The organism is Stenotrophomonas sp. Sm2128, assembly GCF_030985535.1.
Lineage (GTDB): Bacteria > Pseudomonadota > Gammaproteobacteria > Xanthomonadales > Xanthomonadaceae > Stenotrophomonas > Stenotrophomonas maltophilia.
Genome location: NZ_JAPTFQ010000018.1, coordinates 1 through 57,671, shown reverse-complemented (window position 1 = coordinate 57,671; position 57,671 = coordinate 1). Strand labels below are relative to the sequence as shown.

At 67.1% G+C, this 57,671-nt stretch carries 47 protein-coding genes and 3 pseudogenes (1 of these 50 running past the window's edge); 22 read left to right on the top strand and 28 right to left on the bottom strand.

Going from position 1 to position 57,671, the window contains the following annotated elements; genetic code table 11:
- On the top strand, positions 1 to 1,031 hold the end of the coding sequence (gene gcvP / locus O0K41_RS07625; protein WP_049450946.1) for an aminomethyl-transferring glycine dehydrogenase. It extends 1,837 nt beyond the left edge of the window; the window shows 1,031 of its 2,868 coding nt (coding positions 1,838-2,868); its start codon lies beyond the left edge, outside the window; it ends in the stop codon at positions 1,029 to 1,031.
- Between the two features lie 76 nt (positions 1,032 to 1,107).
- Here the strand turns inward: gcvP and O0K41_RS07620 are convergent, their stop codons facing one another.
- The 3 genes from O0K41_RS07620 to O0K41_RS07610 form a co-directional block, all read right to left on the bottom strand.
- Complete coding sequence (locus O0K41_RS07620; RefSeq protein WP_005410627.1) at positions 1,108 to 1,518, bottom strand: VOC family protein; 411 nt, start codon at positions 1,516 to 1,518, stop codon at positions 1,108 to 1,110.
- A gap of 103 nt (positions 1,519 to 1,621) precedes the next feature.
- Positions 1,622 to 2,989 carry an amino acid permease gene (locus O0K41_RS07615; protein WP_005410628.1) on the bottom strand — a complete coding sequence of 456 codons (1,368 nt, stop codon included), beginning with the start codon at positions 2,987 to 2,989 and terminating at the stop codon, positions 1,622 to 1,624.
- A gap of 82 nt (positions 2,990 to 3,071) precedes the next feature.
- A complete protein-coding gene (locus O0K41_RS07610; RefSeq protein ID WP_005410629.1) occupies positions 3,072 to 3,794 on the bottom strand; it encodes an AraC family transcriptional regulator in 723 nt (240 codons plus the stop codon).
- 114 nt (positions 3,795 to 3,908) lie between these two features.
- On the opposite strand from O0K41_RS07610, the gene O0K41_RS07605 reads away from it, so the two are divergent.
- Positions 3,909 to 5,999, top strand: coding sequence for a catalase (locus tag O0K41_RS07605; RefSeq protein WP_164223154.1), 2,091 nt, complete (start codon positions 3,909 to 3,911; stop codon positions 5,997 to 5,999).
- A gap of 22 nt (positions 6,000 to 6,021) precedes the next feature.
- Positions 6,022 to 6,513, top strand: a complete 492-nt coding sequence (locus tag O0K41_RS07600; protein ID WP_164223151.1) for a hypothetical protein — start codon at positions 6,022 to 6,024, stop codon at positions 6,511 to 6,513.
- 9 nt (positions 6,514 to 6,522) lie between these two features.
- Here the strand turns inward: O0K41_RS07600 and O0K41_RS07595 are convergent, their stop codons facing one another.
- On the bottom strand, positions 6,523 to 7,263 hold the full coding sequence (locus O0K41_RS07595) for an alpha/beta hydrolase (RefSeq protein ID WP_164223148.1): 741 nt from the start codon (positions 7,261 to 7,263) through the stop codon (positions 6,523 to 6,525).
- A 140-nt stretch (positions 7,264 to 7,403) separates the two neighbouring features.
- On the opposite strand from O0K41_RS07595, the gene O0K41_RS07590 reads away from it, so the two are divergent.
- Positions 7,404 to 7,943 (top strand): hypothetical protein, encoded by a 540-nt coding sequence (locus O0K41_RS07590; protein ID WP_049450951.1) that lies wholly within the window; start codon positions 7,404 to 7,406, stop codon positions 7,941 to 7,943.
- Positions 7,944 to 7,957: 14 nt separating this feature from the next.
- Positions 7,958 to 8,248 (top strand): hypothetical protein, encoded by a 291-nt coding sequence (locus O0K41_RS07585; protein ID WP_164223145.1) that lies wholly within the window; start codon positions 7,958 to 7,960, stop codon positions 8,246 to 8,248.
- Between the two features lie 90 nt (positions 8,249 to 8,338).
- Here O0K41_RS07585 and O0K41_RS07580 read toward each other — a convergent pair whose 3' ends face one another.
- On the bottom strand, positions 8,339 to 10,465 hold the full coding sequence (locus O0K41_RS07580; protein ID WP_308304478.1) for a methyl-accepting chemotaxis protein: 2,127 nt from the start codon (positions 10,463 to 10,465) through the stop codon (positions 8,339 to 8,341).
- A gap of 232 nt (positions 10,466 to 10,697) precedes the next feature.
- Between O0K41_RS07580 and O0K41_RS07575 the strand changes: the two genes are divergently transcribed.
- Positions 10,698 to 11,660 (top strand): L,D-transpeptidase family protein, encoded by a 963-nt coding sequence (locus O0K41_RS07575; RefSeq protein ID WP_088436301.1) that lies wholly within the window; start codon positions 10,698 to 10,700, stop codon positions 11,658 to 11,660.
- A gap of 4 nt (positions 11,661 to 11,664) precedes the next feature.
- On the top strand, positions 11,665 to 12,342 hold the full coding sequence (locus O0K41_RS07570; RefSeq protein WP_088436302.1) for a M23 family metallopeptidase: 678 nt from the start codon (positions 11,665 to 11,667) through the stop codon (positions 12,340 to 12,342).
- On the opposite strand, the gene O0K41_RS07565 is transcribed toward O0K41_RS07570, so the two are convergent.
- The 5 genes and pseudogenes from O0K41_RS07565 to hflK form a co-directional block, all read right to left on the bottom strand.
- The gene (locus O0K41_RS07565; protein WP_049404549.1) at positions 12,278 to 12,940 is read right to left on the bottom strand and encodes a hypothetical protein; all 663 of its coding nucleotides are present in this window, start codon (positions 12,938 to 12,940) and stop codon (positions 12,278 to 12,280) included. The two genes, O0K41_RS07570 and O0K41_RS07565, sit on opposite strands and share 65 nt — an antisense overlap.
- Positions 12,941 to 13,057: 117 nt before the next feature.
- Entirely contained in the window at positions 13,058 to 14,350 is a 1,293-nt protein-coding gene (locus tag O0K41_RS07560; protein ID WP_005410639.1) for an adenylosuccinate synthase, read from the bottom strand.
- A gap of 435 nt (positions 14,351 to 14,785) precedes the next feature.
- Positions 14,786 to 14,941: pseudogene (locus O0K41_RS07555) on the bottom strand (DUF2065 family protein); the annotation flags it as partial.
- A 67-nt stretch (positions 14,942 to 15,008) separates the two neighbouring features.
- Positions 15,009 to 15,872 carry a protease modulator HflC gene (locus O0K41_RS07550; protein WP_005414169.1) on the bottom strand — a complete coding sequence of 288 codons (864 nt, stop codon included), beginning with the start codon at positions 15,870 to 15,872 and terminating at the stop codon, positions 15,009 to 15,011.
- Positions 15,869 to 17,002, bottom strand: coding sequence for an FtsH protease activity modulator HflK (gene hflK / locus O0K41_RS07545; protein ID WP_005414168.1), 1,134 nt, complete (start codon positions 17,000 to 17,002; stop codon positions 15,869 to 15,871). Before hflK ends, O0K41_RS07550 begins: the two co-directional genes overlap by 4 nt.
- Before the next feature lie 153 nt (positions 17,003 to 17,155).
- On the opposite strand from hflK, the gene O0K41_RS07540 reads away from it, so the two are divergent.
- A complete protein-coding gene (locus O0K41_RS07540; RefSeq protein WP_005410643.1) occupies positions 17,156 to 18,151 on the top strand; it encodes a YhdH/YhfP family quinone oxidoreductase in 996 nt (331 codons plus the stop codon).
- An 88-nt stretch (positions 18,152 to 18,239) separates the two neighbouring features.
- The gene (pilH, locus tag O0K41_RS07535; protein WP_005410644.1) at positions 18,240 to 18,611 is read left to right on the top strand and encodes a twitching motility response regulator PilH; all 372 of its coding nucleotides are present in this window, start codon (positions 18,240 to 18,242) and stop codon (positions 18,609 to 18,611) included.
- Positions 18,612 to 18,699: 88 nt separating this feature from the next.
- On the opposite strand, the gene O0K41_RS07530 is transcribed toward pilH, so the two are convergent.
- Positions 18,700 to 19,593: a DnaJ C-terminal domain-containing protein gene (locus tag O0K41_RS07530; protein ID WP_005410645.1), complete on the bottom strand. Its 894-nt coding sequence runs from the start codon at positions 19,591 to 19,593 to the stop codon at positions 18,700 to 18,702.
- 260 nt (positions 19,594 to 19,853) lie between these two features.
- On the opposite strand from O0K41_RS07530, the gene O0K41_RS07525 reads away from it, so the two are divergent.
- Both O0K41_RS07525 and O0K41_RS07520 read left to right on the top strand, forming a co-directional pair.
- Positions 19,854 to 20,336 carry a peroxiredoxin gene (locus O0K41_RS07525; RefSeq protein WP_005410646.1) on the top strand — a complete coding sequence of 161 codons (483 nt, stop codon included), beginning with the start codon at positions 19,854 to 19,856 and terminating at the stop codon, positions 20,334 to 20,336.
- Between the two features lie 29 nt (positions 20,337 to 20,365).
- Positions 20,366 to 20,941: a ferritin-like domain-containing protein gene (locus O0K41_RS07520; RefSeq protein ID WP_164222986.1), complete on the top strand. Its 576-nt coding sequence runs from the start codon at positions 20,366 to 20,368 to the stop codon at positions 20,939 to 20,941.
- Positions 20,942 to 21,013: 72 nt separating this feature from the next.
- Here the strand turns inward: O0K41_RS07520 and pbpC are convergent, their stop codons facing one another.
- The 9 genes from pbpC to prpB form a co-directional block, all read right to left on the bottom strand.
- Positions 21,014 to 23,395 (bottom strand): penicillin-binding protein 1C, encoded by a 2,382-nt coding sequence (pbpC, locus tag O0K41_RS07515; RefSeq protein ID WP_308304476.1) that lies wholly within the window; start codon positions 23,393 to 23,395, stop codon positions 21,014 to 21,016.
- Between the two features lie 64 nt (positions 23,396 to 23,459).
- Positions 23,460 to 28,367: an alpha-2-macroglobulin gene (locus O0K41_RS07510; RefSeq protein WP_049450966.1), complete on the bottom strand. Its 4,908-nt coding sequence runs from the start codon at positions 28,365 to 28,367 to the stop codon at positions 23,460 to 23,462.
- A gap of 27 nt (positions 28,368 to 28,394) precedes the next feature.
- Entirely contained in the window at positions 28,395 to 29,798 is a 1,404-nt protein-coding gene (locus O0K41_RS07505) for a bifunctional 2-methylcitrate dehydratase/aconitate hydratase (protein WP_308304475.1), read from the bottom strand.
- Positions 29,799 to 29,922: 124 nt separating this feature from the next.
- Positions 29,923 to 31,101, bottom strand: coding sequence for a 2-methylaconitate cis-trans isomerase PrpF (gene prpF, locus O0K41_RS07500; protein WP_123958874.1), 1,179 nt, complete (start codon positions 31,099 to 31,101; stop codon positions 29,923 to 29,925).
- Between the two features lie 3 nt (positions 31,102 to 31,104).
- A complete protein-coding gene (locus O0K41_RS07495) occupies positions 31,105 to 31,467 on the bottom strand; it encodes a type II toxin-antitoxin system RelE/ParE family toxin (protein WP_123958875.1) in 363 nt (120 codons plus the stop codon).
- Positions 31,464 to 31,706, bottom strand: a complete 243-nt coding sequence (locus O0K41_RS07490; protein WP_005410653.1) for a type II toxin-antitoxin system ParD family antitoxin — start codon at positions 31,704 to 31,706, stop codon at positions 31,464 to 31,466. Before O0K41_RS07490 ends, O0K41_RS07495 begins: the two co-directional genes overlap by 4 nt.
- A gap of 100 nt (positions 31,707 to 31,806) precedes the next feature.
- Positions 31,807 to 34,425, bottom strand: coding sequence for a Fe/S-dependent 2-methylisocitrate dehydratase AcnD (gene acnD / locus O0K41_RS07485; RefSeq protein WP_088436311.1), 2,619 nt, complete (start codon positions 34,423 to 34,425; stop codon positions 31,807 to 31,809).
- Between the two features lie 97 nt (positions 34,426 to 34,522).
- The gene (gene prpC, locus O0K41_RS07480) at positions 34,523 to 35,680 is read right to left on the bottom strand and encodes a 2-methylcitrate synthase (protein ID WP_005410655.1); all 1,158 of its coding nucleotides are present in this window, start codon (positions 35,678 to 35,680) and stop codon (positions 34,523 to 34,525) included.
- Positions 35,681 to 35,716: 36 nt separating this feature from the next.
- Positions 35,717 to 36,610, bottom strand: a complete 894-nt coding sequence (gene prpB, locus O0K41_RS07475; RefSeq protein WP_010482769.1) for a methylisocitrate lyase — start codon at positions 36,608 to 36,610, stop codon at positions 35,717 to 35,719.
- A gap of 154 nt (positions 36,611 to 36,764) precedes the next feature.
- Here prpB and prpR point away from each other — a divergent pair, with 154 nt between their 5' ends.
- Entirely contained in the window at positions 36,765 to 38,348 is a 1,584-nt protein-coding gene (prpR, locus tag O0K41_RS07470; protein ID WP_164222983.1) for a propionate catabolism operon regulatory protein PrpR, read from the top strand.
- 135 nt (positions 38,349 to 38,483) lie between these two features.
- On the opposite strand, the gene O0K41_RS07465 is transcribed toward prpR, so the two are convergent.
- The 4 genes from O0K41_RS07465 to pdxH all read right to left on the bottom strand — a co-directional run bounded on the left by O0K41_RS07465 (position 38,484) and on the right by pdxH (position 40,517).
- Positions 38,484 to 38,945: a DoxX family protein gene (locus tag O0K41_RS07465; protein ID WP_164222980.1), complete on the bottom strand. Its 462-nt coding sequence runs from the start codon at positions 38,943 to 38,945 to the stop codon at positions 38,484 to 38,486.
- A 158-nt stretch (positions 38,946 to 39,103) separates the two neighbouring features.
- Entirely contained in the window at positions 39,104 to 39,463 is a 360-nt protein-coding gene (locus O0K41_RS07460; RefSeq protein ID WP_049450980.1) for a hypothetical protein, read from the bottom strand.
- Entirely contained in the window at positions 39,460 to 39,921 is a 462-nt protein-coding gene (gene aac(6')-Iz / locus O0K41_RS07455) for an aminoglycoside N-acetyltransferase AAC(6')-Iz (protein ID WP_080353122.1), read from the bottom strand. The genes O0K41_RS07460 and aac(6')-Iz overlap by 4 nt, the downstream gene beginning before the upstream one ends.
- Positions 39,918 to 40,517, bottom strand: coding sequence for a pyridoxamine 5'-phosphate oxidase (gene pdxH, locus O0K41_RS07450; protein ID WP_005414153.1), 600 nt, complete (start codon positions 40,515 to 40,517; stop codon positions 39,918 to 39,920). Before pdxH ends, aac(6')-Iz begins: the two co-directional genes overlap by 4 nt.
- A gap of 40 nt (positions 40,518 to 40,557) precedes the next feature.
- Between pdxH and O0K41_RS07445 the strand changes: the two genes are divergently transcribed.
- Positions 40,558 to 41,385: a kinase gene (locus O0K41_RS07445; protein ID WP_049450982.1), complete on the top strand. Its 828-nt coding sequence runs from the start codon at positions 40,558 to 40,560 to the stop codon at positions 41,383 to 41,385.
- 6 nt (positions 41,386 to 41,391) lie between these two features.
- Here the strand turns inward: O0K41_RS07445 and O0K41_RS07440 are convergent, their stop codons facing one another.
- Complete coding sequence (locus O0K41_RS07440) at positions 41,392 to 41,595, bottom strand: dodecin family protein (RefSeq protein WP_005410663.1); 204 nt, start codon at positions 41,593 to 41,595, stop codon at positions 41,392 to 41,394.
- Positions 41,596 to 41,693: 98 nt separating this feature from the next.
- Between O0K41_RS07440 and O0K41_RS07435 the strand changes: the two genes are divergently transcribed.
- The 5 genes from O0K41_RS07435 (at position 41,694) to mdtD (ending at position 46,296) form a co-directional block, all read left to right on the top strand.
- Complete coding sequence (locus tag O0K41_RS07435) at positions 41,694 to 42,236, top strand: shikimate kinase (protein WP_012481014.1); 543 nt, start codon at positions 41,694 to 41,696, stop codon at positions 42,234 to 42,236.
- The gene (gene aroB / locus O0K41_RS07430; RefSeq protein WP_123958879.1) at positions 42,233 to 43,345 is read left to right on the top strand and encodes a 3-dehydroquinate synthase; all 1,113 of its coding nucleotides are present in this window, start codon (positions 42,233 to 42,235) and stop codon (positions 43,343 to 43,345) included. The genes O0K41_RS07435 and aroB overlap by 4 nt, the downstream gene beginning before the upstream one ends.
- A 100-nt stretch (positions 43,346 to 43,445) precedes the next feature.
- Positions 43,446 to 43,685, top strand: a complete 240-nt coding sequence (locus O0K41_RS07425) for a WGR domain-containing protein (protein ID WP_005410666.1) — start codon at positions 43,446 to 43,448, stop codon at positions 43,683 to 43,685.
- 26 nt (positions 43,686 to 43,711) lie between these two features.
- Positions 43,712 to 44,794, top strand: a complete 1,083-nt coding sequence (gene hemE, locus O0K41_RS07420) for a uroporphyrinogen decarboxylase (RefSeq protein WP_049450984.1) — start codon at positions 43,712 to 43,714, stop codon at positions 44,792 to 44,794.
- Between the two features lie 92 nt (positions 44,795 to 44,886).
- On the top strand, positions 44,887 to 46,296 hold the full coding sequence (gene mdtD, locus O0K41_RS07415) for a multidrug transporter subunit MdtD (protein WP_010482759.1): 1,410 nt from the start codon (positions 44,887 to 44,889) through the stop codon (positions 46,294 to 46,296).
- 515 nt (positions 46,297 to 46,811) lie between these two features.
- On the opposite strand, the gene O0K41_RS07410 is transcribed toward mdtD, so the two are convergent.
- Positions 46,812 to 50,339, bottom strand: coding sequence for a hybrid sensor histidine kinase/response regulator (locus tag O0K41_RS07410; protein ID WP_099474504.1), 3,528 nt, complete (start codon positions 50,337 to 50,339; stop codon positions 46,812 to 46,814).
- A gap of 94 nt (positions 50,340 to 50,433) precedes the next feature.
- Positions 50,434 to 53,976: pseudogene (locus tag O0K41_RS07405) on the bottom strand (ATP-binding protein).
- A gap of 164 nt (positions 53,977 to 54,140) precedes the next feature.
- Here O0K41_RS07405 and O0K41_RS07400 point away from each other — a divergent pair.
- Genes O0K41_RS07400 through O0K41_RS07390 form a run of 3 tightly spaced genes read left to right on the top strand, consistent with a single transcriptional unit; the run spans position 54,141 to position 55,932 of the window.
- Positions 54,141 to 54,773 (top strand): YceI family protein, encoded by a 633-nt coding sequence (locus tag O0K41_RS07400; protein WP_043034508.1) that lies wholly within the window; start codon positions 54,141 to 54,143, stop codon positions 54,771 to 54,773.
- 10 nt (positions 54,774 to 54,783) lie between these two features.
- Positions 54,784 to 55,356 (top strand): cytochrome b, encoded by a 573-nt coding sequence (locus tag O0K41_RS07395; RefSeq protein WP_005410672.1) that lies wholly within the window; start codon positions 54,784 to 54,786, stop codon positions 55,354 to 55,356.
- 3 nt (positions 55,357 to 55,359) lie between these two features.
- The gene (locus O0K41_RS07390) at positions 55,360 to 55,932 is read left to right on the top strand and encodes a YceI family protein (RefSeq protein ID WP_005414145.1); all 573 of its coding nucleotides are present in this window, start codon (positions 55,360 to 55,362) and stop codon (positions 55,930 to 55,932) included.
- A gap of 18 nt (positions 55,933 to 55,950) precedes the next feature.
- Here O0K41_RS07390 and O0K41_RS07385 read toward each other — a convergent pair.
- Positions 55,951 to 56,169: pseudogene (locus O0K41_RS07385) on the bottom strand (glutaredoxin family protein); the annotation flags it as partial.
- A gap of 100 nt (positions 56,170 to 56,269) precedes the next feature.
- Here O0K41_RS07385 and O0K41_RS07380 point away from each other — a divergent pair.
- A complete protein-coding gene (locus tag O0K41_RS07380) occupies positions 56,270 to 57,652 on the top strand; it encodes an L-serine ammonia-lyase (RefSeq protein ID WP_024956918.1) in 1,383 nt (460 codons plus the stop codon).
- The last annotated feature ends 19 nt before the right edge of the window (positions 57,653 to 57,671 follow it).

Genomic DNA, 57,671 nt, shown 5'->3' with positions numbered 1-57,671 from the left:
TGGTGGTCACCAAGACCGATGCCAACGGCAATGTCGATGTGGAAGACATCCGCCTCAACGCCGAGAAGTACAGCGACCGCCTGGCCGCGATCATGATGACCTACCCGTCCACGCACGGCGTGTTCGAGGAAGAGGTGGTCGAGATCTGCGAGATCATCCACAAGCACGGCGGCCAGGTGTACACCGACGGCGCCAACATGAACGCCCTGGTCGGCGTGGCCAAGCCCGGCAAGTGGGGTTCGGACGTTTCGCACCTGAACCTGCACAAGACCTTCTGCATTCCGCACGGCGGTGGCGGCCCGGGCGTCGGCCCGTGCGCGGTCAAGGAGCACCTGGCGCCGTTCCTGCCGGGCAAGCTGGGTGACAACGGTCCGGTCGGCATGGTCAGCGCGGCCAGCTTCGGCAGCGCCTCGATCCTGCCGATCAGCTGGATGTACATCGCGATGATGGGCCGCGAAGGCCTGCGCAAGGCCACCCAGGTCGCGCAGCTCAACGCCAACTACATCGCCAAGCGCCTGGCGCCGCACTTCAAGACGCTGTACACCGGCCGCAACGGCCTGGTGGCGCACGAGTGCATCCTCGACGTGCGCCCGCTGGAGAAGACCAGCGGCATCGGCGCCGAGGACGTCGCCAAGCGCCTGATCGACTTCGGCTTCCACGCCCCGACCCTGAGCTTCCCGGTGGCCGGCACGCTGATGGTCGAGCCGACCGAGAGTGAGTCGCTGCACGAGCTGGACCGCTTCATCAACGCCATGATCCAGATCCGAGAGGAAATCAGCGCGATCGAAGACGGCCGCCTGGACCGCGAGGACAACCCGCTGAAGAACGCGCCGCACACTGCCACCGCAGTGACCGCCAGCGAGTGGACCCACTCCTACCCGCGCGAACTGGCTGCCTTCCCGCTGGCCAGCCTGAAGCAGAGCAAGTACTGGCCGCCGGTGGCACGCGTCGACAACGTGTACGGCGACAAGAACGTGATGTGCGCCTGCATCCCGGTCGATGCCTACAAGGACGATGAAGTCGAAGCGTGATTGACGGAACGGCCCGCGCAAGCGGGCCGTTTTCATGAGGGTGTGTGGACCAGGGCCCACACGCACAAACATCCGATCACGGGTCCGGCATCTGCCCCAGGCTCAACTGCCACGACACGCCGAAGCGATCCTGCACCCAGCCGTAGCGGTTGCTGAAGTCATAGTCGCCCACCGGCATCAGCCAGTGGCCGCCCTCGCCCAGCACGCGCGCGGCGCGCTCGAACTGCTCGGCGCCGGAGCACTCGACGAACAGCGAGATCGACGGGCTGAAGGTGAAATCGTGCACGTCCAGGCTGTCAAAGCACAGGTAGTGGGTGCCACCGAGCAGGAAGATGGCCTGTCGGACCTGCCCGGGCACGCCGGCACCGGCGCCGTCCGGATGGCGCTGCATTGCCAGCAGGCGGAAATCGGCGAAGGCCTCGGCGTACAGGGCCAGCGCGGCCTCGGCCTGGCCGGTAAACATCAGGAAGGGGCGACTGCGCAGCATGCGGTACTCCCGGTCGACGGGCCGATGACGGCCCACACGATCAGGATGGCACGGCAGATGTGCAGCCCCCGTGGTAGTGCCGGCCGCTGGCCGGCAGCTTCAGTCACGCCTCGCGCATGCGCCGCGCGATGGCGCTGCCGGCGGCGATGGTGGCGGTCAGCGCCACCATCGACAGGAACTGCAGGCGGGTGTGCGACTCGCTCAGCAGCAGGCCGAAGATCAGCGCCAGGATCGCCAGCGCGCAGCAGGTCAGCCACGGGAAGCCCGCCATGCGGAACGGCAGCCGGGTACCCAGGCGATCCGCGCGGCGGCGCAACACCAGTTGTGAGACCAGCGACAGCGTCCACACCAGCAGGCAGGTCGAACCGACGATGTTCAGCAGCACCGGCAGCACCCGGTCCGGGAACAGCAGTTCCATCACCGTGGCGGCGAAACCGAACAGCACGCTGGCCAGCACGGCAATGACCGGCACCTGGCGCGGATCGGTCCAGCCCAGCACGGCCGGGGCTTCGCGGCGCTGCGCCAGTGAATACATCATGCGCGAGGCGCCGTAGAGGTTGGCATTGAGTGCCGACAGCAGCGCGATCACCGCGATCAGGGTGATGGCGGTGCCGGCACCCGGAATACGGGCAATGTCCAGCACGGCGGCGAAGGGCGACTTCAACGCTTCGCTGGTCCACGGCACCACGGCGATGATCACGCTCAGCGAGCCGATGTAGAACACCAGGATGCGCCACGCCACGGTGCGGATGGCACGGGCGATGCTGCGTTCCGGATCTTCGGTCTCCGCCGCCGCAACGGCGACGATCTCGGTGCCACCGAAGGCAAAAACGACAACCAGCAGTGCAGCGCCAATACCGGCCAGGCCCTTCGGTGCGAAGCCACCATGCTCGGTGAAGTTGCTCAGGCCCGGCGAGGTCACCTGCGGCAGCCAGCCCATCAGCAGCGCCACGCCGATGGCGATGAAGGCCAGGATCGCCGCCACTTTGAGGATGGCGAACCAGAATTCGAACTCGCCGAAGTTCTTCACCCCGAGCAGGTTGATCGCGGTGAAGAACAGCATGAAGGCCAGCGCCGCCATCGGTACAGGTACTGCTGGCCAGACCGTGGCCAGCAGCCCGGCCGCTCCCACCGCCTCGGCGGCGATCACGATCACCAGCTGCACCCACCACAACCAGCCGACGGTGGCACCGGCGGTGGCGCCCATGGCATCGGCGGCATAGACCGAGAACGCGCCGCTGGTCGGTTTGGCCGCCGCCATTTCGCCCAGAGCGTTCATCACGATGATCACCAGCGCGCCGGCGACCAGATACGACACCAGGACCGCCGGACCGGCCGCCTGCACACCCACGCCCGAGCCGAGGAACAGGCCGGCGCCGATGGCGCTGCCCAGGCCCATCATGATCAGCTGGCGGGGCTTGAGCGAATGTCCGAGGCGGGACGGTGAAGCGGTCGGAATCGAGTTGGGCATCGGCAGGGCTGGCGGCGGGCTACAGGGGCGACACCTTACCCTGTCCAATGCCCGCGGGGATAGGCACAGCGCAGCAGGCGGCTCAGGCCAGTGCCGGCTCTCCGACACTGCCACCAATACGGGCGCGGTAGGCACGCGGCGAGAAACCGGTTTCAGCCTTGAACTTGCGGGTGAAGGCGCTCTGGTCGCTGAAACCGCAGGCCTGGCCGATGCTGGCGATGCTCTCGTCACCGTGCAGCAGGTGCATGGCCATCTGGATCCGCAGCCGGGTCAGCACCTGCTGCGGGGTCATCTGGAACACCTTGCGGAAGCTGCGCTCCAGCTTGGACAGCGAAAAGCCGGTGATGTCCAGCAGGGTCTGCATGCGCACGTTCTCGGCGTAGTGCGCGTTGAGGTGGGCCAGCGCCAGCCGCAGCTGCTCGTACTGGGTACCCAGGCTGTCCTTCTGGCCCAGGTCGCGGGAAATGCCGATCAGGCCCTCGATGGCCCCATCGACCACCAGCGGACGCTTGCAGGTCAGGCACCAGCCCGGTTCGCGGTTGGCGAACAGGTGCAGCTCCATCAGATTCTCGATCACCTCACCGGCCAGCACGCGGGCGTCCTGGTCCACGTAGTCGGCGCTCAGCCCGGTCGGGTAGATCTCCGCCGCGGTACGCCCGATCACGTCCTTGCGGGCGCGCAGGCCCAGCCGCCGCAGCATGGTCTGGTTGACGTGGGTGTAACGCCCCTGAAGGTCCTTGATGAAGAACAGCACATCCGGGATGGCGTCGAACAGGGCTTCGATGTCGGCGGGCTCGACTCGCATGGAACAAGCATACCCGAGCCTGCTTTTGCCTGTACGTTCACCTTTGCCGGACCTCGGTTTAACGGGCCCGGTTCCAGTGTCGTGGTTCTCTTTGAGCATCCGGAGCCAACGTCAATGGCCGCCAGCAAGCCGACCGGCAAGCGCGCAACCACCCACGCCGAGAACCACCACCGCGGCGACGGCGATGAACTGCGCCAGCAGGCCGGGGGCAGTCATCCGGCGATGACCACCGATCAGGGCATCCCGGTGGCAGACAACCAGAACTCCCTGCGGCAGGGACCTCGGGGGCCTACGCTGCTGGAGGACTTCATCCTGCGCGAGAAGATCACCCACTTCGACCATGAGCGCATTCCCGAGCGCATCGTGCACGCCCGCGGCAGCGCTGCGCATGGCTACTTCGAGTTGACCCGATCACTGAAGGCGCATACCCGCGCGCGCATCCTGACCGAGGTTGGCGTGAAGACACCCGTGTTCACCCGCTTCTCGACCGTGGCCGGTGGCGCAGGTTCGGTGGACACCCCGCGCGACGTGCGCGGCTTCGCGGTGAAGTTCTATACCAGGGAGGGCAACTGGGACCTGGTCGGCAACAACATCCCGGTGTTCTTCGTCCAGGACGCCATGAAATTCCCGGACCTGGTGCACGCGGTGAAGATGGAACCGGACCGTGCCTTCCCGCAGGCCGCGTCGGCCCATGACACGTTCTGGGACTTCATTTCGCTGATGCCCGAATCGATGCACATGATCATGTGGGCGATGAGCGACCGCGCCATACCGCGTTCGCTGCGGATGATCGAAGGCTTCGGTGTGCACAGCTTCCGCCTGCTGAACGAGGCCGGCGAGTCAACGTTCGTCAAGTTCCACTGGCGGCCCAAGCTGGGTATCCAGTCCACGGTCTGGGACGAAGCATTGAAACTGCAATCGGCCGACAATGACTTCCATCGCCGCGACCTGTTCGAGGCCATCCAGCGCGGCGACTTCCCGGAATGGGAACTGGCGGTGCAGTTGTTCACCGAAGAAGACGCCGACGCATTCCCGTTCGATCATCTGGACCCGACCAAGATCATTCCCGAATCGCTGGTGCCGTTGCAGGTCATCGGGCGCATGGTGCTGGACCGCTGGCCGGACAACTTCTTCGCCGAGACCGAGCAGGTGGCTTTCTGCCCGGCCAACGTGCCACCGGGCATCGACTTCAGCAACGACCCGCTGCTGCAGGGGCGCCTGTTCTCCTACCTGGACACCCAGCTGCTGCGCCTGGGCGGCCCGAACTTCCACCAGATCCCGGTGAATGCGCCCAAGTGCCCGTTTGCCAATCATCAGCGCGACGGCCACATGCAGATGCAGGTTCTCAAGGGTCGGGTGGCCTACGATCCCAGTTCGCTGCAGGAGGACACCCCGCGCGAGACGCCTGCCGGATTCCGCAGCCATGCCAGCGCCGACGATGGCCACAAGGGTCGCACCCGCGCGGAGAGTTTCGCCGACCACTACAGCCAGGCCCGCATGTTCTTCCGCAGCCTCGAAAAGCCGGAGCAGGCGCACCTGGCATCGGCGCTGGTGTTCGAGTTGTCCAAGGTGGAAACGCTGAAGGTGCGGGTACGCACCGTCAGCCACCTGCGCAACATCGATGACTCACTGGCGCAGCGCGTGGCCGATGGTCTGGCGTTGCCTGCACTGCCCGACCCAGCGCCGACCGCTACCCCAGTGCGGGACATGCCCCCCGCCCCCGAAGTGCGGGTGATCGGTCGCAATAAGCCTACCCTGCAGGGTCGCTGCATCGGCATCCTGTTCGATGAAGGCTCCGACGCCCGGATCATTGCCAGCCTGAGCAAGGCAGCCAGGAAAGCAGGTGCGGATGTGAAGCTGGTCGCCCCCAGAGTGGGTGGCGCCACGCTCAGCGATGGCGCGCTGCAGGCGGCGGATGGGCAACTGGCGGGCACCCCGTCGGCCGTGTTCGATGCAGTAGCCGTGGTGCTCAGCCCGGAAGCGGCGAAGGCCTTGTCGAAAGAGAGTGCAGCCATCGAATTCGTCAGCCAGGCGTGGGCGCACCTGAAGGCCATCGCCAGCGATGCGGGCGGCCAGACGCTGCTGAAGGCGGCAAGGGTCGGCAACGACGCCGGCATCGTCGAAGCGGAAGACGCCAAGGCATTCCTGGCGGCGGCCGCCACCCGCCAGTGGGCGCGCGAACCCAAGCTGCGCCTGCTGGCCTGACTACAACAACAGGAGAACTGTCATGCCCCGTGGTGACAAATCCGCATACTCCGATAAACAGAAGCGCCAGGCCGAGCACATCGAGGAAAGCGAGCGCGAGCGCGGTGCCAGCGAAGGCACCGCCGAGCGCATTGCCTGGGCGACCGTGAACAAGCAGGATGGTGGTGGCAAGCGTAGCGGCAGCGCGCGCAAGGGTACGAAGAAGGCGACCAGCAAGAAGGCTGCCAAGAAGGCGCCTGCCAGGAAGTCGGGCACAAAGAAGGCCACGACCAAGGCGACGGCGGCGAAGAAGGCCCCTGCGAAGAAGACGACAGCCAGGAAGGTGGCGGCAAAGAAGGCACCGGCTCGCAAGACAGCCACAAAGAAGACCGCAAAGAAGACAGCGGCCAAGAAGGCCGGTACAGCCGCCTCGCGCAGTGCTGCAGCGAAGAAGGCGGCGAAGACACGTGCGGCGAAGAAGACCGTGCGCAAGGTGGCAGCGAAGAAGGCCGCGCGTACCCGCGCGCGCGGCTGAGTCCTTCGATCAGGGCGACAGCGTCCTCATCCACGCGGCAACTTCGGCTGCGGCTGCGTCAGCGCGTGCCTGCAGCAGCAGATGCGGCCCTTCCAGCGAAACATGTCGGGCATCCGGCAAAAGGGCCTGCAGTTCTGCCACGCTGGGCGGCCACAGCAGGCGGTCATGGCACGCGTGCAGGCACAGCGTCGGCACGTCGATTGCCGGCAGCAATGCGCGTACGTCGACGCGCAGGGTCGCTGCGGCGCGTCGCCGCAGTGTGGCCGCCGGAATCCGGGCCACCGCATCGCGCAGCATCGACAGGTGCTCGCGGGTGCGCCACCGCCCCAGCAGCAGGCCCGCCAGCAACGCCACGGGAGGCAGAGGCCAGGTCGGCGTCAGCAGGGCTGCGCTGGCTGCCGGCAATGGCACCGGCCGACGCGCAAAGGTCGCGGCAAGCACCAGTCCGCGCAGCCCGGCGGGCTGTCGCGTGGTCAGTTCAACCGCCAACGGGCCCGAGAAGGACTCGGCAAGCAGGATGAAGGGATGGCCGGGCAGCTGCGACCACAGCCGTTGGGCCAGCGTGGCGTGATCCTGCCCTCCCTGCGCAGGCAGCGTAATCGCCTGCGTCGTCAGCCTATTAGCCTGGAGTGCTGACAGAAACGGGATCGACAGCCTGCCGGAGCCATCCAGCCCGGGCAGCATCAGCACGTGCTGCGGCGTGGGTGATGCCGAATCACAGCCCGGCTTTTCCTCGCTCCCGATTCCCATGTCACCTCCTTTGCTGGCAAGCATCGCCCACATCGGCAGGCAGCGGAACCTTCGCTCCGGCTCTCCTGCTGCTTTGCCGGTCAAGGTTGAGCGATACTCCCCGCTCTGCCGCGGGACGCGGCTGCCAATGAGAGCCTCTGATGCGATGGACATACGCGCTGGCCATGATGGTCATGATGCTGCCACTGAACAGTTCCGCCAACGATGGCTGGATAAACGGGGCAGGCAAGGCGATGCCGGAGACCGATGCCATGAAATCCAGCGGTGGCTTTGCGGCATCGCTGCTGGTCACCTCCGATGCCGACTGGCGGGCCAAGTGGGAAACCCCACCAGAGACCACTCCCGGTTTTACCCAGGCCGACGAAGTCCACCCGGGCGGTGAATTGTTCCTGCTGACATTCCTGTCCAACCCGCAACTGGATGAGAACCGCGTACCCAAGGTGCACTGCGATCTGCGCATGCTGCGCCCGGACGGCACTACCAGCATCGACGAACGCGATGTTCCCTGTTTCACCGCTGCCCTGCCCGGCCCGCCAACCCTGTTGTACATGACCAACCTGCACCTGAAGTTCGTGGCCGAGGCCAGTGATCCGAAAGGCACGTGGACTGCGCAGGTGGTGGTCAGGGATCTGCTGCGGAATGTGAGCCTGCCTCTGCAGGCTCACTTCGACGTCCGTTGAACGGAGGCGTGCGGATGAAGATGCGGCGATTACTGAGCCGGACCGGTCTTGCGCTTTGCGTGGTCTACCTGCTGTTGACCGCATGGCTGGTTCACGGCGCGCAGTCGGATGCGGACCCGAAGGGGGCCTATATCCTGATGTCGCTCCCCATCACCCTGCAGTCTGCTGCACTCGATGCCATCGGCGCAGGCAGCCTGCTGTACGGCAAACCCTGGTCGACCGCGTATGCAGTACTGGTTCCGCCAACACTGCTGTTGCTGTACGCAGCCGGCTGGCTGATCGAACGCGCCGCGCGCGGCCGCTAGCCAGCGGCACCGACCGGTGGCGTGCATGCGGTGCCCTGCATGCGGGGCATCGCGATGCAGGGCGTCATCCAACATCCAGTCGCAGGTTGCTTACGCCGCCTGCGCAGGCACGATGGGCATGCGCGCGCCCTGCTCCACCTTGAACACCGCCACCGACGTGGTCAGCGCATGCGCCTGTTCTTCCAGCGCGCGGCTGGCGGCAGTGGCTTCTTCCACCAGCGCAGCGTTCTGCTGGGTCACCTGGTCCATCTGCACCACCACCTGGTTGACCTGCTCGATACCGGCGGCCTGTTCCTTGCTGGCCGCTGCGATGTCGCTCATCAGCTGCGTGGTGCGCGAGCTGGCCTGGGCCACGCGGGCGATCGCGGCTTCCGATTCAACGGTCACCGCCAGGCCGCTCTTCACCTTGGCAGCGGCGTCTTCGATCAGCTCCTTGATCTCCTTGGCGGCGACACCGGCACGCTGTGCGAGCGTGCGTACCTCGCTGGCGACCACGGCAAAACCACGGCCCTGCTCACCTGCACGCGCGGCTTCAACCGCAGCATTCAGCGCCAGGATGTTGGTCTGGAACGCGATGCCGTCGATCACGGTGGAGATTTCCGAGATGCGTGCCGAGGACTGATCGATCTCACCCATCACCGACGCCATCTGCGCCATCGCCTGCTCGGTTTCGCGTACGGCGGCACCGGCGGCGTGCGCTTCACTGTCGGCCTGACGAGCGAGCTCGGCATTCTGGCGCACAGTCGAGGTCAGTTCCTCCATCGATGCGGCGGCTTCTTCCAGGTTGGCGGCCTGCTGCTCGGTGCGGCGCGACAGGTCGTTGTTGCCGGCGGCCAGTTCCTGCGCCGCGTTGTTGATGCTGTCGGCGGCCACCTGGATGCCACGTACGATGCCGGTCAGCTGCGCGGTGGTGGTGTTGGCGTCGTCACGCATGCGGGCGAATACACCGTCGTACTCGCCGTCCATGCGTGCAGTCAGGTCGCCGTGCGAGATCGCACGCAGCACATCGGAGACATCAGCGATGCTGGCCTGCGAACTGGCCATCATGCCGTTGAGGTGCTCGACCATCGCCTTGAACTGGAACTGGAACGCAGCAGCATCGCCACGCATGCTGAAATCACCGGCGCGCGCGGCCCGGGCCAGTGCATCGATCTGCGCGTTGATCGCCATCAGGCTCTGCTTCACTGCGGCCAGAGTGCGGGTCAGCGTCCCCTTCTCGCCCGGGTAGTCCGGCAGGTCGCGGCTGAGGTCACCGATGGCGTAACGCTGCATCACTTCGGCCATCAGCAGTTCCACCTGCACGTGTGATTCGACCAGGCTGTTGGTGGCCTGCACCATGCGGCTGAAATCACCGGGGAAGGCGCTGGCGTCCATGCGGTAGCGGATCGCACCCGCCTCGTGCTGTTCGGCCATCTGCAGCTGCGCGCCGATCGCCGCCTGCACACTCTGGCGCACGCTGGCCATCGCCTCGCCCAGCTGGGTCAGTTCGTCACGGCCGCCGAGGCGGAACTCCTGATCCAGCTGGCCCTTGGACAGGCGCTCGGCCAGGTTCACCGCGCGGGCCAGCGGGCCGGTCAGGCTGCGCCCGATCATCACCGAGGCGGCGATGCCCACCAGCAGCGCGACGCCGCCCAGCACCAGCAACTGCAGCAGGCTGCGCTCGCCCAGGCGGATCGCCTCGGCGGCCGCCTCACGGCTTTCCTTCTCTTCGAAGTCCACGCCATCGGACAGCGCCTTGTTCCAGCCGTTGGCGGCTTCCTGCACCGGGCCCAGGGTCAGCGCCACGGCGCCCGGGTAGTCGCCCTGCTCCATCAGTTCGCTGGTCTGCTTGTTGAGCGGACGCGCGATGGCACGCTTGGCGGCGATGGTTTCGGCAATGGCCTTGCCCTCGGCGTCGCTGGGCAGCGCCTGGTAGGCGGTCCAACTGGCCTCATAGCGCTTGACCAGATCGGCGATGCGCTGCTCATCATGGCCACGGTCATCGCCCTGGCGGATCAGCATCTCGCGGCGAACGACCATCATCTGGTTGTTGGCATCGAGCATCTGCGAGAGCAGGCGCACCTTGGCCACGCTGACATCGACCACCTGCTGCATCGCGCGCTTCTGCACGACACTGGCGGTGGCGCCGGTGGCCACCACGGCCGCAACCAACAGCAGCAACAGGCCAAAGCCCAGCCCAAGACGCCAGGCAACCCTGACATTCCTCAAGTAGTTCATCGGTACATCCAAAACGGGGGGATGTGGCGTTATCGGCGGCCCGCCAGGCAATCTTGATCGCCAACCGCCAATGGCGTGGGGCACCATTCACCTTGGTGAGCCCTTGGCCGGCGGCACCCGCGCAGGGACGGTGGCGCAACGACCCGACTGCTCATGCAGACGTCAGATCTCTTTCACGGCGGCTCGGCGCGGCCTGCAGGCAAGGTGGTGGCGTCATCTGCTGGAGTTCCCAATGCCATTACCCGTGTACCGATCCACCCTGCTCGCTCTCTCGCTGCTGGCATCGCCGGCGTTCGCGCAGGCACCGCCGCCTGGACTGCCCGCCCCCATTGCCGAGAAGGCCGGACCGGACACCGCAGCACGTTCCGCCCTGCATGCCCAGGTGCTGCTGGATCGCGCGAATTTCTCGCCCGGCCAGATCGACGGTGAAGTGGGCAGCAACCAGCGGCGCGCGGTGTCGGGTTTCCAGGCGGCGCACGGTCTGACCGTCACCGGTGAACTGGACGACGCGACCTGGCAGGCCCTGCAGGCTGATACGGTCCCCCCCCTGGCCAGCTACACGCTGACCAGCGAGGATGTCGCCGGGCCGTTCCAGGCGGTGCCGAAGGGCCCCGCCGCACAGGCCAAACTGAAATCGCTGGGCTTCAACAACGTCGAAGAGTCGCTAGGCGAACGCTTCCACGCATCCCCTGAGCTGTTGAAGCTGCTCAATCCGGGCGTGGATCTGAGCAAGGCGGGCAACCGCATCCAGGTGCCCAATATCGCACCATCGCCGCTACCGAAGGCGGCCAAGGTGGTCGTCGACAAGTCCGATTCCAGCCTGCAGTTGCTGGATGCGCAGGGCAAGGTGATCGCTCAGGTGCCGGTTTCCTCCGGCAGCCAGCATGATCCGCTGCCGATCGGCGAATGGAAGATCCTGGGCGTGTATCGCGACCCGCCGTTCCACTACAACCCCAAGCTGTTCTGGGATGCGCGCAAGGGCGAAAAGAAGGCGACACTGCCGCCGGGCCCGAACAATCCAGTCGGCCGGGTCTGGATTGATCTGTCCAAGCCACACTACGGCCTGCATGGCACGCCCGAGCCCGGCCATGTCGGCAAGACCGAGTCACATGGTTGCGTGCGCATGACCAACTGGGATGCGCTGCGCGTGGCCGATGCGGTGGATACCTCCGTCCCCGTGGTGATGCAGGAGTGAGCCGATGCGCCTTTCGCAGCTGATCGTGCTGGGTGTTCTGCTGGGACTGGGGGCCGGCTGGTGGCTGCGCCGCGATGCAGGCGAGCCAGTGGCCGCCTCGCTGCCGGAAGCACAACCGGCAGCAGCTGTGGCGCCGGCCAAGGGATCCGTAGCGCCGCTCGACACGGCCCCTGCCCCCGCCGCCACCGCACCGTCAGCCGCGCGGGCTGCGGATGCGCCGTCCGGTCTGCTGCTGCCGGTACAGGGCGTCCTGGCCTCCCAGCTGCGCGACACGTTCACCGATGCGCGCAGCGAAGGCCGCGTGCACGATGCCATCGACATCATGGCCGATGCCGGTACGCCGGTGCTGGCAGTGGCCGATGGCACGGTGGAAAAACTGTTCGACAGCGAGCGCGGTGGCCTGACGATCTACCAGTTCGAGCCCAGCGGACGCTGGTGCTACTACTACGCGCACCTGCAGCGCTATGCCGATGGCCTGACCGAAAAGCAGGTGATCAGGCGCGGGGAGGTGATCGGTTACGTGGGCAGTACCGGCAACGCCAGCCCTGAGGCCCCGCACCTGCATTTCGAGGTGCACGTGCTGGGACCGGAGAAGCAGTGGTGGAAGGGGGAATCGATCAATCCGTACCCACTGCTGAATCCGCCTGCTTCGAAGCCCGGTGCTGCCAGCGCCGCAAGGTGAACGTGAACACCGCCAAGGCAGCCCCTGGAATCAACAGGAGCAGTGCCGCCACTTTCCAGAAGAAGAACGGCCACAACCAGACATAATCCAGGTCAGTCAGCTTCAACAGGTCCAGTGGCGGCTGCAGCTCGACGGTGGCCGCGCGATCGGCCAGCGCCGGGTCCACCTCCAGCACGGTTACCCGCACCCATGAGCGGCCGCGTGGCAATGCGTCGCCACGGCCATAGCCGAAGTAGGACGCCATGAGGCCGCTGGACTCAACCGAAGCCAGCGCACGATTGATGCCCTGCCCGGCCACTCCCGAACGCTCCCCTGCGCGGAAGTCTCCATGATCGGTCGGAGTTTCGATGCGCAGCAGCACCTCGGGGTCAGCCTCCGTACCGTCCGCGGCATAGCGCAGGCGCAGCCGCAGTTGATCATCGATGAGGCGGTAGACGGTGATCTGGGCGGTTGCGCCAGGGCTCAGCACCAACGGCACCGTCTGCGTGCGCGAAGCCAGGGTATTGGCGGCCGCGCCCAGCACCAGTACCAGGCAGGCGATGCCCCACAGGCCCCACAACACCCACAGGGTGATCCGCACGACCGTTTCGCCCTTCACGCTGACATCCTGGTCATCGCTTTGCTTCCTCGCCGACCCCGCTGACACAGTAACGAAAAAGCCCCGCTTGCGCGGGGCTTTTCCTGTCACCTACGCCGGGCAGCGCCCGGCGTTACCTCAGGCAAACGGATCCTGCAGGACCATGGTGTGGTCGCGGTCCGGGCCGGTGGAGACGATGCTGATCGGGCAGCCGGCCAGCTCTTCCAGCGAACGCAGGTAGGCGCGCGCAGCCGGCGGCAGGTCGTCCCAGTTGGTGATGCCGTGGGTGTTCTCGCTCCAGCCCGGGAACTCCAGGTACACCGGCGTGCACTCTTCCCAGCCCTGCGCGTCCAGCGGCGCGTACTCGGTGCGCTTGCCGTTGTATTCGTAGGCGATGCAGACCTTCAGCTTTTCCATGCCGTCCAGCACGTCCAGCTTGGTGATGCACAGGCCGCTGATGCCGTTGATGGCCACGGCACGCTTCAGCGCGACGATGTCCATCCAGCCGCAACGACGCGGACGGCCGGTCGACGCACCGTACTCGGCGCCGCGGTCACGGATGCCCTGGCCGACTTCGTCGTCCAGCTCGGTCGGGAACGGGCCACCGCCGACGCGGGTGGCGTAGGCCTTGGCGATGCCCAGCACGTAGTCGATCGAATCGGCGCCGACGCCGGAACCGGCCAGCGCGCCACCGACGGTGGTGTTGGAGCTGGTGACGTACGGGTAGGTGCCGTGGTCGATGTCCAGCAGCGCGCCCTGCGCGCCTTCGAACAGCACGCGCTTACCCTGCTTGCGCAGGTCGTGCAGGATGCCGGCCACGTCGGACTTCATCGGCTGCACGTATTCGCCGAAGGCCAGCGCTTCGTCGAAGGTCTTCTGGAAGTCGACCGCATCGGTGTTCAGATACTTGGTCAGCACGAAGTTGTGGTAATCCAGCGCGGTGCGCAGCAGTTCTTCCAGCTGCTTCGGGTAATGCAGGTCGGCGATGCGGATGCCGCGACGCGCCACCTTGTCTTCGTAGGCCGGGCCGATGCCACGGCCGGTGGTGCCGATCGCCTTGCCACCGGCAGCGCGCTCGCGCGCCTGGTCCAGGGCGATGTGGTACGGCATGATCAGCGGCGCGGCCGGGGAGATCTTCAGGCGCGACCGCACTTCCACGCCGGACGCTTCCAGCTCGGCGATTTCCTTCTGCAGCGCGGCCGGCGAGATCACCACGCCGTTGCCGATCAGGCACAGCGCGTCGTCACGCAGGATGCCCGACGGGATCAGGTGCAGGACGGTCTTCTTGCCGTTGATGACCAGGGTGTGGCCGGCGTTGTGGCCGCCCTGGAAGCGCACGACGGCGCCGATTTCCTCAGTGAGCAGATCGACGATCTTGCCCTTGCCTTCATCGCCCCACTGGGCACCCAACACTACGACAGACTGACCCATGACGGGCTCCTCGATTTGTTGCGGCCATCGGGGCCGCGGACGGGTAAACCGTGGCGGGGCTGGCCAGCACCTGCAAGGCGGCTCCAAACGGGGAGCGGCCGGCGATGGAAGGCCCAGACACGGAAAAAGCCGAACGGGGAGGCCCGTCCGGCTTTTGTGCATTATCCGGGTTTCCGGGGTCGGGTGCCACCTTTCCGACGGGCAGCTTTACCGGCCGGTCAGCCGCCCCGCCCGGTAGTGCCGGCCGCTGGCCGGCAACGCCAACCAAGGTTGGCATCCACCAGAGCCGGGCCACGCAGGTGAACGCAGGCGGGCGCAGGCGGGGGCAGGCGGGCGCAGGCGGGCGCAGGCGGGCGCGCCGGCCGCTGGCCGGCAATGCCAACCAAGGTTGGCATCTACCAGAGCCGGGCCATGCATGTGAACGCAGGCGGTAGTGCCGGCCAGCAGCACCAGCCCACCGAAGCTGCGCAGGGCCGGGCTGGGCAGGTCCAGCAGACGTTCGGCCATGCGCTTCCAGGCGAACGGTGCGACGAACAGGAACAGGCCTTCCAGCACCGCGACCAGGCAGACAGCGGCAAACAGATCTTTCATGGGGGACTCCGGAAAAAGCACGGGGCCCGGCATATGGCCGGGCCCCGTGGGGTACTGCCCTGCGACCTCAGCGGTCGTTCTTCAGGTACTGCAGGAACGGGTCGTTCTTGTCCAGCACGATCACGCCGTTGCCGTCGGTCATGGAGCCACGGTAGGCCTCCAGGCTGCGGTAGAACGCATAGAACGACGGATCGGCCGAGCCGGCCTTGCCGTAGATGCGGGCCGCCTCGGCATCGCCTTCACCGCGCAGGCGCTGGGCATCACGCTCGGCCTCGGCGATCAGCACAGTGCTGTCACGGTCGGCCTGGGCGCGGATGGTCAGCGACTGCTCCTCGCCCTCCGCGCGCAGCTTTGCGGCTTCCTGCTTGCGCTGGGCACGCATGCGCTCGTACACATCGTTGATCACCTGGCTGTCGGTCGGCAGGTCCACCTGCTTGATGCGCAGGTCGATCATCTGCATGCCAAGGCCGGCCACCGCTTCGTTGATCCCCTTCAGCTGCTCGGCGATCAGCTCGCTGCGGTCGCCGGAGACCAGCTGCTGCAGGGTGCGCGAGTTGATCTGGTTGCGCAGCGAGTCGGTGATGATCGGTGCCAGGCGGGCGTTGGCGATGCGCGGATCGCCGCCGGTGGCACGGAAGTAGTCACCCACGTTGGAGATGTAGCCGATGGCGAAGAAGTCGACGCTGACGTCCTTCTGCTCGGCGGTGAAGTAGCGCGCCGGCGCGGTGTCGAGCACCTGGAAGCGGCGGTCGAAGACCTTCACCGTTTCCACCACCGGCACCTTGAAGTGCAGGCCCGGCTTGATGTCCGAACGCACCACCTTGCCCAGGTTCAGCACCATGGCGGTCTGGTCCTCACGGACCACGTACACCGAGCCGAGCAGGCCCAGCACCACCGCCACGATCACGGCGATCCAGATAGGACTCTTCATCGGCTGCCCTCCTCACGGCCGCTCGGTCGCCCGGTCGGGCGGCCCACCGGCCGGCCCGGATCACGGGAAGCTTCCGTCGCTGCACCCGGCAGCGACGGCATCACCACGTCCGGGTTGGCCACTGCGGCCGGAGCCGACGTGCTCGGACGGGTATCGCCGGTCATCGGCACGTAGATCAGCTGGCGGCCATCGCCACCGATCACCTTGCGGTTCTCGCTCAGTACCTGCTGCACGGTCTCCAGCCACAGGCGCTTGCGGGTCACTTCCGGGGCGTCCTTGTACTGGGCCTGCAACAGGCTGAAGCGCTGCGCGTCACCCTCGGCCTTGGACACCACGGCCTGCTTGTAGCCTTCGGCAGTGGTACGGGCGCGCGAGGCCTGGCCCCGGGCTTCCGGCACGACCTTGGCGGCGTAGGCCTGGGCTTCGTTGATCAGGCGTTCCTTGACCTGCTGGGCACCGTTGACCTCGTCGAAAGCCGGCTTCACTTCTTCCGGCGGACGGGCATCCTGCAGGGTCAGGCCGGTCACGGTCAGGCCGGTCTTGAACGCCTTCAGCAGCGCCTGCAGGCGCTCCTCGGCGGCCACGGCCAGCGGGCCACGGTTGTTCAGCACGGCGTTGAGATCGGCGCGGCCGACTTCCTCGCGTACGGCGCTCTGCGCCGACTGCTCCAGCACCTGGTTGGCATCGACGGTGCCGAACAGGTACTGCTGCGGGTCGTCGATGCGGTACTGGACGTTCAGCGAGACGTTGACGATATTCTCGTCGCGGGTCAGCACCGGCACCTGGATCGAGAACGTCTTGATCTCGGTGGCGTTGACCTTGGTGACCGATTCGATCGGCCACGGCAGCTTGAAGTTCGGGCCGGGCTGCAGGATGCGCGAGAACTGGCCGAAGCGCAGCACCACGCCACGCTGCTGTTCGCCGATCAGCTGGAAGCTGGAGAACAGCACCAGCAGCACCACGGCTGCCACCACCCAACGCACGATGCCGCCGTCGAACAGGTCCTTCAGCGGCCCGGGCAAACCGCCCCAGCCACCACCATTGCCACCGCCGCGTGACCCGAACGGCCCGCGTCGATTGTCCTCGGGGCCTTGTCCGCCCTTGTTGCCGCCGGGTGTATTCCAGGCCATGCACGCTCCATCAAGATTTGGGCTGCGGCGCGGGCCCTTCCCGCACCGCCAGCCGTGAAACCATCACCGATCATACAAGATGGGGCGGATCGGCAGGATCGAAAGGGGGGCAACGGGGTAAGGTGGCGTTTTCCTCGAAGTCAGGCAACGCCGATGGCCCCCACCACCCCGTTCACCGCCTTCCGCATCGAAAACGACGACGCCGGCTACCGCAGCGGCCTGGTCCGGCTCGGGGTCGACGACCTCAACCCCGGCCAGGTGCTGATCCGCGCCCACTGGTCCTCGGTCAACTACAAGGACGCGCTGGCCGGTACTGGAAAAGGGAAGATCCTGCGCCGCTTCCCGCTGGTGGGCGGCATCGATGTGGCCGGCACCGTGGTCGCCAGCACCGACCCGGACTGGCGTGAAGGCGACGCGGTGCTGGCCACCGGCTGCGGCCTCAGCGAGACCCGCGACGGCGGCTACAGCCAGTACGTGCGGCTGGAATCGCGCGCGGTGATCGCCCAGCCGGCCGGGCTGACCCCACGCGAGGCGATGGTGCTGGGCACCGCCGGCTTCACTGCGGCGCTGGCCCTGCTGCGCATGCAGGACAACCGCCAGACCCCGGAACTCGGCCCGCTGGCGGTCACCGGTGCCAGCGGCGGTGTCGGTGCGCTGGCGCTGTCCATCTTCAGCCGTGCCGGCTACAGCGTGCACGCGGTCAGCGGCAAGCCGGACCAGGCAGGATTCCTGCGCAGCATCGGCGCCACCGAGGTACTGCCGCGCGACGCGCTGGCCGACACCGGCGCGCTGCAGTCGGCCCGCTTCGGGGGTGGCCTCGATAATGCCGGAGGCGACATGCTGGCCAGCCTGCTGGCGCAGACCGTGCCCTACGGCAGCGTGGTCAGTGCCGGCCTAGCAGCCAGTCCGACGCTGGACATGACGGTGATGCCGTTCATCCTGCGCGGTGTCTCGCTGCTGGGCGTGTCCTCGGCCAATGCGCCACGCGGACTGCGTGAGGAAGTGTGGTCGCGGCTGGGGAGTGACTGGAAGCCGCAGCACCTGGACCGCATCTGCACCGCCGAAGTCGGCCTCGATGGCCTTCCTGCCGTGTTCGAACGGATGCTGGCGGGCGGTTCGCTGGGTCGCACCGTGGTGCGGATCGACTGAACGTCGCAGGCAGGCGACGGACGGCAGACGTGGCCCTCCCGCCGGTAATGGGCCCGCACTACACTGCGGGCATTACATGGGGAACAACATGGCACGCATTCTGATCGTCGACGACTCACCGTCGCAGCTGTTGGGGATACAGCGCATCGTCGAGAAGCTCGGGCACCAGATCCTGACCGCCACCGATGGCGCCGCCGGGGTCGAAACCGCCAAGGCCGAGCTGCCCGACCTGGTCCTGATGGACGTGGTGATGCCCAACCTCAACGGCTTCCAGGCCACCCGTACCCTCGCCCGCGACGAGGCGACCCGGCATATCCCGGTGATCCTGGTGACCACCAAGGACCAGGACACCGACCGCATGTGGGGCATGCGCCAGGGCGCCAAGGCCTACATCACCAAGCCGTTCTCGGAGGACGAGCTGTCCGAGGTGCTGGAGCGCGTGTTCGCGGGCCAGGGCTGAGACGCGCGCGGTAGTGCCGGCCGCTGGCCGGCAACCACGCATCACCGTCCAGGGCAATGAAGTTGCCGGCCAGCGGCCGGCACTACCTTCAAATGGTCTCGCCGAACGCCTTGGCCAGATTGCGGTACGCCTTCTTCTGCGCCTCATCGGTCGCAGCCGGGGCCACGATCTCGATCTCGACGATCTGGTCGCCATCCGGGTTGCCCGGCAGGCCGCGCCCGCGCAGGCGCAGCTTGCGACCGGCATCGGAATCGGCCGGAATCTTCAGTTCCACCGCGCCGCCCAGGGTCGGCACGCTGATGCTGGTGCCCAGCGCGGCCTGCCACGGCGTGAGCGGCAGCGTATAGAGGATGTTGCGGCCATCGACCTCGAACTGCGGGTGGGCGGCGTATTCCACTTCCAGCAGCAGGTTGCCGCCATGGTTGCCCTGCCCTGCCAGGCGGATCACCTGGCCCGGGCGGATGCCCTTGGGCACGCGCACGTCCAGCTGCTTGCCGTTGACGGTGATGCGCAGGCTGTCGCCGCTGTAGGCCGCTTCCAGTGGCACCGACAACTTGGCGCGGGTATCGCGGTTGGGCGCATGGCCCTGGCTGCTGAAGCCCGGACCGGCCCCCGCGCCCGCTCCACCGCGCTGGCGCGCGAACAGGCTTTCGAAGAAGTCGCTGAAGCCGCCGTTGGGGCCGCCGCCACCGAACACTTCCTCGAAATTGAAACCACCGGCGCCGCCGTAGTTCGGCGGCACGTTGAACTCCTCGCCCGGGCGATAGCCCTGCGCGCGCAGCTGGTCGTAGGCCGCGCGCTTTTCCGGATCACGCAGCGCCTCGTAGGCCTCGTTGACCGCCTTGAACTTGTCTTCGGCCCCAGCCTCCTTGCTGACGTCCGGGTGGTACTTGCGTGCCAGCCGGCGGTAGGCGGTCTTGATCTCCGCCTCGCCCGCGCTCGGTTCCACCCCCAGGGTGGCGTAGTAATCCTTGAATTCCATCCAGCTACCTCGATTCGCTTCGGCCGCGCCGGTGGCGCCGCCCCGGGTTCATTCTACGCGCCTGCGAGGCTACGCCGCCCCTCGTGCGGCCCCGGTGAGGCCGACTGATCCTGCGCAATGCGGCTGCCATCCCCGTGCGCCACGCTGTGGCTGGAAGCCCCTGCCACAACGCCGGAAGATGGGGCCTGCACACCGGGTTTCCAATGTCTTGACGCCCCTGTCCCATCCGGCCCACTAGCCTCCCCCAGCAAGGAGTTCCCATGACCATCCATGTCGGCGACCGCATTCCGGAAGTGACCCTCAAGCGCATCCGCGAGGGCATTGAAACGCTTGATACGCATTCGTTGTTCGATGCGCGCAAGGTGGTGCTGTTCGCCGTGCCCGGCGCGTTCACCCCGACGTGCTCGGCACGTCACCTTCCCGGCTACGTCGAAAAGTTCGAGGCCTTCCGCCAGCGCGGCATCGACGTCTACTGCATGGCCGTCAACGACCCGTTCGTGATGAAGGCCTGGGCCGCCGACCAGAGCGTGCCCGACGGCCTTCTGATGCTGTCCGACGGCAATGCCGAGCTGACCCGCGCCCTGGGTCTGGAGCTTGATGCGAGCGCGTCGGGCATGGGAATCCGCTCGCGTCGTTTTGCCCTGTACGTCGACGACGGCGTAGTTCGAGAGGCCTGGGTTGAACAGCCCGGCCAGTTCGAAGTGTCTTCGGCCGAGTACGTGCTGGAGCATCTCCCCACCTGATTCCCCACCGCAGAAGGAAACGGCCAGCCATGTCCAGCAAGCCAGCCAAAGCCAGCAAGCCCGCCGCGAACGTTCCTGGCATCAGCGATCGCGCAACCCTGCGCGAGCGCGCCCGGCGCAACCTCGAAGACGGGGCGATCACAGACAGCTACAGCGCTGACCGCGAGGTGGTGATCAAGCTGCTCAACGACGCACTGGCCACCGAGTACGTCTGCGTTCTGCGCTACTACCGGCACTACTTCATGGCCAAGGGCATGCTGGCCGACGCGGTCAAGGCTGAGTTCCTCGAGCATGCACAGCAGGAGCAGGCGCATGCCGGCAAGCTGGCCGAGCGCATCGTCCAGCTGGGCGGCGAGCCCGACCTCAATCCGGATACGCTGACCGCGCGTTCGCACGCCGAATACAAGGAAGGCAGCGACCTGCGCGAGATGGTGCGCGAGAACCTGGTGGCCGAGCGCATCGCCATCGACAGCTATCGCGAGATGATCAACTTCATCGGTGACCGCGATACCACCACCAAGCGCATCCTTGAAGAGATCCTGGCGCAGGAAGAAGAGCACGCCGACGAGTTCGCCGACCTGCTGGATGGGTGGATCGGGGAATAGCGGCCCCGCATACGCCTTGGCAGTTGCCCACCCTGGTGGGCGCATTCATCGCGTGCCAACCAAGGTTGGCACCTACCGCAGGACGTTGAACCTTACCTGTGTCCACGCGCCATCTGCCGCCAGCGCGGTCAAGGTGTGCGCGCCCGGCTCGGCGAACTCGCGCTGCATCAGCTGCGCACCGCGCGTCTGTGCGATCCAGCGTCCATCGAGCAACCAGTCCACCGCCTGCTCGCTACCCAGCGCGCGTAGCTGCAGGCGTACGCCATGTTCCGAATTCGGCGCGCGCGCCAGCGTGGCGCCATCGTTGAGCCCATCGATGTGCAGCGCAACGCTGGCCTCGCGGCCATCATCACGGCAGTCCGGCGACAGCGCCGGCAGCTGCGAGGCTTCGCGCGTGGCCTTGGACAGCCACGGCGACAGCAACGCTGGCCAGCGCGCGATCTCGCGCGCGACTTCTTCGTGCGGCAAGCGGCAATCGGCTGACACGCGCAGACCGGTACGCGCATCGGCAAGGTAGCGCTGCCGACCCGGTTGCCAGCGCCGTGCCTCGCGTTCGGGGAAGGTCGGTGGTGCCGCGCCTTCCAGCAGATAGGCTGGCATCAGCCGCTGGCAGAGCGCAGCAGGCAGGCCTTCGGCACGCTCACCGGTCGGCCAGCAGATGTCTTCCTGGCTGACGCTGGCCGGCATCGGCGCAGCGGCCGAGTCACCGCGCTGGCGCGGCAGGCTGTCCACCACCTCGAACATCAGCGGCAGCGCGGTCACCGCGCCGTACTGGCCCGGTAGCGGTGTGCCGTCCGGCCGGCCCACCCACACGCCCACGGTGTAGTGGCGGGTGCTGCCGATCGCCCACGCATCGCGGTACCCGTAACTGGTGCCGGTCTTCCACGCCACGCGCGGGCGGCCACCGACATCGAACGTCCCGACGCTATACCCCGGCCGCGGATTCGATTCCAGCATCTCGCGCACGATCCAGCTGGCGCCTGGCCTCGCCAGGCGCCGCTCGATCATCGGTTCGTCATCGGTGTAGCGCACGCGCCCGGCGATGCCGTTGCGGTTGAGCGCGGCGAACGCACCGACCAGATCTTCCAGCCGCGCACCGGTGCCGCCCAGGATCAGCGACAGGTTGGGCGTGCTGCCCGGCGGGAAGCGCAGCTGGATGCCGGAGTGCGACAGGCGCGCAGCAAAGCGCGCCGGACCGACCCGCTGCAGCAGGTCCACCGAGGGCACGTTGAGTGACAGCCGCAGCGCGCTGGAGGCGCCGATCGGCCCATTGAAGGCCATGTCGAAGTTGCCGGGGCGGTAGCTGCCGAAACTCTGCGGCGCATCGACCAGCAGGCTTTCCGAATGGATCAGGCCATCGTCCAGCGCCATTGCATACAGGAACGGCTTGAGCGTGGAGCCCGGCGAACGCCAGGCCTGCACCATGTCCACGTGGCCGAGCCGCTGGCGGTCACCGAACGCCAGCGTGCCGACATAGGCACGCGCCTGCAGGGTCTGGTTGTCGACCACCAGCAGGGCCGCCGAAGTGCGCTCGGGCAGCGTGGAGAAGTAGCTGGCCACGCGTTCTTCCAGGGTGCGCTGCAGGCCGATGTCGATACTGCTCTGGATGCGTGCCTGGCCCGGATGCGCCGAGTGCAGGCGCTGCGCCAGCAACGCGGCATGCAGCGGCGGCCGCAGCGAGCGTGCGACCACGTTCTCGATGCGCGCATCTTCCACTTCTTCCGCTGTCCACGCGCCCAGCTCGGCCATGCGTGACAGCACCTTGTCGCGCGCCTTCTGCGCCGCTTCCGGATGGCGGTCCGGGCGCAGCCGGCTCGGCGCCTGCGGCAGCACCGCCAGCAACGCGGCCTCGGCATGCGACAGCTGCGCCGCCGGCTTGCCCAGGTAGGCCCAGCTGGCCGCTTCCACGCCCTCGATGGTGCCGCCGTAGGGTGCGCGCTCCAGGTACAGGGCCAGGATCTGCTGCTTGCTCAGGTGCACTTCCAGCTGCACCGCACGCAGCATCTGCTTGAGCTTGCCCCAGGGCGTGCGCGTATGCGGATCGAGGATGCGTGCGACCTGCATGGTCAGGGTCGAGCCACCGGACACGATCCGACCACCGCGCAACAGCTGGCCACTGGCACGCAGGATCGCCAGCGGGTTGATGCCCGGATGGCGCCAGAACCAGCGGTCTTCGTAGGTCAGCAGCGCCTGAAGGTACAGCGGCGAGACGCTGTCGGTCGATGCCGGATAACGCCACACGCCCTCGGCATCGGCGAACGCACGCAGCGGCGTGCCATCGGCAGCCACCACCAGAGTGCTGGTATCGCGCTGCTTCGGCAGCGGCGGCGGGAAGGCGAAATCCAGCACCAGCAGCAGTGCCAGCGTGGCCGCCGTACCCCAGCGCAGCCACGGCCACAGCGGCTGCAGCCGGCGGCGCAGGGCCGCCAGCCGGGTCGTCATCGTGTTCGTCATTGCAGCGTGCCGCATTGGAGCTTGCCAGCTGGACGGGCCGCACCGTCGCGGCCCGTCCGCGCGGTCACGGCTGTACCACCGTGATCGTGGTCGGGTTGCTGCGGCCGACGCCGCGCAGCTGCGGCCGGTACATGTCCTCCACCAGCGGCGGCGGCACCGAGTAGGTACCCGGGGTCACCGCGCGCACCAGGTAGAAGACGTTGGCCTTGCTGCCACGCGAGAGCTTCAGCGCGGCCACGTAGCGGTCGTCGCGGAATTCCTCGTGCTTGGTATCGGCCGCTTCACCCCGGTCGCTGATGGTGATGCCATCGACCACCACGTCGGCCCACTGCTTGGCATCGCCCAGGTTGAAGTTCTCGATCTCCAGGCCGGCCGGCAGGAGGTCGGTCAGCAGCGCATCGGGCATCGTGGTGTCGGCAGCGACGGTGACGCGCACGATCAGGGCTTCGCCTTCCTTCAGCGGGCGCGGTGACCACGGCTTGCCATCGGTGCCGTAGTAGCTGCGCTCGACGCCCAGCACGCTGTTGTCCGGTGCCGGTGCGCTGCGCGGGATGCCGGCCACGTCGATGCTGGCGAACATCGGCGGCTGGCCCTGCGGGGTGAAGCGCACGCCGCTGGCGAGTTCATTTGCGCTGAAGTTGCGGCCGAACAGCTTGCGTTCGCCGATGGCTTCGGTGTTGCCACCGATCACCAGTTCACCGGCCACCAGCGCCTTCTGGTTGGCGGCGAGCGCCTTGCCAAGGCGGGCAATCGCCACCTGTTCCTGTGTGCTCAGCCACATCCAGCCGGCATTGCGGCGCGCATCCAGGCCACGGCCGAGATCGACCGCACGCGCATCCCAGGCCGGCTTGGCCAGCTTGTTTTCATGGGTCAGCGCAATCATCAGCGCGTCATCACGGATCGCACTGCCGTAGTCGCCGAAGTACGACGGGCGTTCGCTGCTGGACTTGGCGAAGGCCGCCGCCAGCGCGGCCTGACCACGCTTGGCATCACCCTGCAGCGACAGCGCCACACCCAGGTGGACCAGCGACAGGCCGCCGACCGCCTTGCTGCGCTCGTTGTCGTACAGCGTGCGCAGGGTACCCAGCGGCGCACGGTTGACCCTGGCCAGCACGTAGCCCGAGTACGCCTGGTTGGCGAACTTCAGCTTCTCGCGGTCGTCCTGCCCATAGAACTGGTTGCCACCGGACAGCAGATCCTCGCTGAGGCGGTTGAGCGCCTTCTGCAGCACGTTGTCGGGCACCGCAAAACCGGCGTCCTTGGCATCGAGCAGGAACTCGGTGATGTACGGGGTCAGCCACGGGTTCACGTAGCCGTCGTCACCCCACATCGAGAAGTTGCCATTGGCCACCTGCATCGACGCCAGGCGGCCAAACGCACCTTCCATGCGCTCGCGGCGGGTCTTGGCATCCAGCCCGTCGGCACCGAGCATCGACGAAGTGGCCTGGTCCAGGATCAGCGCGGCGTAGCCCTTGCTGGTGGTCTGCTCGGCACAGCCATACGGGTAGTTCAATGCACCCTGCAGCGCACTGGCGAACGGGATCGGCGGCAGCGGGCTGACCAGCAGGCGGGCATTCACCGACTCGGCCATCAGGCCATCGGTCAGGCTGTTGTCGAGGCTGACCGCGGCCAACGGATCAAGCGTGCGCACCTGCGAACGCAGCACCTGCGGCCACGCCGCACGCACCGGCAGGTCGTAACGGCGATCGGCCTTGAAGCCGTTGCCGTCCACCCGCACCCGCACCTTGGCCACGCTGTGGCCCTCGCGTGCCGAAAGCGGGAAGCTCAACGTGGTCTTGGCGTCGGCATTCAACTGCACGCTGCGGCTGCCTTCGCCGAGGTTCAGCGGGCCCTCGCTTTCCACCTTCACGTTGAACTGGCCCGGCTTGCCGGTGAAGTTCTGCACATCCAGGGTCACGGTGCTGCGGTCGCCTGGAGCGAGCACGCGCGGCATGCTGGCTTCGGCGAGGATCGGCGCACGCACAACGGTTTCCACGTCGCGCTTGCCGTACTGGTCATCGCTGTAGACCAGTGCCGACACCCGCAGGGTGCCGTTGAAGTCCGGCACCTTCAGGCGGATGCGGGCGATGCCCTTGGCATCGAGCTGCACCGGGCCAGAGAACAGGTCCACGGTCTGCACGCGCGCGGTCGGGCGCTTGGCCTGCGGCAACGCCTGCAGCGCCATGTCGCCACCGAACTTCAGCTTGCCGGCACCGCCGTCAAAGCTCTCGATCACCCGGCTGTAGATGTCGTAGGCATCAATGCCGAGGCGACGCTGGGCGAAGAAGTGCGCACCGGCGTCGGGCACCGGGAAGCGGGTGATGTTGAGGATGCCCACGTCCACCGCCGAGACCGTGACGTGCGCCATTTTGCCGGCCAGCTGCGGTGCGCTGACCGTCACCGGCAGATCCTGTTCCGGTCGCATCTGCTTGGGCGCTGCCAGGCCGACGGCCACGGTGCGCCCCTTGCGGTCCATCGGTACGTGCACCACGCCCACCGCACGGGCCGGGGTGATCTTGCTCGGCGCACTGCCGCCGCGGAACACCAGCGCGGTGATGTAGACGTCGTGGCGCTCCCAGTCAGCAGTGACCGGAATCTTGAAGGTCGAACCCGGCTTGGCGTCGATGTCCTGCACGTACAGCATGCGATCGGTCTCGACCATCAGGATGCCCTTGCCGGCGTGCGGCGGGGTCACCGTCACCTCAAGCGTGTCGCCTGCCTTGTAGCCGGTCTTGTCCAGGCCCAGCTTGATCTTGTCCGGGCGCGCGTCCAGGCCGCGGTTGTCATCACCCCAGCTCCAGCCGGCGCGGAACGGGTAACGGCTGGTCAGGCCGGTGGACGGGTCGAACACGTCCACCCGGTACTCGCCCCACTCCACCGGGAAATCGAAGGCGACCGCACTGCTGCCGGCATCGACGGTGCGGGTTTCCTTGTTCTCGAAACGGCGGGTGAAATCGTAGTCCCAGCGGTTGTCGTTGAAGGTCCAGTGGTAGTCGCGCAGCTCGCGCACCAGGGTGATCTTCAGGCCCTTGGCCGGCTGCGGCGTACCAGCAGCATCCACGCGCATCAATTCGAAGCGCGCGTTGCCGTTGGAATCGGCACCGTCCTCCGGGTTGAACAGCGGGCGTACACCGACCAGGGCGTTGGCCGGCCACATCACCCGCTTCAGGGTACGGGTGACCGTGCGGCCACCGGTTTCATACAGGCTGCCGGACAGCACTACGGCAATCGGCGCCTTGGCCTTGGCTGCCTCTTCCGGCAACGCGACGTCCTCACGCAGCTGGCCGTTGCCCGGCAGCGTGGTATCGATCACGTCCTTGGCCTCGCGCGGCAGCTGCAGGGTCGGGTCACCGAAGAAATAGCCCGGCAGGCCCTCCACCGGCTTCTGCTCGGCGGCCACCGCCATGCGCGCGGTGAAGCGGTTGCCATCGGCCGGCGCGCCATACAGATAGGCACCATTGGCCTGCAGGCGCAGGTCCTCACCGGGCTTCAGCGTCTTCTGCGCGCTGTCCAGGTCCAGCTTCATGCGCTCGGGCAGGAACTCCTCGATGCGCAGGGTCATGCCCTGGATCGCTTCCTTGCTGGCCGGGTCGGTGCGGAACTCGACCTGCCAGCGCCCGGTCGGCGCCTCGGCGGGAATGACCTGCTCGAAGTTGATGTAGCCCTGGTCCCCCGGCTGCAGGCGGGTCTCGCGGAAGGTCTTGCCGTCGGGCTGCTTCAGGCGCAGGAATACCGGCTGCGCCTTGACCGGCTTGCCGTCGTTGTCGCGCAGCAGGGCGGACAGGCGCACCGTCTCGCCCGGGCGGTACAGGTCACGGCCGGACCAGGCGTAGACGTCGAACCACGCATTGTCACGGCCGGCCACGGCGAATTCGCTAAGATCCAGCGCCGGCTGGTTGAACGGCAGGAAGCTGGTGTCCTTGCCGGTGCTGGCGACCAGCACGTGGGTGGCATCCAGGGTGTAGTTCAGCAGCGCGTTGCCATTGCCATCGGTGCTGCCCTTCAGCACCACCTCGCCCTTGGCATCGAGCACGCGCAGGTCGATGCCCTTCAGCGGCGCGCCGTCCTTCAGGCCGGCGGTATGGACGAACAGCTTGTCCTTGTAGGCGCGGGTATGCAGGCCGATGTCGCTGACCGAGAAGAACGCGGTATCGAACTCGCCTTCGTAGTCACCGGTGCGCTTGAGCAGGGCGAAGTACAGGCCCGGCTCCTGCAGTTCCTTGATGTCCTGGGTCGGCAGGTAGGTCAGCACCCGCTCGTTCTTCTTGCCGCCCAGGATGAAGCGGTTGACGTAGACCGGCTCTGCCAGCTTGTTGATCGGGCTGCGCTCGTAGTCGCTGCTCAGCTCCCAGCTGCCGCGGCGGCCACCGCGCTGGTACTGGCTGAAGAAGGTCGGCAGGTCCTTCTCGCGCACGCGCAGGAACTCGACGTCGACCTCCGGCACGTTCACCGAGACCACCGGCAGGCCACGACTGTCCTTGGCCGGCAGCACGCTGCCCTGCGAGGCGAAGCCGACCACCGGTTTCAGCTCGCCGCTGAACACCTTCTGTTTCAGTTCCTTGCCCAGGCGGCTGCCATCGGCGGCCAGCAGGTTCGGCGAGACCACCAGGCTGAACTCCTTGCCGGCCTCGACGAACGGGTAGCGCAGGGTCAGGCCGTCATCGGACAGCGTCCAGCTGCTGTCGTCGGTGCCGACCTTCTCTTCGAAGCGCACCAGCTTGTCGAAATCCTGGGTACCGACCAGCGGGCGCGAGAACTCCAGCGCCAGCGACAGGCCGTCATTCTTCTGGTCCGGGTAGGCACGCAGCAGGGTGAATTCCTTCACCTGCTCGGCCTTGGTGGTGATGGCTTCACCGCTGGCCTTGGGCAGCTGCCCGCTGTCATTGCGGCAGCCGGCCAGGCCCAGCAACAGGCCTCCTGCCAGTACCGCCGCCGCCCATCCCCACCGCTTCCGCCGTGCCGGACCGCTCATGTCGTCACTCCTTGATCGAGGCGGCCATTATAGGCAGGCCGCGTCAAGGTGTTGACGCGATTTCGGCAATTGCCCCAAGTGTGGGTAGTGCCGGCGGAACTTGTCCATCAGCAGCGGAATGCCTTCCTCGCGACGGCGCGCGTGGCCCAGCGGGTACTCCACCAGTACCTCGGGCAGCTCGGTGCCATCGGTGAAGCGCACGCTCAGGCCGTTGGCGATGCTGCGCTTGTCCGGGTCCAGGTAATCGGCGCTGAGCTGCGGGTCTTCATGGCAGGCCATCTTCGCTCGCAGTGCGTCGATGCGCGGGTCGGCGGCAACGTCGTCCTCGTAATCCTCGGCCGTCAACCGCCCGTGCAGCAGCGCGATGGCGACCATGTACTGCACGCAGTGGTCGCGGTCGGCCGGGTTATGCAGTGGGCCCTGCTTGTCGATGATGCGGATGCAGGCTTCCTGGGTCCGGATCGCGATGTGCGCGATGTCCTCGACCCGCCGCCCCATCGCACGCAACTGCTGGTGCAGCATGACCGCGGCCTCCACTGCGGTCTGGCCGTGGAACTCGGCCGGGTAGCTGATCTTGAACAGCACGTTCTCCATCACATAGCTGCCCAGCGGTCGCCCCAGCGTCAGTGCCTGACCGCGCATGGACACGGCCTCGAAGCCCCAGGTTGGCGCGCTGAGCACGCTGGGATAGCCCATCTCACCACTGGCCGCCATCAAGGCCAGGCGCACGCCACGGCTGGTCGCATCGCCGGCCGCCCAGCTCTTGCGCGAGCCGGTGTTGGGTGCGTGCCGGTAGGTGCGCAGCGCTTGGCCATCGACCCAGGCCAGCGACAGCGCATTGAGCATGCGCTCGCGGTCCAGCCCGAGCAGTTGGGCGACCACGGCAGTGGTGGCCACCTTGACCAGCACCACGTGGTCCAGCCCGACCCGGTTGAAGGAGTTCTGCAGCGCCAGCACGCCCTGGATCTCATGCGCCTTGATCATCGCCAGCAGCACGTCGTGCACGGTCGGCGGCGGACGACGCAGAGCCTGCGCGTTGCGCCCCAGCCAGTCGCAAACAGCCAAGATGCCGCCGAGATTGTCGGAAGGATGGCCCCACTCGGCAGCCAGCCAGGTGTCGTTGAAATCCAGCCAGCGCACCATTGCGCCGAGATTGAAGGCGGCCTGCACCGGGTCCAGCACGTAGTGCGTGCCCGGCACGCGCGCGCCGTTGACCACGCTGATGCCCGGCACCAGTGGACCGAGCAGCTTGCTGCAGGCCGGGAAAGAAAGTGCCTCCAGTCCGCACCCAAGCGTATCGAGCAGGCAGTGGTGCGCGGTCTGGAACGCCAGCGGTGAGTCGGTGCGTGCGTCGCGCACGTAATCGACGATGTCCACCAGCAGCGCATCCCACGCTGCACGCTCGTTGGATGGGGTGTGGCTGTCGGACATCGTCGATCTCCTCGTTGCGGTGCACGGTTGCTCGTGCACCATGCCAACCAAGGTTGGCATCTACCAAAGCAATCGATCTCTGCGGCCCGGTAGTCGCCAACCTTGGTTGGCGTTTACCAACGCATCACTCGGCCGGTACCCGCACCTTGCCTTCCATCAATACGCGGGCGCTGCGGCTCATGATGGCCTTGGTCACTGTCCACTGGCCGTCAACGAGTGCCGCCTGCGCACCCACGCGCAACGTGCCGGAGGGATGGCCGAACGTCACCGCTTCGCGTTCGCCGCCGCCGGCGGCGCGATTGACCAGCGTGCCCGGAATCGCCGCGGCGGTACCGATCGCCACGGCGGCGGTACCCATCATCGCGTGGTGCAGCTTGCCCATCGACAACGCGCGCGCATGCAGGTCGATCGCCGAGGCCGGGATGGCCTTGCCACTGGACGACACATAGTCCTGAGCCGGTGCAACGAACGCCACCTTCGGCGTGTGCTGGCGCGTCGCCGCGTCCTCCAGGTCTTTGATCAGACCCATGCGCAAGGCGCCGTAGGCGCGGATCTTCTCGAAGCGCTCCAGCGCTCCCTTGTCCTCGTTGATCGCCGGTTGCAGCTCGATACCGGTGTAGCCGAGGTCGGCGGCGTTGAGGAAGATGGTCGGGATGCCGGCGGTGATCATGGTCACCTCGAAGCTGCCCACGCCGGGCACGTCCAATGTATCGACCAGATTGCCGGTCGGGAACATCGCGCCCGCATCACCGTCATCGGACGGATCGATGAATTCCAGCTGGATCTCGGCCGCCGGGAAGGTCACGCCATCCAGCTCGAAATCGCCGGTCTCCTGCACTTCGCCATCGCGCATCGGCACATGGGCGATGATGGTCTTGCCGATGTTGGCCTGCCAGATGCGTACGGTGCACAGGCCATCGCGCGGCACCCGGGCCGGATCGATCAGCCCATTGGCGATCGCAAACGGACCCACCGCGGTGCTGAGGTTGCCACAATTGCCGCTCCAGTCGACGAAGGCGGTATCGATCGAGACCTGGCCGTACAGGTAGTCCACATCGTGGTCCGGCACCGAAGCGGTGGAGATGATCACGCATTTGCTGGTGCTGGACGTTGCACCGCCCATGCCATCGGTCTGCTTGCCATACGGATCGGGCGAGCCGATCACGCGCATCAGCAGGGCATCGCGTGCTGCGCCCGGCACCCGCGCGGCCTCGGGCAGGTCCTGCAGGCGGAAGAACACGCCCTTGCTGGTGCCGCCGCGCATGTAGGTGGCGGGAATACGGAGTTGCGGGAGGAAGGTCATGGATCAGTATCCTGGATGCGACGAACCAATATCGGGGTTGAGCTTCTCGTCTTCGAACAGTGCTTCCATGCCCCGCGAAGCATTCCAGATGCGCACGATGGAAACGTGCGCAGGTAGCTCCACGTAGTAGACCAGGTAGCCGTTGAAGCGACGAACCGGATGAAAACGCAATGGCGCTGGCAGCGAGGGCAACAGATCCGCATGCAGTGCGGAACCAGCACCCGGGTGGGCCTCGATCAGCTTGACGACGGATTCCACCGCATCGATGAAGCCGATTTCCAGCACTTCTCCGCCCTGATCTGCATACCAAGCTGCTGCCTGGTCAAGATCTCGAACCGCTGCAGGGGACCAGTGCGAAGGTTTCACTTGCGGTTCCGTGCACGCTCACGGAGCTTGTCAAAGTGATCCGGCGCCAGAGGCGCCGAAGGTCCCGACGCCAGCCCCTCGGCAATCAGCTGCTTGAGCAGCTCTTCAGCCTTGCTGCGCTGGCGCTGGCGGATCAGGTCACGCACATAGTCCGACGTACTGGAGTAGCCGCCTTCGCGCACTTCTTCGTCCACGAACTGCTTGAGCGGATCGGTCAGCGAAATGTTCATGGTGGCCATGAAACCCTCCTTTGGCAGTTTTTGCCAAGCCAGTGTGCGCCCTGCCCTGGGGTCGGACAAGCCCGCCCCCGGCCTCCGGGGGCGGGCATTCAGCCGGCTATCACGCCACCCTGGCGCCTTCCAGGAAGTCCTGGGCGAAGCGCTGCAGCACGCCGCCGGCCTCGTAGATCGCCACTTCCTCGTCGCTGTCCAGGCGGCAGGTGACCGGCACGATCACGTCCTGGCCGTCGCGGCGGTGGATGACCAGGGTCAGCTCGGCACGCGGGGTACGCTCGCCGACCACGTCAAAGGTTTCGGTACCGTCGATCCCCAGAGTCAGGCGGGTGGTGCCCGGCTTGAACTCCAGCGGCAGCACGCCCATGCCGATCAGGTTGGTGCGGTGAATGCGCTCGAAGCCCTCGGCCACGATCGCCTCCACGCCGGCCAGGCGCACGCCCTTTGCGGCCCAGTCACGGGAGCTGCCCTGGCCGTAGTCGGCGCCGGCGATGATGATCAGCGGCTGCTTGCGCTGCATGTAGGTCTCGATCGCCTCCCACATGCGCATCACCTTGCCTTCCGGCTCCACGCGCGCCAGCGAACCCTGCTTCACGCTGCCGTCGTCATTGCGCACCATTTCGTTGAACAGCTTCGGATTGGCGAAGGTGGCGCGCTGCGCGGTCAGGTGGTCGCCGCGATGCGTGGCGTAGGAATTGAAGTCCTCTTCCGGCAGGCCCATCTTCGCCAGGTATTCGCCGGCGGCACTGGACGCCAGGATCGCGTTGGACGGCGACAGGTGGTCGGTGGTGATGTTGTCCGGCAGCACCGCCAGCGCGCGCATGCCTGCCAGCGTGCGCTCGCCGGCCAGTGCGCCCTCCCAGTACGGAGGACGACGGATGTAGGTGCTCTGCGGGCGCCAGTCGTACAGCGGGCTGACCGCGGTGCCGTGCTCCACGCGCACGTTGAACATCGGGTTGTAGACCTTGCGGAACTGCTCGGGCTTCACCGAGGCCTTCACCACCGCGTCGATCTCGGCATCGCTGGGCCAGATGTCCTTCAGGCGCACTTCGTTGCCGTCGGCATCCACGCCCAGCACGTCCTTCTCGATATCGAAGCGGACGGTGCCGGCGATGGCATAGGCGATCACCAGCGGCGGCGACGCCAGGAAGGCCTGCTTGGCGTACGGATGGATGCGGCCATCGAAGTTGCGGTTACCCGACAGCACGGCCGTGGAATACAGGTCACGGTCGATGATTTCCCGCTGGATCTTCGGATCCAGCGCACCACTCATGCCATTGCAGGTAGTGCAGGCGAAGGCGACGATGCCGAAGCCGAGCTGCTCCAGGTCCGGCAGCAGGCCGGATTCTTCCAGGTACAGCTGGACGGCCTTGGAACCCGGCGCCAGCGACGACTTCACCCACGGCTTGCGCTGCAGGCCACGCGCGTTGGCGTTGCGCGCCAGCAGAGCTGCGGCGATCACGTTGCGCGGATTGGATGTGTTGGTGCAGCTGGTGATGGCCGCGATGATCACCGCGCCATCGGGCATCAGACCCTGCGCCTGCTCGGCCTTGCCCGCTTCCAGCTTGGCCTCGTCGGCGATGCCGCGCTCGGCCAGCTCGGCAGTGGCCACGCGCTTGTGCGGGTTGGACGGGCCAGCCATGTTGCGCACCACGCTGGACAGGTCGAAGCGCAGCACGCGCTCGTACTGCGCGGTCGCCAGATCGTCGGCCCACAGACCGGTGGTACGTGCGTAGTTTTCCACCAGCGCTACCTGCGACTCCTCGCGCCCGGTCAGGCGCAGGTAATCGGTGGTCTGCGCGTCGATGTAGAACATCGCGGCGGTGGCCCCGTATTCGGGGCACATGTTGGAGATGGTGGCACGGTCACCGATGGTCAGTGCCGCGGCACCCTCGCCGAAGAATTCAAGCCACGCGCCGACCACGCGTTCCTTGCGCAGGAACTCGGTCAGCGCCAGCACCACGTCGGTGGCGGTGATGCCCGGCTGCGGGCGGCCAGTCAGTTCGACACCGACGGTGTCGGGCAGGCGCATCCACGACGCGCGGCCCAGCATCACGTTCTCCGCTTCCAGACCACCCACACCAATGGCGATCACACCCAGCGCATCCACGTGCGGGGTGTGGCTGTCGGTGCCCACGCAGGTATCCGGGAAGGCCACGCCGTCCTGCACGTAGATCACCGGAGACATCTTCTCCAGGTTGATCTGGTGCATGATGCCGTTGCCCGGCGGAATCACATCCACGTTCTGGAATGCCTGCTTGGTCCAGTCGATGAAGTGGAAACGGTCTTCATTGCGACGATCTTCGATCGCGCGGTTCTTCTCGAACGCCTGCGGATCGAAACCACCGCACTCCACCGCCAGCGAGTGATCGACGATCAGCTGCACCGGCACAACCGGGTTGACCTTGGCCGGGTCGCCACCCTTGTCGGCGATCGCATCACGCAGGCCGGCCAGGTCGACCAGCGCGGTCTGGCCGAGGATGTCGTGGCAGACCACGCGCGCCGGGAACCACGGGAAATCGAGGTCGCGACGGCGCTCGATCAGCTGCTTCAGCGAATCGCCGAGCGTGGCCGGATCGCAGCGACGCACCAGGTTCTCGGCCAGCACGCGCGAGGTGTACGGCAGGGTGGCGTAGGCGCCGGGCTGGATCGCATCGACAGCGGCACGCGCGTCGAAATAATCCAGCGCGCTGCCGGGGAGGTTCTTGCGGTAATCGGTATTCATGGGCTGGCGGAGTACTTGGAGCGGGCCGGGTGCCGGCGGTGCGGCGGCGAAAGCACCCGGCCGGCACGCGGCCGGCCGGATGGGTACGGCAGGTGGATCAGACGCGCTTGTCGATGGCGACGAAGTCGCGGTCTTCCGGACCGATGTAGTTGGCGCTCGGGCGGATGATCTTGCCGTCGATACGCTGCTCGACGATGTGCGCGCTCCAGCCGGCGGTGCGGGCGATCACGAACAGGGGAGTGAACATCGCGGTCGGCACGCCCATCATGTGGTAGCTGACAGCGCTGAACCAGTCCAGGTTCGGGAACATCTTCTTGATGTCCCACATCACCGATTCCAGGCGCTCGGCGATGTTGTACATCTTCATGCTCGACTGCTCTTCGGACAGCTCGCGGGCCACGTCCTTGATCACCTTGTTGCGCGGATCAGAGACGGTGTAGACCGGGTGGCCGAAACCGATCACCACTTCCTTGCGCTCGACGCGGGCCTTGATGTCTTCCTCGGCCTCATCGGGACTGTCGTAGCGCTTCTGCACTTCGAACGCCACTTCGTTGGCGCCGCCGTGCTTCGGACCGCGCAGCGCGCCGATGCCACCGCAGATCGCGCTGTACATGTCGCTGCCGGTGCCGGCGATGACGCGGCAGGTGAACGTCGAGGCGTTGAACTCATGCTCCGCGTACAGGATCAGCGAGGTGTGCATCGCCTTCACCCACGATTCCTGCGGCTTCTCGCCGTGCAGCAGGTGCAGGAAGTGGCCACCGATCGAGTCATCGTCGGTTTCCACGTCGATGGCACGGCCGTTGTGGCTCCAGTGGTACCAGTACAGCAGCATCGAACCGAGGCAGGCCATCAGCTTGTCGGCGATGTCACGCGCGCCCGGATGGTTGTGGTCGTCCTTCTCCGGCGCCACGCAGCCGAGCACGGACACGCCGGTACGCATCACGTCCATCGGGTGTGCCGACGGCGGAAGCTCTTCCAGCGCCGCCTTCACCGCAGCAGGAATGCCACGCAGCGACTTCAGTTTGGCCTTGTACGAAACCAGCTCGGCGCGGGTCGGCAGCTTGCCATGCACCAGCAGGTAGGCGATTTCCTCGAACTCGCTGGTGTTGGCCAGGTCCAGGATGTCGTAGCCACGGTAGTGCAGGTCGTTGCCACTACGGCCCACGCTGCACAGCGCGGTGTTGCCGGCGGCGGTGCCGGACAGGGCGACGGACTTCTTCGGCTTGAAGGTCGGGGTTGCGGTCGTATCGTTCATGTTTCCCTCCGAAAACTTGATGGTGCAGGGTACTGCTTATTTCTTGGCGGCGAACAGTGCATCGAGCTGCTGCTCGAAGGCGTGGTAGCCGATGCGGTCGTAGAGTTCTTCGCGGGTCTGCATGGTCTCCACCACGTTGCGCTGGTGGCCATCGCGGCGCACCGCCTGGTAGACGTTCTCGGCGGCCTTGTTGGCAGCGCGGAAGGCCGACAGCGGGAACAGCTGGATCGCAACGCCGGCAGAAGCCAGTTCATCGCGGCTGAACAGCGGGGTGGCGCCGAATTCGGTGATGTTGGCCAGCACCGGCACCTTCACCGCGTCGACGAAGCGGCGATAGGTGTCCAGGTCGTAGGCCGCCTCGGCGAAGATGCCGTCCGCACCGGCCTCGACACAGGCGATGGCGCGCTCGATGGCCTTGTCCACGCCGTCCACCTGGATGGCATCGGTACGCGCGATCAGGAAGAAGTCCGGATCGGTCTTGGCATCGGCAGCCGCCTTCACGCGGTCGACCATTTCACCCTGCGAGACGATTTCCTTGCCCGGGCGGTGACCGCAGCGCTTGGCGCCGACCTGGTCTTCGATGTGGCAGGCGGCCGCGCCGGCCTTGATCAGCGACTTCACGGTGCGCGCGATGTTGAACGCGCTCGGGCCGAAGCCGGTGTCGATGTCGACCATCAACGGCAGGTCGCAGACATCAGTGATGCGGCGCACGTCCACCAGCACGTCTTCCAGGGTGTTGATGCCCAGGTCCGGCAGGCCCAGCGAGCCCGCGGCAACACCGCCGCCGGACAGGTAGATGGCGCGGAAGCCGGCGCGCTTGGCCAGCAGGGCGTGGTTGGCGTTGATCGCGCCGATCACCTGCAGCGGCGATTCGGCAGCCAGCGCCTCGCGGAAGCGGGCACCGGCGGAGAAAGGAGTGGAAGCGGTCATGCGGCAATCCAGGTTGAAGTACGGGATAGAGAGGGCAAGCACCATGCCAAGCTGCAAGCCGTTGATTTCACGGGAATGACTCCCACGCAATAGTGAAACATTTGAAACATTGAAACAGATGTATCATGAAACACCCCATCCAACGCGCGCCGCCATGTACCTGCCCCGCTCGCCCCTGCGCCACGCCGATGCCGACCCCAGTCGGCCGGTGATCTGGACCGTCAGCGTCTCGCGGCTGACCGGTCTTCTCGGCGACGTCATTCCCGAGTTCGATCGCCGCGCGCGTATCGAGCAGATCAACCTCGGCTTCGAGGAAGCGGTGGACGTGATCGGCCAGCGCCTGCGCCGCGAGCACTGCGACGTGGTCATCGCCGGCGGCTCCAACGCGGCCTGGCTGCGCAGCCGGCTGGAGCTGCCGCTGGTGCCGATCCAGGCCAACGGCTTCGACCTGATGGAAGCCTTGGCGCGCGCACGGCGGATCGCCGGCCGTATCGGCCTGGTCACCCACGCCAGCGACGTGCCGGTGTTCAGCAACTTCCAGCAGAGCTTCGGCTTGGACATCGAGCATCGCCGCTTCGTCACCCGCGAGGACGCCCGCGACTGCATCGCCGACCTGCGCGCCAACGGCATCGAGGTGATCGTCGGCACCGGCATGGCCATCGACCACGCCGAACAGGCCGGACTGCCCGGCGTGCTGCTGTACTCGGCAGATTCGGTACGGCAAGCGTTCGAGCACGCGTTGGAACTGACCCAGACCCTGGCCCGCTCCGGCGGCAGCCGGCCCGCGCCGCGCCGCCGTGCCGCACCGCGCAGCGATGCCCACGACCTGCTCGGCGACAGCGAGGCCATGGCACAGGTGCGCGCACAGATCGCGCTGTACGCCCCGCATGACAGCACCGTACTGGTCACCGGCGAAACCGGCACCGGCAAGGAACTGGTGGCGCGCCAGCTGCACGCCGCCAGCGGACGCCGTGGCCGCTTCGTGGCACTGAACTGTGGCGCGATCAGCGAATCGCTGCTGGAGGCGGAGCTGTTCGGCTACAGCGATGGCGCCTTCACCGGCGCACGCCGTGGCGGCCGCGTCGGCCTGGTCGAGGCCGCTGACGGCGGCACCCTGTTCCTGGATGAAATCGGCGAACTTCCGCTGCCACTGCAGACCCGCCTGCTGCGGGTGCTGGAAGAACGCGAGGTACTGCGTGTCGGCGCCACCGAACCGACCCCGGTCGACCTTCGCGTGGTGGCCGCGACCCTGCAGTCGCTCGAGCAGCGCGTGGCGGCCGGCAGCTTCCGCCGCGACCTGTATTACCGCCTGGCCGCGCTGCGCATCGCCCTGCCCGCACTGTGTGCCCGGCGCGGTGACATCCCGCTGCTGGCGCAGCATTTCTTCCGCCAGCTGCGTGGTATCGACGCGCCACTGGATGCGGAGGCACTGGCGGTGCTGAGCGCGGCCGGGTGGCCGGGAAACGTGCGCGAACTGCGCAATCTGGTGGATCGGCTGCGCATCCATTGGCAACCCGGTGAAGGGCTGATTGATGCCGCGCGACTGCTGCAGCTGGCACCCGAACTGGTGAATGAGGGCGCCGCTGCGATACCGGTGGAAAGCAACGGCAAGCGGCCGCCGCGTGCGCAGTTGGAAACGCTGTTGCAGGAACACCGCAATGACCGCGAGGGGATGGCGCAGGCGCTGGGCGTCTCACGCACCACACTCTGGCGCTGGCTGCGCGCGGCGGGATTGTAACCACTCGTTGCCCGGCGGGTGCGAACCTTGGTTCGCACCGCTTTTCCCAATCACCCCATCCACGCATGGCGTGGATCTACTGGAGCGTCCAGGCGCTACAGCACGCTCGTCGGCCGGGCGCCGAATATAGTGCAATCAGCGTGCCCAACGCGCTTCGATGGCGAACCGTCCACTCCCCACTGCGGCAATCCACAACAGCAACACACCCAGCGGCACCTCGCTCAGGTAGAAGAACCAGCTCAACCAATCCGGCACGCTCAGTCCCGCAGGAATGCGCGCGATGCCATCGGTCAGCGCTGCCACCGCACAGATCCCCGCCAGCAGCAGGGCCGAAGGCCGGCTGAGCAGGCCCAGCACCAGCAGGCCGCCCGCAATCCATTCAATGCCGCCGAGCACCGGCGCACTGAACACCGGGAACGGGATCCCCGCATCAACCAGCGTATGCACCATGCGTTCGCGGCCCGCATCGGTGAACACCTTGTTCCAGCCGGACACGCAGAACATCACCCCGGCGACGATGCGGGCGATCAACAGCAGGAACGCTTCCACGCCGTGACGCCGCGGCGGCACCGCAAACAGGCAACGCCAGGAGGGCATGGCAACTCCGGAAGTCGAGATCATCCATCGGAGTGTGCCGGTTATGGGCCTGCTCGCAGATGAAGCAAGCCGGTCCATTTGCGACAGCCTGCTCTTGTGGAGTCGAGCCCTGCTCGACTGCCTCATGCGTCGGAGCAGCAGCCGAGCAGGGCTCGACTCTACAAAAGGCGTGCGTCGGCCAGCAGAAGCTCGATCTCCTCAACCTGCACCACCGGCACCTGCCACGGATGATGCGGCACGATGCCCTGTTCGAAAATGCGCTGCAGCCGCTGCGGATCGCGCGGCAGGCAGAATTCCAGGCGTACGCTGTCGACCACTTCGGTGCGCCCCACCTCACCCTGTACGGGCGACGCACCCACGCGCGGGCGGAACTGTTCAAAGCCCGGCGCCGACCACCACATGCCGTGCTCGTAGTCGCCGGCCGCCAGCGCATCCACCGCCAGGATGCCCTGCTTCACTGCGCCCAGTGCTGCCGACGGCACGAACACCACCATGCGGTACAGCGCCACGCGATTCACGCCGATGGCTCCAGCGGCATGCGGAAATAGACGACCCGTTCGGTCTCTTCGAAGCCGCAGGCCCGATGCGCGGCGTGAGCCTGCACGTCTTCCACGCGACTGTCCGAAGCCAGTTCGCGGCAGCCCGCATCGCGCGTCCACGCCTGCACTGCCGCCAGCAGGGCGCGGCCGACGCCGCGGCCTTGCCACTGCGGCTGCACGTACCAGCCCTCCAGGAACCCCACCGGAGAAGACTCGGTGCCGTTCACGTAGTCATGGCGCAGGCGCACTTCAGCGAAACCAACCGCCTCGCCATCCGCCGCACAGGCCAAGAACACAGCACCTTCGGCATCTGCCAGCGACTGCGTCAGTTCCTCCAGCGGATCATCGGCATCAGGCCACAGGCCGAGACGCAACTGCGCCCATGCGGCCGCATCGGCCGGCGTGGCCTGGCGGATCGTGGGCGCGCTGGCGATCACGGGTACAGCAGGCGCTTGCTCCAGCGCCCTTCGGCGCCGGCTTCATAGCACCAGCGTTCGTGCAGGCGGAACTGCGCGCCGTACCAGAACTCGATGCGGTCGGGCACCACGCGCAGGCCGCTCCAGCCCTCCGGGCGCGGCACGTCCTTGCCCTCGAAGCGGGCTTCGACCTCGGCCACGCGCGCATCGAATTCCTCGCGCGTTGCCAGCGTCTTCGACTGCTGCGAGGCCCACGCGCCGATCTGGCTCATGCGCGGGCGGCTGGCGAAATAGGCATCGGCTTCGGCGTCGGCGACCTGCTCGACACGGCCTTCAATGCGCACCTGGATACCGGCCTCGCGCAGGCTGCGCCACAGGAACAACAGCGCGGCCTGCGGATTGGCCTGCAGCTCCTGGCCCTTGTGGCTGTCCAGGTGGGTGTAGAACACGAAACCACGCTCATCGAACGCCTTCAGCAGCACGGTACGTGCCGAGGGACGGCCGTGCGTATCGGCAGTGGCCACGGTCATCGCGTTCGGCTCGACCTCGCGGCTCTGTTTGGCCTCTTCGAACAGGCCGGCAAACGTGGACAGGGCTTCGGCGTACAGGTCGCTCATGATTGCGTTCTTCTCACACGGATTGGGCTATTGTGGCTGCATGGCCGCTGCTGCGTATATGCCCCAGGTGAAAGGATTCCCCGAAACATTGGCCGAACAGGTGCTGGACGATGCACTGGGCAGCGGTGCAGCGGTTCCAGTATTGGCGATCAGCGGCCTGCAGGGGAGCGGCAAATCGACGCTGGCCGCGCAGGTGGTGGCGCGCGCCCAGTCGCGCGGCCTGAACGCCGCCACGCTGTCCATCGATGACGTCTACCTGACCCGCGCGCAGCGGCAGCGGCTGGCCCGCCAGGTGCACCCGCTGCTGATCACCCGAGGCCCGCCGGGCACCCATGACCTGCCGTTGGCCCATGCAGTGCTGGACGCCGTGGCCACACGCCAGCCCTTCGCGATGCCGCGCTTCGACAAGCTGGCCGATGAACGCCTGCCCGAAGCGCACTGGCCGCGCCTGCAGCAACCGCTGGACCTGCTGGTCTTCGAAGGCTGGTTCCTGGGCACCCCCGCGCAGGATGACGGCGCGCTGGACAGCCCGTTGAACGCACTGGAGCGCGAAGCCGACGCCGATGGTCGCTGGCGGCGCTGGTGCAACCAGGCGCTGGCCCGCGACTACCCGGCGCTGTGGCAGCGCTGCGACCGCCTGTGGTTCCTGCAGCCGCCGGATTTCTCGGTGGTACCGCGCTGGCGCTGGCAGCAGGAGCAGAACCTGCAGGCCGCGCAGCCGGGCCGGCACGGCATGAGCCGGCCACAGCTGGAGCGCTTCGTGCAGTACTACGAGCGGGTCAGCCGCCAGGCGCTGCATGCCCTGCCCGCCCTGGCCGACCACGTGGTGGTGCTGGACGGCCAGCGACAGGTGCAGGACGTGCGCTGAGCGCGCCTATTCCACCAGGAAGGTCACCCGCAGGTTGACCCGCCATTCGGTGATTTCGCCGCTGCCATTGGTCACCACCTTGGTCTCGTTCACCCAGGCGCCCTGGATGCCCTTGACCGTCTCGGAGACCTTCTTCAGACCGCTGCGCACGGCGTCCTCCACGCTCTTCGGCGAGGAGGCGGTGATTTCGATGACCTTCGCGACCGTCATGGCCTGTACTCCGGTTGGCGCGGGAAACCCCGCAGGAACGCCTACCCTGACGTGAAGGACGTAAAGGCCAGGGCACGGAGGTGTTAGCATCACAGGGCATGAATCCTGCTCCGAACCTGATCCTGATCGGCCCGATGGGCGCCGGCAAAACCTGCATCGGCCGCCGCCTGGCCGAGCGCTTCACGCTGGACTTCGTCGATGTCGACCAGGCCATCGTCGATGCCGCCGGCGCCAGCATCCCGACCATTTTCGAGCACTCCGGCGAAGCCGGCTTCCGCAGCCATGAACGCGAGGCGCTTGCCCGCGTGCTGGAAGGTCGCGGCCAGCTGGTCTCCACCGGCGGCGGCGCGGTGCTGGATCCTGGCAACCGTGCGTTGATCGCCCAGCGCGGCTTCGTGGTCTACCTGCGGGTCAGCGTGAACGCGCAGCTGGAACGCCTGGCCCGCGACAAAGGCAGGCCGCTGCTGCAGCGCCCGGACCGTGAGCAGGTGCTGCACGATCTGGCCGCGCACCGCGACCCGCTGTACCGCGAACTGGCCGACATCACCCTTGATACCGACCCGTACACCGCTGCCGACGCGACCGCCCACCTGGTGGTCAAGCTGGCCACGCAATGGCAGCGCCAGGACCTGACCCCATGACTTCCCCCGCCCTGCTGCAGGTCGCCGTCGGCGGCGACCGCCCTTACTCCATCACCATCGGCGCCGGTGCGCAGGCAGACGGCATCGCGCTGGCCTCGCATGTGCGTGGCCGCCACGTGCTTTTGCTCAGCGACAGCGAAGTGGCCCCGCGCTATCTGGATGCCGTGAAGCAGACCCTTCTGACCGCACGCCCCGACCTGATCGTCGGCGAGCATGTGCTGGCCGCGGGCGAAGCCTCCAAGACGCTGGCCGAATTCGGCCGTGCCATCGAAGCGCTGGCCGCGCTTGGCGCCACCCGCGACGCCTGCGTGTTCGCCCTCGGCGGCGGCGTGGTCGGTGATCTCGCCGGCTTCGCCGCGGCCTGCTGGATGCGCGGCGTGGACTGCGTGCAGCTGCCGACCACCCTGTTGGCGATGGTCGATTCGTCGGTGGGCGGCAAGACTGCGGTCGACATCCCGGCCGGCAAGAACCTGGTCGGCGCGTTCCATCCGCCGCGCGCGGTGATCGCCGATACCCGTGTGCTGGCCACCCTGCCGCCGCGCGAGCTGCGTGCCGGCCTGGCCGAAGTGGTGAAGTACGGCGCGCTGGGTGATGCCGTGTTCTTCGAATGGCTGCAGCAGCATGCCGATGCGCTGCTGGCCGGCGAGGATGCGGTACTGGCCGAAGCCATCGCGCGCAGCTGCAGGCACAAGGCCGCCATCGTCGAGCGTGATCCGTTCGAGAAGGGCGAGCGCGCCCTGCTCAACCTCGGCCATACCTTCGGCCATGCCATCGAAACCGAGCAGGGCTACTCGGCCCCGGGCCGCGATGCGCTGAACCACGGCGAGGCGGTGGCGGTGGGCATGGTGCTGGCCGCGAAGCTGTCCACCGATCTGGGCCTGGCCGACGATGCCGATCGCGCACGCCTGCAGGCGCTGCTGGAACGGCTCGGCCTGCCGGTGTCGATCCCGGCCGGGCTGGACCCGCAGGCCCTGCTCGGCCGCATGCGGCTGGACAAGAAGAATGTGGCCGGCCGCCTGCGCCTGGTGCTGTGGCGCGGCGTGGGCCGCGCCGAAGTGGTGCCGGACGTGGATGAGGCGGCGGTGCTGAAGGTACTGTCGGCCCGGTAGTCCGGCCGCTGGCCGGCAACGTCAGCAACGAGGAAGCCGGCCAGCGGCCGGCACGACCGCGTTGCGGCCGGGGTCACCCTGGCCCCGCTACAATCGGCCCATGCACGTCTACCTGCAACATCCCGACGCCGGTGCGCAGGCACCGCGCTTCCTGCGCCTGAGCCTGCAGCCGGACCTGTTCGGCGGCTGGGAGCTGCTGCGCGAGAGCGGCCGCGTCGGCAACCGCTCGCAGCTGCGGCGCGAGCTGTTTCTGCAGGCTGACGAAGCCCGTCATGCCTTCGAGAAGGCCCGCGATGCCGAACTGCATCGCGGCTTCCAGATCCTCTCGCACGGCGACTGACGCCGCTGCCAACTTTCGTCCAAGGAATGCCCATCGTGACCAGCCCTCTCCGCAACGATCGCCTGCTGCGCGCCCTGCGCCGCGAACCGGTGGACTGCACCCCCGTCTGGCTGATGCGCCAGGCCGGCCGTTACCTGCCGGAGTACCGCGCAACCCGGGCCAAGGCCGGCAGCTTCCTGGCCATGGCCAAGAACCCGGAGATCGCCTGCGAAGTCACGCTGCAGCCGCTGCGCCGATTCCCGCTGGACGCAGCCATCCTGTTCTCGGACATCCTCACCATTCCCGATGCGATGGGCCTGGAGCTCTACTTTGTTGAAGGCGAAGGCCCGAAGTTCCGTCATCCGGTGCGTGACGAAGCGGCCATCGCCCGGCTGGCGGTACCGGACATGGAGCAGGACCTGGGCTATGTGATGGACGCAGTGCGCCTGATCCGTCGGGAGCTGGACGGCCAGGTACCGTTGATCGGCTTCTCCGGCAGCCCCTGGACACTGGCCTGCTACATGGTGGAAGGCGGCGGCAGCAAGGATTTCGCGCGCATCAAGGCAATGGCGCTGAACCATCCGCAGGCCCTGCACCGCCTGCTGGAGGTCACCACCGACGCGGTGATTGCGTACCTGGGCGCGCAGCGCGCGGCCGGTGCGCAGGCGCTGCAGGTGTTCGACACCTGGGGCGGCGTGCTGTCGCCGGCCATGTACCGCGAGTTCTCGCTGCGCTACCTGCAGCGCATCGCCGAGGACCTGGAGCGCGGCGAAGGCAGCGAGCGCACGCCGCTGATCCTGTTCGGCAAGGGTACCGGCCTGCACCTGGAAGCGCTGTCGCAGACCGGCGCCGATGCACTGGGCCTGGACTGGACGCTGGACCTGGACGAGGCGATGCGCCGCACCGGTGGCCGCGTCGCGCTGCAGGGCAACCTCGACCCGACCACGCTGTACGCCTCGCCGGATGCGATCGCCGCAGCCGCAGCGCGGGTGCTCGACACCTACGCCGCCGGCAATGGCGGTTCGCGCGAGGGCCACGTGTTCAACCTCGGCCACGGCATGTCGCCGGACATGGACCCGGCCCACGTGCAGGTGCTGGTCGACGCGGTGCACGCGCACAGCCAGCGCTGAGCATTCGGCATACGGTTGCGGCGCGATGTTGATCGCGCCGTGACCCACAGTGCGCGATCATGGCATCCCCCACGCTGCACCGGCCGCACCCCATGTCCACATCGCCATCGACCTACAACCGCCAGCGCCCCCTGCTGTGGCTGGTGTCCTTGGCGATCTTCATGCAGATGCTGGACTCGACCATCGTCAACACGGCATTGCCGGCGATGGCGGCCAGCTTGGGCGAAAGCCCGCTGCAGATGCAGTCGGTGGTGTTCAGCTACGCGCTGGCGGTGGCCACCTTCATTCCCGCCTCGGGCTGGATCGCTGACCGCTACGGCACCCGTCGCACCTTCCTGGTGGCGATCATTCTGTTCACCCTCGGCTCGCTGGCCTGCGCGCTGGCCCAGCACCTGCACCAGCTGGTCGGTGCGCGCGTGCTGCAGGGCATCGGCGGCGCAATGCTGTTGCCGGTCGGCCGGCTGGCAGTGATGCGATCAGTGCCGCGCGAGGATTTCCTGCGCGCGATGAGCTTCATCGCCATCCCGGCCCTGGTCGGCCCGCTGATCGGCCCCACGCTGGGCGGCTGGCTGGTGGAGATCGCCTCGTGGCACTGGGTGTTCCTGATCAACCTGCCGATCGGCGTGATCGGATTCATCGCCGCGATGAAGATCATGCCCGACCACTACGCCAGCCATCGCACCCGTTTCGACCTGCGTGGCTACATCATGCTGGCCTTCGCGATGGTGGTGCTGTCATTGGCGCTGGACGGCATCTCCGGACTGGGCACGCCACACGCGCTGGTGATGCTGATGACCGTTGCAGGGCTGGCGGCGCTGGTGGGTTACTGGCTGCACGCTGCCAATTCGACGGCGCCGTTGTTCTCGCTGGCGCTGTTCCGCGTACCCAGCTACCGCATCGGCATTCTCGGCAATCTTTTCTCGCGCATCGGCAGCAGCGCCATGCCGATGCTGATCCCGTTGCTGCTCCAGGTCGGCCTGGGCCTGGGCCCGATGAACGCCGGCCTGATGATGGTGCCGGTGGCAGCCGCCGGCATGGTCTCAAAGAAGCTGGCGGTGAAGCTGGTGGAGCGCTACGGCTACCGCCGCGTGCTGATGGTCAACACCGTGCTGGTGGGCCTGGCGATGGCCAGCTTCATCCTGATGACACCCGGCCAGCACCTGGCCTGGCGCCTGCTGCAGCTGGCGTTCTTCGGCGCGGTCAATTCGCTGCAGTTCACCGTGATGAACACCGTGACCCTGCGCGATCTGGACCGTGAGTTCGCCAGTTCCGGCAACAGCCTGCTGTCGATGGTGATGATGCTCGCCGCCGGCTTTGGTGCTGCTGCGGCCGGCAGCCTGCTGGCCGCGTTCGGCAACCACCTGGACAGCAACAGCGCCACCGCCGCGCTGCATGCCACGTTCCTGTGCGTGGGCGCGATCACCTTGACCTCGACGATGATCTTCTGGCAGCTGCCCGATACCAAGCCGGAGCCACGGCAGGTCGAGCACGTTGCGGAGTGAGGGTGGTTCGGCAGGGCCTGCGGCCCTGCACCTGCAGAGGCTTCAAGCCAAGGCAACAGCCGAAGCAAAAGCTGGCGTCCTGCGGGATGGCGGGGTGGATCCGTTTGCGGGAGACGCCGTAAACCCATCCCTGGGGGCTTGGCCGCGGCATCCATGCCGCGGACACTCCCGCAACCGGACCCACCCCGCCTTCGACAGAATTCTGCGATCTGCAGTAGATCCACGCCACGCGTGGATGCTTTTCGATCTCAATTCGACATATTCGATCTCGATAGAGATTCATCCACGCATGGCGTGGATCTACCCGATCGCGAAAATCTGTCAGAGGTGGGGCGGTGTGGGCTTGCAGGACCGTTGGCGCCATGGATGGCGCCATCGAGCCCCCATGGACGGGTTTACGGCGTGTCCTGCAAGCCCACACCGCCCCACCACCCACGGAATGCCTGCTTTTGCCGTTGCTGTTGCCTTGGCTTGAAGCCTCTGCAGGTGCAGGGCTGCAAGCCCTGCAATAAACCCTACCTGCCCATCGCCTTGGCGATCGCTTCCACCAGCAGCTCACCGGTCACCGGCTTGCGCAGGAAACCACCGATGCCGGCCGCTTCCACCTGCTGCTGAAGGTCCGGATCGGTCCGTGCCGTCACGGCGAGCAGTGGCAGCATGTAGCCCTGGTTGCGCAGGTGCTGGGCCAGCTCGAAGCCGCTCAGGCCCGGCAGGTCCAGATCCAGCAGGCCGACGTCGAAATCCCCTGCGCTGATCTCGCGCAGTGCCGCCAGCGCATGGCCCGCATGCACCACTTCATGGCCGCGCGCACTCAACAGCCCGCGCACCACATCAGCCACGGTTGCATCATCCTCGACCAGCAGCACGCGCAATGGCGGCATGTTGGCCGCATCCTCGCGGTGCACTTCGCCCTCGGACTCTGCATTGGCATCGACCACCAGCGGCAACGGCAGGGTCACGCCAAAACACGTGCCGCGGCCGAGCTGGCTCTCGACCTGGATACGCCCCTGCATCGCCTGCGCCAGTTCGCGGCAGATCGCCAGGCCCAGGCCGCTGCCGCCGTACTGCGCCGCGGTGCGGGCGCCATCGGCCTGCTCGAAGCGGCGGAACAGGCGCTGCTGCTGTTCCTGGCTGATGCCCGGCCCGGTGTCGCGCACTTCGAAATGCAACGCGCGCAGCTCGCCGTCGCTGCGCGCATGCAGGGTGATGGTTCCACGGCTGGTGAACTTGACCGCGTTGGAGAGCAGGTTGAGCAGGATCTGCCTTACCCGCATCGCATCGCCGGTCGCCTGCAGGCCCGGCGGCAACTGGTTGTCGAGGGTGAAGCGCAGACCCTTCTGCGCTGCCAGCGGTCCCATCAGCGCGGCCAGGTCCTGCAGCAGGCAGCTCAGCGCGAACGGCTTGGACTGCAGTTCCAGCCGTCCGGATTCGATCCGTGCCAGGTCCAGTGCATCGTTGACCAGGTGAAGCAGGTGTTCGCCGGCGTGCCGGATCGACTGCGTGTAGCCGCGCTGCTGCGGGTCCAGCGGCGAGGCCAGCAGCAGTTCGCTCATGCCGAGCACACCGGTCATCGGCGTGCGGATTTCGTGGCCGAGATTGGCCAGGAAGCGGGTCTTGGCCGCCGAGGCCTGTTCGGCCAGTTCCTGTTTATGCAGTGCCAGCTGATAGGCATGGCGCCGCTGCAGGCGACGGCGATACAACCAGGCAAACCAACTGGTCAGCAGAAGCGCGATCGAGGCCAGCACCAGCAGCCCGGACAGGCTGCGCCACCACGGTGGCTGTACACGGAATTCCAGGCTCTGCACCCGGGACCAGACATGATCGGCCGAGCGCGCCTGTACCTCCAGGCGGTAGCTGCCCGGCGGCAGGCGCGAGAACAGGCGCTCACCGGCCGGCCCCACTTCCACCCAATCGGGGTCGTAGCCGGCCAGGCGGTAGCGGTAGCTGTTGGAGGCCGAATCGGCGAACGACAACAGTCGCGCGACGATGCGCAGGTCACGGTCACCATCGGCGATCTGCAAGGGCGTGTCATGGGTCAGGTCGAGTACCTGCTCGTTGCGGCGGACTTCGACCCGTTCGATCACCAACGGCGCCCGCCGCACCGACGGACGCACCTGTTCCGGGTCGAACACCACCACGCCGGCCGGGGTACCGGCCACCAGATGGCCATCGCCGGACATCGTCAACGTGTGCTCGCGGAACTCCTGGCTGGGCAGACCGTCGTGCACGCCGTACAGGCGCACGCTCTGGCCATCGGCGCCAACCCGGACCAGGCCGCGCGCACTGGTGGCCCAGGCCACCCCCTGTGCGTCGACCACCAGCCCGGAAGCGGAGATCGCCGGGTAACCCTGCTCCGCGCCGACCACGGCCTGCCGTTCAAGCCGCCCCTGGCTCCAGCGGTAGCGCGACAGGCGGCCATCCTCCGACAGCCAGACCTGGCCATCGCGGCCCACGTGCAACGCATGGATCGCCGTCGCCGGCGCGCCCGGCACCGGCTGGAAGCGCTCGCTTTCCGGCAGCCACTGCAGCAGGCCACGGCTACTGGCCAGCCAGATGTGGTCCTGCGGCCCGCATTCCACATCCAGGTTGAGCTGGCCCTGCTGCAGGCCGCGCTGGCCGTTTTCCAGCTGGCGGCGCAGGCGACCGTCGAGGTCACGCTGCTGCAGGCCTGCAGGCAACATCAACCATAGACTGTCGCCGTCACAGGTCATCATCGACTCGATGACCCCTTCCATGGTCGCGTCGGCCCCGGCATCACGGCCCCAGCGACGTAGCTCACGTCGCTTCGGGTCATAGCGCAGCAACGCATCGGTCGAGCCGATCCAGACCTGGCCACGGCGATCCTCGCGTACCGAGGACAGCCAGTACATGCCATTGACCCAGGTGCGGTGCTGCTCGATCTTGCCGGTCCTGGGATCGAACCGGTCCAGCGCGCCGTGGCTGCCGACCGTCCAGATGCCGCCATTGCTGGAAGGGCTGGTGCCGAGCACGAAGGCATTGCGCAGCGAACCGGTGTCATCCTCCAATCGCGACAGCACCGAGAACTGCCACCAGCGCGGCAGCAGATGCCACAGGCCGGCATTGGTACTGGCCAACCAGATGCCGCCTTCGCGGTCCTCGTAGGCGCCCGTCCAGTTCGGCCGCACCGGCCCGCGCGCAACGGCGCTGTACAGCGGAACGGTCTGGTACTGCCCATCCACGGCCCGACCAAGCCCGGTACGGGTATCCAACCAATGCCCGCCCTGTTCATCGCGCAGCATCATGCCGAGCACCTGCTCGCCCGGCGGCAGTTTCCAGGGCGGCGATTCAAAACGCCCGTCGGGGCGACGCACCGTGGCGCCGGCCATCGTACTGATCCACAGGCTGCCATCGGGTTCGCTGGTCAACCCATTGATCAGCAGGCTGGGAATGACGTCGGTGCCGACCCGCTCGAAGTCGGTGCCGGTCCAGCGCGCCACGCCATGCTTGGTGCCGACCCACAGGCTGCCATCGGCCAGCGTAGCCAGGTACGGCACCGAGGCGGCAGGCAGGCTGCGGGGATTGTTGGCCTCGGGCAGGAAACGCTGCAGGCGGTCCTGGCTGTCCAGCCGGTACAGCCCACCTTCGTGGGTGCCGAACCAGATCGCACCGTCCGGCGTGGTCGCCAGGCTCCAGACCGTGTTGGTCCCCATCAAAGGCTGGCTGCTGCGGTCGTAGAAATGCAGCTGGCGGCGGTCGGCCGACATCCGTACCAGGCCCGCGTTCTCGGTCCCGATCCAGAGCTGGTTGCGCGCATCGACCAGGACCGTCCAGATGCGGTTGTCGCGCAGGCCATCCTCAGAACGCCAGATCCGGTAGTTGCGCCCGTCGTAACGGGCCAGGCCGTCGTTGGTGGCGATCCACAGGTAGCCATAGCGGTCTTCGGCCATGCGGTTGACGGTATTGGACGGCAGGCCGTCGAATACCGTCACCTGGCGCGGGCTCGGTGGCACCGGCTGCGCGGCAGCGGGTGACAGGCCGCACAGGAGGATCAGCAGCAGCATTGCCGCCCGCAGATACACCACCGATTGCCTCCTCACGCTGCCTGATGATTCCCGCGCTGCGGGCGTCGGCATGGTAAACCGAAAGTCGCGCCGTTCACGCCCGGCGTCGACGTTTTCAAGTTGTGGTCTGTCGTATGGCGCGAGCCTGGATGATCGCTGCCACCAGCATGTCGCCGGTCACCGGCTTGCGCAGGAAACCATCGAAACCGGCAGCGAGCACCTGCGATTCGGCATACGCATCGGAGCGGGCGGTCACCGCCACCAGTGGCAGTTCGTAGCCCAGGGTGCGCAGCTGGCGGGCGATCGCAGTGCCGTCCAGCGCAGGCAGGTCGAGATCGAGCAGGCCGACATCGAAGCCGTCGGTAGCGATCTCCGACAAAGCCCCCAGGCCATGCAGCACATGCACCACCTCATGGCCGCGGCTGCGCAGCAGGCCGGCGATGACCTCGGCCACGGTGGCATCGTCCTCCACCAGCAGGATGCGCAGTGGCGGCAGCATCGGCAGTGCCGGCGCTTCGCCCGTGGCGGCTGCCTGCCGGGTCCAGGGCAGCGGCAACCGCACCCGAAAACGCGCGCCCTTGCCTGGCTGGCTGTCCACTTCGATGCGCCCGCCCATCGCCACGGCCAGCTCCTGGCAGATCGCCAGGCCCAGCCCGCTTCCACCATAGCGCGAGGCCGTGCGCGGCCCCTCCGCCTGTTCGAATCGGTGGAACAGCCGCTCCTGCTGCTCGGCATTGATACCCGGACCACTGTCGTGCACTTCGAAGCAGAGACCGCCGCCGTTCTCTTCCAGGTGCACGGCCAGGCCGACATGACCGCGCTCGGTGAACTTGATGGCATTGCCCAGCAGGTTGAGCAGGATCTGCCGCACGCGCATCTCGTCGCCACTGACGCTGATCGGGCCGGGCGGATCGTCGCCACGCTGGAAATCCAGCTTGCGCTGTTTCGCCATGGGCTGCATCAGCGCCTGCACCTGGTCGAGCAGTCCGGCCAGGTCGAACGGACGCAGATCCAGCTCCAGTCGACCGGCTTCGATGCGCGCGAGGTCCAGCGCATCGTTGACCAACCGCAGCAGATGGCTGCCGGCCTGCTGGATGGAGCCGGCATAGCTGCGCTGCACCGGGTCCAGCGGTGTGGCCAGCAGCAACTCGCTCATGCCAAGCACGCCGGTCATCGGCGTGCGCACTTCATGCCCCAGCGTGGCCAGGAACCGGCTCTTGGCCTGCGAGGCCTGTTCGGCCAGCTCCTGCTTGTGCACGGTCAGCTGCCATTGCTGGCGACGGCGCAGGCGCGCACGGATCGACCAGACCAGGACGAGCAGCAGCAGCGAACCGATCAGGATGTAGCCGAAGATCGCCATGCCGCTGCGCCACCAGGGTGGCAGCACCTTCACCTGCAGCTGCTGCGAAGGCGTCTATGCACCATTGGCGGTGGCCGCCTGCACTTCGATGACGTAGCTGCCGGTCGGCAGTCGCGACAGCGTGCGCTGGCCGTCGCCGCCCTGCTCCACCCAGTTCTGGTCATACCCGCGTACCCGGAAGCGGTAGCGGTTGCCCTGGGGATTGGCATACGACAACAACCGTGCATCGATCTGCAGGTCGCGATCATCCGGTCCCAGCAGCAGGGTGCCGGTATTCGGCAGCGGCTGCCAGCCGCGTGCATCGTCGCGGCGCACGCGCACCTCGGCAATCACCAGCGACGACCCGGGCAGCACCACGTCGTCGGCATTCACGTCGAATGCAACCAGGCCGGTCTGGGCAACGGCCAGAACGCGACCATCGGCATTCACCGCTGGCGGCCGGCTGGTGAACTCGGCATCGGACAGGCCATCGCGTTCATTGAACAACTGCAGGCGTCGTGCTTTCGGGTCCCAGCGCAGCAGGCCGCGCGGCGTGGTCGCCCACACCCGGCCATTGTCGGCCAATGCCAGGCCCCCCATGCTGACCGGCGGCACACCGGCGCTTCCATCAATGCGCTGGATCAGGCGCAGGCTCATGCCATCCCACTGGTAGCGCTCCAGCGCGCCCTGGCGGGCCAGCCACAACTGCTGCGGATCCACCCACACCAGGTCGTAGATCAGCCCGCGCGAGACCCCCGGCACCGCTTCGAAGCGACCGGCCTGCTCACGCCAGATGCCCATGTCGCCCATCACCCATGCCTTGCCATGGGCATCGAAGCGGATCTGCTCGATGGGTGAGTCGGCCGCCTTGCGGAAATCGTCGAGAGGATAGCTGCGCAGCACCCGGCCCTCCGCACTGCGCTGCTGCAGGCCCAGGTTCATCACCGAAAGCCAGACCGTGCCATCGGGTGCCTGCCGCATCAGGTCGATGCGCTGGCGCAGATCGGCGCCTCCACCGATGTGCCAGTCGTGCAGCGCGCGGGTAGCCGGGTCATACACGCTGATGCGGCCGGCACGCCCCAGCCACAGGCGCCCGTCCGACCGCGGCAGTACCGACCACACCGCACCGCTGCCGATCTCGCGGTCGCTGGCCAGCAGGCGCAACGTGCCATGTGCGTCCAGCTGATACACGCCGTGCGCCGAACCCACGTAGTAGTTCTGGCCATCACTGGCCGCGCCCAGCAGGTACTGGCTGTCCAGCGGCTTGCCATCGAGCTGGTTCCAGATCGAGAAGCGGCGCCAGTCCGGCGGGAGGTAGGCCAGTCCCTGGGTCAGCAGGGCGACCCACAATCCGCCTTCATGGTCCTGCAGCAGATCGAGCACACCGCTCTGTGCAGTGAGGAAACCACTGCCGCGGTCGCCGTCGAGCCGCCATAGCGCACTTGCGTCGCCACGCAGCAGGCCATCGGACGTGCCCGCCCAGTAGCCGCCCTGGCGATCGGCCAGCACCAGCGCCGAGCGCAGGCCGGCGCTGTCGCTCCAGCGCGGACGACTGACCCGGTCCTGCGCATCGATGCGATACAGGCCATCGTTCTGGCTGCCGACCCAGATCGAGCCATCCGGATCGCGGCTCATCCGCAGCACGCTCAATGCGCCCAGCGCGTGCGGTGCCACGGGCTCGAAGTCACGGCCATTCCAGCGTGCGACGCCGGCCTCGGTACCGATCCACAGGCGCCCGCGCGCATCGACCAGACTGCTGTAGATGGTGTTGCTGGGCAGGCCGTCGGCACGGGCCGGGTCGTGCTTGAAGAAGCGCAGGCTGCCGTCCTCCCCGAACCGGCAGATACCCTGGCTGCTGGTGCCGATCCACAACGCATCCCCGGCATAGGCCAGCGTCCAGAACTGGCCCAGGCACGGACCATTGACCGCATCGAAGGTCTTGAACCGCTCGCGGTCGGCATCCAGGCGGGCCACGCCCTTGCCATTGATGCCCACCCACACACGGTCCAGCGGATCGACCAGCAGGGTCTCGATCTCGTTGCCGGGCAACGAGCCGGGCTGTTCCGGGTCATGTTCCCAGACCCGCAGCGAGCTGCCGTCGTAGCGCACCAGACCGCCATCGGTTGCGGCCCAGACATGGCCCTGGCGGTCCTCGGCCAGCGCCAGCACCATGCGTGAAGGCATGCCTTCGGCGGCACCGAAGCGCCGCAGGCGTGGTGTTTCTGCCATGTCCAGGGCTGCAGCCGCCGTGGCAGACGCCAACAGCAGCAGCCCCGTTGCCGCGATGCCCAGGCACCACAGGCGCCAGCTGCTCGTCATCCTGAACCCCCTGTCCTGTCCCGATTGTCACACAGGGCCGGGGTCATGGCTGCAACAGCCTGTTGCCGGGGCAGGACCACCACGAACTGTTGCAGCCATGCACGCATCCTTGGCAGGGGCCTGTGCGTATGATCACAGCGTCCCCCTTCCGGAGCCCGCCATCGATGCGTCCCTGCCTGGCCCTGCTGCCGATGCTGCTCGCCACCGCTCCCGCCTGGGCGGATGCAGATACCTATCGCCTCGATCCGGTGCACACGCGTGTGCTGTTCAGCATCGACCACGCGGGCTACTCGCAGGCGATGGGCACGGTCTCCGGCAGTGAGGGCCGCCTGCAGTTCGATCCCGACAACTGGCGCGAGGCCACACTGGATGTCGAGGTCCCCGTGTCGCGATTGGACCTTGGCGATGCCAAATGGAACCAGGCCACGCTGGCCCGCAGCCTTCTGGATGGCGAGCGTTTCCCGAAGGCACATTTCGTCTCCAGCCGGGTCGAACCGATCGATGCCAGGCGCGCCCGCGTGATCGGCACCCTGACCCTGCGCGGGGTCAGCCAGGAGATCACGCTGGACGTGACCCTCAACGCCATCAAGCGCTACCCCCTCCCCCCGTTCCGACGCACCGCCGGTTTTTCCGCCAGCACCACGCTGAGCCGGCGCGCGTTCGGCATCACCGCCTGGCCGGGCGTCATCGGTGATGCAGTACAGCTGAGGATCGAGGCTGAAGCCACCCTCGACCGCAGCGACGCCCCGGGAACTCCCGCTCCCGTTCCACACTCCGACCCCAAGACGGCCCCCTAGAGGACCCTTCATGACCGCCAAGAACACCCCCGCCGCCTGGGGGAGTGTCAGCCAGATCCTGCATTGGTTGATCGCATTGCTGATCCTCGCCCTGGGCGTGGTCGGCCTGACCATGGGCGAACTGCCCAAGACCCCCAAGTATTTCTGGGTCTATACCGCGCACAAGTCGATCGGCATCACCGTGCTGGCGCTCGTGCTCTTCCGCCTCGGCTGGCGTCTGTATGCCGGTGCCCCCAAGCCGGTGCCGGGCGTGCCCAGCTGGCAGGAACGCATCGCCAGTGCCACCCACGTGCTGCTGTATGTGCTGATGTTCGCCATCCCGCTGTCGGGCTGGCTGTACGACTCGGCCAGCGGCCTGCGCCCGTTCCGCTGGTTCGGCCTGGTCGACGTGCCCAAGCTGAGCGGTCCCGACCCGCAGGTGGTCGCGGTATCGCATGCCATCCACGAGTACGGCTTCTGGCTGTTGATCGCGGTGGTGCTGGCCCATGCCGGCGCTGCCTTCTACCACCACCTGTTCCAGCGCGATGCGACCTTGTCCCGCATGTTGCCGCGCGGCTGGCTCGCCTCCCCTCAGAAGGACTGACCGATGAACCTGAAACTGACCACTCCGGCCGCCGTGGCCGCCGCCCTGGCCGGCATGCTGGCCACCACCCCGGTGTTCGCCGCCGACTACGCACAGGCGCCCGGCGCCGGCTCGATCCTGGTGTTCGCCACCAAGTACGACGGCGAAGTGTTCACCGGCAGCTTCCCGGGCTTTGCCACCAAGCTCAGTTTCGACCCGGCCAATCCGGCCGCCGGTTCGCTGGACGTGGTGATCCCGCTGGCCGGCGCCAAGAGCGGCAACAGCGACCGTGACTCGACCCTGCAGACCGCCGACTTCTTCAATGTTGGCAAGTTCGCCACCGCACGCTACACCGCCAAGGGCTTCCGCGCGGTGGGCAATGACCAGTTCGCCGCCGATGGCACACTGGAGCTGCGAGGCGTCAGCAAGCCGGTCACCCTCACCTTCACCTGGAAGCCGGGCACCCAGCCGGTGCTGACCGGCAAGGCCACGGTCAAGCGCCTGGACTTCGGCGTCGGCGGCGGCGACTGGGCCGACACCAAGACCATCCCGGACGAAACCGCGATCAGCACGATCGTGAAGTTCGACGCGAAATAAACCGCGTCTGGTAGTGGCGGCCAGCCAGGCCTGGACCGTGGCCGCGTCGAACGGCCAGTCCAGCTCACGACCGCCAGTCTCGTCACGCAGCACCGGCACCCGCGCGCCGTAGCGCGCTTCCAGCGCAGGCTGGTCATCCAGGAACACCGATTCGAACTCCGGTGCCCGCGCCTTGGCCAGCTCGGCCAGGGCCATGTCGCACAGGTGGCAGTCATCGCGCTGGAACAGGGTCAACACCGGTTTTGCTCCCTCTGCCGAAATGCTGCGCCGCAGCCATGGAAGTGCGGCATGAACCGCTAGAATAGCGGTCTCCTCCGGTACCCGCAGTACGGCAACCATGGCTGTCAGCACGTTCGACGTTTTCAAGATCGGCATTGGCCCGAGCTCCTCGCACACCGTCGGGCCGATGAAGGCCGCCGAGCGATTCATCCATCGCTGGCTGCTTGACCCGGGCCGCCTGCACGAGGTCGCGCGCATCCGCGCCGATGTCTATGGCTCGCTGGCGCTGACCGGCCGCGGCCATGGCACCGACAAGGCGATCCTGCTGGGCCTGGAAGGCCAGCGGCCGAACCTGATCGATCCGGACATCATTCCGGCCACCCTGGAGCGCATCCGCAGCAGCAAGCGCATCCAGCTGATGGGCCAGCACGAGATCGCCTTCGACGAGAAGCGCGACCTCGGCATGAACAAGCGCCAGAAGCTGCCGTACCACACCAACGGCATGCGCTTCACCGCGTACAACGCGGAGGACGAGGTGATCGCCACCCGCGACTATTACTCGGTCGGTGGCGGCTTCGTGGTCAACCAGGATGATGCGGCCGATGACCGTATCGTGCCCGACGAGACCCCGCTGCCCTACCCGTTCAAGAGCGGCGACGAGCTGCTGGCGCAGACCGCGCGCAGCGGCCTGAGCATTGCCCAGCTGATGTTCGAGAACGAGAAGTGCTGGCGCAGCGAAGACGAGATCCGCGCCAACCTGCGCGAGATCTGGAGTGCGATGCAGTCGTGCGTGGCGCGCGGCATCCGCGAGGAAGGCGTGCTGCCGGGTGGCCTGAAGGTCGGCCGTCGTGCACCGGCGCTGTACCGCGAGCTGTCGTCGAAGCCGGAAGCAGCGATGCGCGATCCGCTGACCACGCTGGACTGGGTCAACCTGTACGCGCTGGCGGTGAACGAAGAGAACGCCGCCGGTGGTCGTGTGGTGACTGCGCCCACCAACGGCGCTGCCGGCGTGCTGCCGGCGGTGCTGCATTACTTCGACCGTTTCTGCCCCGGCGCCAACGAACAGCGCGTATTCGACTTCCTGCTGACCTCGGCAGCGATCGGCATCCTGTACAAGGAAAACGCCTCGATCTCCGGCGCCGAAGTGGGCTGCCAGGGCGAAGTGGGCGTGGCCTGCTCGATGGCGGCCGGTGGCCTGGTCGCAGCGCTGGGTGGCAACCCGAGCCAGATCGAGAATGCCGCGGAAATCGGCATGGAACACAACCTCGGCCTGACCTGTGATCCGATCGGCGGGCTGGTGCAGATCCCCTGCATCGAGCGCAATGCGATGGGCGCGGTGAAGGCGATCAATGCCTCGCGCATGGCGATGCGCGGCGACGGCAAGCACAAGGTGTCGCTGGACAAGGTGATCAAGACCATGCGCGATACCGGCCGCGACATGCAGGACAAGTACAAGGAAACCAGCCGTGGCGGCCTGGCGGTGAACGTCATCGAGTGTTGAGGTCGACCGGTCCCGGCGG

Coding starts and splice junctions, on each gene's coding strand:
- O0K41_RS07590 (WP_049450951.1), top strand. CDS start 7,404: ATGCGATGGACATACGCGCTGGCCATGATGGTCATGATGCTGCCACTG.
- O0K41_RS07550 (WP_005414169.1), bottom strand. CDS start 15,872: ATGAAGAGTCCTATCTGGATCGCCGTGATCGTGGCGGTGGTGCTGGGC.
- prpF (WP_123958874.1), bottom strand. CDS start 31,101: ATGACCTTCCTCCCGCAACTCCGTATTCCCGCCACCTACATGCGCGGC.
- O0K41_RS07540 (WP_005410643.1), top strand. CDS start 17,156: ATGGCCCCCACCACCCCGTTCACCGCCTTCCGCATCGAAAACGACGAC.
- O0K41_RS07560 (WP_005410639.1), bottom strand. CDS start 14,350: ATGGGTCAGTCTGTCGTAGTGTTGGGTGCCCAGTGGGGCGATGAAGGC.
- pilH (WP_005410644.1), top strand. CDS start 18,240: ATGGCACGCATTCTGATCGTCGACGACTCACCGTCGCAGCTGTTGGGG.
- O0K41_RS07575 (WP_088436301.1), top strand. CDS start 10,698: ATGCCATTACCCGTGTACCGATCCACCCTGCTCGCTCTCTCGCTGCTG.
- O0K41_RS07445 (WP_049450982.1), top strand. CDS start 40,558: ATGGCCGCTGCTGCGTATATGCCCCAGGTGAAAGGATTCCCCGAAACA.
- O0K41_RS07610 (WP_005410629.1), bottom strand. CDS start 3,794: ATGCGAGTCGAGCCCGCCGACATCGAAGCCCTGTTCGACGCCATCCCG.
- O0K41_RS07490 (WP_005410653.1), bottom strand. CDS start 31,706: ATGGCCACCATGAACATTTCGCTGACCGATCCGCTCAAGCAGTTCGTG.
- O0K41_RS07580 (WP_308304478.1), bottom strand. CDS start 10,465: ATGAACTACTTGAGGAATGTCAGGGTTGCCTGGCGTCTTGGGCTGGGC.
- O0K41_RS07395 (WP_005410672.1), top strand. CDS start 54,784: ATGACCGCCAAGAACACCCCCGCCGCCTGGGGGAGTGTCAGCCAGATC.
- prpR (WP_164222983.1), top strand. CDS start 36,765: ATGTACCTGCCCCGCTCGCCCCTGCGCCACGCCGATGCCGACCCCAGT.
- O0K41_RS07465 (WP_164222980.1), bottom strand. CDS start 38,945: ATGCCCTCCTGGCGTTGCCTGTTTGCGGTGCCGCCGCGGCGTCACGGC.
- pdxH (WP_005414153.1), bottom strand. CDS start 40,517: ATGAGCGACCTGTACGCCGAAGCCCTGTCCACGTTTGCCGGCCTGTTC.
- mdtD (WP_010482759.1), top strand. CDS start 44,887: ATGTCCACATCGCCATCGACCTACAACCGCCAGCGCCCCCTGCTGTGG.
- O0K41_RS07525 (WP_005410646.1), top strand. CDS start 19,854: ATGACCATCCATGTCGGCGACCGCATTCCGGAAGTGACCCTCAAGCGC.
- aroB (WP_123958879.1), top strand. CDS start 42,233: ATGACTTCCCCCGCCCTGCTGCAGGTCGCCGTCGGCGGCGACCGCCCT.
- O0K41_RS07400 (WP_043034508.1), top strand. CDS start 54,141: ATGCGTCCCTGCCTGGCCCTGCTGCCGATGCTGCTCGCCACCGCTCCC.
- O0K41_RS07505 (WP_308304475.1), bottom strand. CDS start 29,798: ATGTCCGACAGCCACACCCCATCCAACGAGCGTGCAGCGTGGGATGCG.
- prpC (WP_005410655.1), bottom strand. CDS start 35,680: ATGAACGATACGACCGCAACCCCGACCTTCAAGCCGAAGAAGTCCGTC.
- O0K41_RS07600 (WP_164223151.1), top strand. CDS start 6,022: ATGCCCCGTGGTGACAAATCCGCATACTCCGATAAACAGAAGCGCCAG.
- acnD (WP_088436311.1), bottom strand. CDS start 34,425: ATGAATACCGATTACCGCAAGAACCTCCCCGGCAGCGCGCTGGATTAT.
- O0K41_RS07620 (WP_005410627.1), bottom strand. CDS start 1,518: ATGCTGCGCAGTCGCCCCTTCCTGATGTTTACCGGCCAGGCCGAGGCC.
- pbpC (WP_308304476.1), bottom strand. CDS start 23,395: ATGACGAACACGATGACGACCCGGCTGGCGGCCCTGCGCCGCCGGCTG.
- prpB (WP_010482769.1), bottom strand. CDS start 36,610: ATGACCGCTTCCACTCCTTTCTCCGCCGGTGCCCGCTTCCGCGAGGCG.
- O0K41_RS07440 (WP_005410663.1), bottom strand. CDS start 41,595: ATGACGGTCGCGAAGGTCATCGAAATCACCGCCTCCTCGCCGAAGAGC.
- O0K41_RS07530 (WP_005410645.1), bottom strand. CDS start 19,593: ATGGAATTCAAGGATTACTACGCCACCCTGGGGGTGGAACCGAGCGCG.
- O0K41_RS07585 (WP_164223145.1), top strand. CDS start 7,958: ATGAAGATGCGGCGATTACTGAGCCGGACCGGTCTTGCGCTTTGCGTG.
- O0K41_RS07510 (WP_049450966.1), bottom strand. CDS start 28,367: ATGAGCGGTCCGGCACGGCGGAAGCGGTGGGGATGGGCGGCGGCGGTA.
- hflK (WP_005414168.1), bottom strand. CDS start 17,002: ATGGCCTGGAATACACCCGGCGGCAACAAGGGCGGACAAGGCCCCGAG.
- O0K41_RS07520 (WP_164222986.1), top strand. CDS start 20,366: ATGTCCAGCAAGCCAGCCAAAGCCAGCAAGCCCGCCGCGAACGTTCCT.
- O0K41_RS07595 (WP_164223148.1), bottom strand. CDS start 7,263: ATGGGAATCGGGAGCGAGGAAAAGCCGGGCTGTGATTCGGCATCACCC.
- O0K41_RS07570 (WP_088436302.1), top strand. CDS start 11,665: ATGCGCCTTTCGCAGCTGATCGTGCTGGGTGTTCTGCTGGGACTGGGG.
- O0K41_RS07615 (WP_005410628.1), bottom strand. CDS start 2,989: ATGCCCAACTCGATTCCGACCGCTTCACCGTCCCGCCTCGGACATTCG.
- O0K41_RS07390 (WP_005414145.1), top strand. CDS start 55,360: ATGAACCTGAAACTGACCACTCCGGCCGCCGTGGCCGCCGCCCTGGCC.
- O0K41_RS07435 (WP_012481014.1), top strand. CDS start 41,694: ATGAATCCTGCTCCGAACCTGATCCTGATCGGCCCGATGGGCGCCGGC.
- O0K41_RS07425 (WP_005410666.1), top strand. CDS start 43,446: ATGCACGTCTACCTGCAACATCCCGACGCCGGTGCGCAGGCACCGCGC.
- hemE (WP_049450984.1), top strand. CDS start 43,712: ATGCCCATCGTGACCAGCCCTCTCCGCAACGATCGCCTGCTGCGCGCC.
- O0K41_RS07605 (WP_164223154.1), top strand. CDS start 3,909: ATGGCCGCCAGCAAGCCGACCGGCAAGCGCGCAACCACCCACGCCGAG.
- O0K41_RS07380 (WP_024956918.1), top strand. CDS start 56,270: ATGGCTGTCAGCACGTTCGACGTTTTCAAGATCGGCATTGGCCCGAGC.